The following is a 57,671-nucleotide window of genomic DNA, read 5'->3' as shown; positions in this document are numbered from 1 at the left end:
GACGAGGGGCGTGGACCGGGTCGCGGGCCGGGGTGCGGACAGGAGTTCCGACCGGGGGTGGAGACCGTACCCGGGGCGGCCGGATACCCTGGGGGGCGACGACCGTACCGATACCGATGCCGCAGAGGACCCGCGACGACGTGTTCGACACCCTTTCCGATCGCCTCGCAGCGACGTTCAAGAACCTCCGGGGCAAGGGCCGCCTGAGCGAGGCGGACATCGACGCCACCGCCCGCGAGATCCGCATCGCGCTGCTGGAGGCGGACGTCGCGCTGCCGGTCGTCCGGGCCTTCATCAAGCAGGTCAAGGAGCGGGCGCTCGGTGCCGAGGTCTCCGGCGCGCTGAACCCGGCGCAGCAGATCATCAAGATCGTCAACGAGGAGCTCATCGCGATCCTCGGTGGCGAGACCCGCCGGGTGCGGTTCGCCAAGAGCGGCCCGACGGTGATCATGCTCGCCGGTCTCCAGGGTGCCGGTAAGACCACCCTCGCGGGCAAGCTCGGCCACTGGCTGAAGAAGCAGAAGCACACCCCGCTGCTGGTCGCCTGCGACCTCCAGCGGCCCAACGCGGTCAACCAGCTCCAGGTGGTCGCCGAGCGCGCCGACGTGGCCTTCTACGGCCCGCAGCCGGGCAACGGCGTCGGCGACCCGGTGCAGGTGGCCAAGGACTCGATCGAGTACGCCAAGCAGAAGCAGTACGACGTCGTCATCGTCGACACCGCCGGCCGCCTGGGCATCGACGCCGAGCTGATGCAGCAGGCCGCCGACATCCGCGCCGCGGTGAACCCGGACGAGGTCCTGTTCGTCGTCGACGCGATGATCGGCCAGGACGCGGTCACCACCGCGCAGGCCTTCCTCGACGGCGTCGACTTCACCGGTGTGGTGCTCTCCAAGCTCGACGGCGACGCCCGCGGTGGTGCCGCCCTGTCGGTCGCGCACGTCACCGGCCGGCAGATCATGTTCGCCTCCAACGGCGAGAAGGTCGACGACTTCGACGCCTTCCACCCGGACCGGATGGCCTCGCGCATCCTCGGCATGGGTGACGTCCTCTCGCTGATCGAGAAGGCCGAGCAGACCTTCTCGCAGGCCGAGGCGGAGAAGATCGCCGCCAAGCTGCGCGGCGGCCCGAAGCAGTTCACCCTGGACGACTTCCTGTCCCAGCTGGAGCAGGTCCAGAAGATGGGCTCGATCTCCAAGCTGCTCGGCATGCTGCCCGGCATGGGGCAGATCCGGGACCAGATCAACAACATCGACGACAAGGACGTCAACCGGGTCGGCGCGATCATCAAGTCGATGACCCCGGGAGAGCGCGCCGAGCCGGAGCTGATCAACGGCTCCCGCCGGGCCCGCATCGCCAAGGGCTCCGGGGTCCAGGTCGGCGAGGTGAAGAACCTGGTCGAGCGGTTCTTCGAGGCCCGCAAGATGATGTCCGCGATGGCCTCCGGCAAGGGTGTGCCCGGCATGCCGGGGATCCCGGGCATGGGCGGCGGCGGGAAGAAGTCCGCGAAGAAGGCTCCGCAGGCCAAGGGCAAGCGCAAGAGCGGCAACCCGCTGAAGCGCGCGCAGGAGGAGGCCGCGGCCGCCCAGCGCCGCGCGCTCGGCCCGGGCGCCGGCCAGGCCCCGGCGGACGGCGGCGCGTTCGGCCTCGGCGCGGGCAAGGGCCCGGCCGACTTCGAGCTGCCCAAGGAGTTCAAGGACATGCTGTAGTGCTTGATTGACTGCGATCACCCCTGGTCGATCCTTGGCGACCCTCTGATCGACAGGGATCGGTCTTGATCGATTTTGGTCGGCCCGCCGTCCGGCATCTCCGGGCGGCGGGCCGACCGCATGTCCGATGATGGGGGCATGCGAGTGATGATCAGGGCCCCGAGGGCCGAGGACACGGGCGCGTACGCCGAGGCCGTCCGGCGGTCCGCCGAACACATCGGACAGTGGAACCCGGTCGAGCCGGACGGACTGCCCGACCTGCTGAAGCGCCAGGGACCCGGGCTGCACACCTTCCTGATCCTCGACCGGGAGACCGGCGGACTGGTCGGCAAGGTGAACGTCGCCAACATCGTGATGAGCCGCTTCTGCAACGCCACGTTGGGCTACGACTCGTACCTCCCGTTCAACGGCACCGGGCGGATGACCGAGGGCATGCGGCTGATCGTGGACCGCTGCTTCGCCCCGCAGTCGGCCGACGGGCTGGGGCTGCACCGGCTGGAGATCAACGTGCAGCCGGAGAACGAGCGCTCGATCGCGATGGCCAGGCGGCTGGGCTTCCGGCACGAGGGCTTCTCCCCGCGGATGCTGTTCCTCCAGGGGGAGTGGCGCGACCACGAGCGGTTCGCGCTGACCGCCGAGGAGTGGCCCGGTACGACGGCATAGCCGCTGGTGGAAGGGGTCGGCGCGGGCGGACGGGGGCCCGGGCGCGGCGTTGCGATTGGCTCGTCCGAGCACCTGTCCGTATTGTCCGATGGGTGACCGAACCCGTGCCGCCACGTCAGACCCCCGACCAGCCCTGGCGTTCGGAGGGTGCCCCGCCCCCGCCGCCCAAGCGCCGGATGCCCGGCGGCTGGGTGGGCCTCGCCCTCACCGCCCTCGTGGTGTTCCTGATCTCGGACCTGCTGCTGTCGTTCTTCGGCCCCGCCGGTGCCACCACGATCTCGTACACCGAGTTCAACCACCAGCTGAACAAGGGCAACATCACCAAGATCTACGCCAAGGGCGACGCGATCGAGGGCACCCTCAAGTCGGCCCAGCCCAAGCCGGACGGCGGCAAGGGCGACTACACCGAGTTCGACACCCAGCGGCCGTCCTTCGCGGGCGACAACCTCTGGGCCACCCTCCAGCAGCAGGGCGTCGAGGTCACCGCCACCTCGCCGGTCCAGCAGCGCAGTTTCCTCACCAACCTGCTGCTCTCGCTCGCCCCGATGCTGCTGCTGGTCTTCATCTGGGTGCTGCTCGCCCGCCGGATGGCCGGCGGGCTCGGCGGCGGACCGCTCGGCCGCAAGGCCCCGCCGAAGCCGGTCGCCGCCGAGGAGGGCACGCGCACCACCTTCGCCGACGTGGCCGGCATCGACGAGGTCGAGGCCGAACTCACCGAGGTCGTCGACTACCTGAAGCACCCCGAGCGGTACCGCAGGCTCGGCGCCAAGATGCCGCGCGGCGTGCTGCTGAGCGGTCCGCCCGGAACCGGCAAGACCCTGCTGGCCCGGGCCGTGGCCGGCGAGGCGAACGTGCCGTTCTTCTCCGCCTCCGCCTCCGAGTTCATCGAGATGATCGTCGGCGTCGGTGCCAGCCGGGTCCGTGAACTGTTCGCCGAGGCCCGCAAGGTCGCCCCGGCGATCATCTTCATCGACGAGATCGACACCATCGGCCGTCAGCGCGGCGCCGGCGGCGGCATGGGCGGGCACGACGAGCGCGAGCAGACGCTCAACCAGATCCTCACCGAGATGGACGGCTTCAGCGGCTCCGAGGGCGTCATCGTGATCGCCGCGACCAACCGGGCGGACGTGCTCGACCCGGCACTGCTGCGCCCCGGCCGCTTCGACCGGCGGATCACCGTCAGCCCGCCCGACCGGGAGGGCCGCGCGGCGATCCTGCGCATCCACAGCCGCAGCGTCCCGCTGGCCGGCGGCACCGACCTCAACCAGCTGGCCAAGGTCACGCCGGGGATGACCGGCGCCGAGCTCGCCAACGTGGTCAACGAGGCCGCGCTGCTGGCCGTCAAGCGCAAGCAGGACGCGGTCAACGAGCGGGACCTCTCGGACGCCCTGGAGAAGGTCCAGCTCGGTGCGGTGCGGCCGCTGGTGATGCCGCAGGAGGAGCGCGAGCGGACGGCGTACCACGAGAGCGGGCACGCGCTGCTGGGCATGCTCCAGCCCGGCGCGGACCCGGTCCGCAAGATCACCATCGTGCCGCGCGGCCGGGCGCTCGGTGTCACCCTCTCCACCCCGGAGAACGACCGCTACTCGTACACCGAGCCCTACCTGCGCGGCCGGATCATCGGCGCGCTCGGCGGCATGGCGGCCGAGCAGGTGGTCTACGGGGTGATCACCACCGGTGCGGAGAGCGACCTGGAGCAGGTCACCAACATCGCCCGCGGGATGGCCGGGCGCTGGGGGATGAGCGAGCGGGTCGGCCGGCTCACCGCGGTGCCCTCCGACCCGCAGGGCGCGTACGGGCTCTCCGCCGCGCCGACCACCCTGGACGCGGTGGACGAGGAGGCCCGGCGGATCGTCTCCGAGTGCTACGGCGACGCGGTGCGGATCCTGACCGAGCAGCGGCACCGGCTGGACGCCCTGGCGGCGGCGCTGCTGGAGGCGGAGACGCTGGACGAGGAGCAGGCCTACCGGGCGGCGGGGGTGCCGCGGGAAGCGCCCTCCGAGGGTTCCGGAGGTTCTCACGGGGCCGAAGGCTCCGATGGGCCTGACGAGACCGACGGGAAGCCGATCGACCGGGCGTGACGTCGGATGCCGGGGGCGCTCGCCGTAGTGGCGGGCGCCCCCGGTTTGCGTTTCCGGTTCGCGTTCGCAGTTCGCGTTTTCGGGGCGGGGCTGCCCGGCTATCGCGGCCGCTCGGCGATCAGGTAGCGGAACAGGTTCTCCATCCGCACCGAGCCGTCCGCACGCAGGTACGGCTGGAGCGCCTCCTCCAGCTCCTTGGCCACCAGCGAGGCACCGGAGAACTCCTCGGCCGGCTCGAACAGGCCGGTGGAGAGCAGGCCGCGCACCGCGCTGTCCAGGTCGGCGTAGGCGAACGGGCAGCTCACCCGGCCGCTGCCGGCCGGACGCAGCCCCGCCGGGGCGAGCAGGTCCTCCAGCGCGCCGGGCATGCTCAGCTCGAACGGATCGCGTGCGGTGGTCCGGCCCGCCATCCGCCGGGCCACGTCCAGCACCGGGGCGCTCTCGCAGCGCTCCGGCGGGCCCCACGCGGCCAGCACCACGTGTCCGCCGGGCAGGGTGAGCCGGGCGGCCTCGGCGACCACCGGGCTGTACTCGGCGGCGGGCAGCTGCTCGAAAACCGTCACCAGCGAATGGGCCGAGCGGGGGACGGCGGCGGGCGCCCGGGACTCGGCGCACACCCGCAGCCGACGGTCGCGGGCCAGTTCGCGCAGCTCGTCCCGCGGCTCCTGCCCGGCGACCTGGGCGCCCCGGCCGGCCGCGAGCAGCAGGGCCAGTCCGGACCGGCAGCCCAGGCCCAGCACGCTGCTCGCCGGGCCGACCTCCATCCGGTCGTAGACCGCCTCGTAGAGCGGCACCAGCATGCGTTCCTGGATCTCCGCCCAGTCGCGCGCCCGCGCGGGGCGGGCGGCCCCGGGCTGCGGGTGGTGCGGGCGTGCGCCCGTCGGTCGTGCGGTCGTGCCGGTCGTCCGAGCTGAAGCCATGGCGGCCTCCCATCCGGTCCTTCGGTGTGCTGCTACGGCTCCCCCAAAGTCCCGCCCCACACCAGCGAACAGCGGCTCGGGCCCGGCGTCCAGAGGGGTGCAGGGTGGTGCGCGCGTGTCGCGGTGGTGCGCCCCCGTCCGGTGATACCGATTCGAAACCGGGGCCCCGGGCCCCGTACCATTCGCCCCATGGCTAAGGCACCCGTTCTCACCCCTCAGGCGGAAGACTTCCCGCGCTGGTACCAGGACCTCATCAACAAGGCCGAGCTGGCCGACAACGGTCCGGTGCGCGGCACCATGGTCATCCGACCGTACGGCTACGGGCTGTGGGAGCGGATGCAGCAGGAGATGGACGCGCGGATCAAGAAGGCCGGCGCGCAGAACGCCTACTTCCCGATGTTCATCCCGCAGTCCTACCTGACCAAGGAGGCCGAGCACGTCGAGGGCTTCGCCCCCGAGCTCGCGGTGGTCACCCACGGCGGCGGCAAGCAGCTGGAGGAGCCGGTCGTCGTCCGGCCGACCTCCGAGACGATCATCAACGAGTACTTCTCGAAGTGGGTCCAGAGCCACCGCGACCTGCCCCTGCTGATCAACCAGTGGGCCAACGTGGTTCGTTGGGAGCTGCGTCCGCGCGTCTTCCTGCGCACCACCGAGTTCCTCTGGCAGGAGGGCCACACCGCCCACGCCAGCTACGAGGACGCCCGCGACTACGCGTCGATGATCCACACCCAGGTCTACGGCGACTTCATGACCAACGTGCTCGGCATCGACGTCGTGCTCGGCCGCAAGACCGCCAAGGAGCGCTTCGCCGGCGCCATCAACACCCTCACCCTGGAGGGCATGATGGGCGACGGCAAGGCGCTCCAGATGGGCACCAGCCACGAGCTGGGCCAGAACTTCGCCAAGGCGTTCAACACCACCTACCAGCTGCAGGGCGCCGAGCGCGAGTACGTCTGGCAGACCTCCTGGGGCGTCTCGACCCGTATGGTCGGCGGCCTGATCATGTCCCACGGTGACGACAACGGCCTGCGGGTGCCCCCGCGCCTGGCCGCCGTCCAGGCCGTCGTGCTCGCGATCAAGGGCGACGACGCGGTCGTCGCCAAGGTCCGCGAGATCGGCGCCCAGCTGGAGGCCGCCGGCATCCGGGTCGTGGTCGACGACCGCACCGACACCCCGTTCGGCCGCCGCGCCGTCGACTGGGAGCTCAAGGGCGTCCCGCTGCGCATCGAGGTCGGCCCGCGCGACCTGGAGAACGGCACCGCGATGCTGGCCCGCCGCATCCCGGGCGGCAAGGAGCCGGTCTCCATCGACGCCCTGGCCGCGCTGCTCCCGGGCATCCTGGAGGAGGACCAGGCGCTGCTGCTGCGCCAGTCCCGCGAGCGCCGCGAGTCCCGCACGGTCGACGTCAAGACCATCGACGAGGCCATCGAGGCCGCCGCGACCGGCTGGGGCCGGATCTCCTGGGCCGAGCTCGGCGCGGAGGGCGAGGCCAAGCTGGCCGAGCAGGGCGTCACGGTCCGCTGCATCGTCGCGGCCGACGGCTCGGTGCCGCAGACGGACGACCAGGAAGGCAATGTCGCGCTCGTCGCGCGGGCGTACTGACATCCGTTCGGTGCTCGGCGGATGCCCCACGGATGTCCGCCGGACGTCCGTCGTCCGCGGGTAATGACCGTCACCGGCGACATTTGCCCGGAATGCGGATGGGTAAGAATCCGGTAACTCCTCCGGTGTGCCCGTGCGGTGGACATCCCTACTGGCCGGTCAACTCCCGGTATTAACGGAATAGCGGTACGGTGTACGGCCCGTGGCCCTGTCAATCCGGCAGGCCCACGGGCCGTACGTCCCGGGTGGCGACAGCCCGCCCCCGGACGGAATTCACCAGGCCCGTCGGCGTTGCGACGGGCCGAAACCGGCAGGGGGTTGGTCTTGCGTCAGATCCGGAACGCGCAATTCGCGCGCGACCTTGCATTCCTGGGAGTTCCCTGTGAATTCCCCGGGAACGAGAACATGCGGAACATCGGCTCGCACTCCATCGTTGGTCTAGCGTGAGCACGACACAGCCCCTCGTTCTCGCGGCCGAACTGGCCGCCGCCTGGAGCGACATCCAGGCCTACCACCAGGACCTTCCCGACCTCGCCTCGCCCGAGGCACTGATCGGCGAGTCCTCCTCGGCCTGTGGGACGCGGCTCGGTTTCGAGCGGCTCCTCCACGAGGCTGCCCACGGTCTGGCCGCGGCCCGGGACATCCGGGACACCTCGCGCGCCGGCCGCTACCACAACCGGCGCTTCCTGATGCTCGCTTCCGAGCTGGGCCTGGCGCACCCGGTCGAGCCGCACGCGAGCAGCGGCTTCTCCCAGGTGACCATGCTCAAGGAGACCCAGGAGCGGTACGCCGAGACCATCGAGCGCCTGGACCGTGCCCTCGGGGCGCACCAGGAGGCGGTGGCCGGCGACGGCGCGACGCGCGCCTTCCGCGGCCCGGCGGCCCGGCACGGCTCCTCCGGGGGCGGCGTGCGGGTCAAGGCGGTCTGCGGTTGCGGGCGCAACGTCCGGGTCGTTCCGTCGGTGCTCGCGCAGGCGTCCATCGTCTGCGGCGCGTGCCAGCAGCCGTTCAAGATCGCGTAGTCGGTCGACGTCCCGGCGGGCTGCTGTGCGGGCAGCGGTCCGGCCGGAATGGGCGGCACACAGTGAGCGGTACAGCAGGACGGCAGTGATTTCTTCGGGTTGGACCGGGAGCGGGGGCTCCCGGTCGAGCCCTGACCGGGCGCCCGGGCCCGCGTGCAGGCGATTCCCGCCGGTGTGGCAGAATGGACAGCTGAGTACTCGGCAGCCGGGCAGGACCCCTCTCTCCTACGGCTGGCGTGTCCCTTGAACGGTCCGCCCCGCAACCCCACGCGACGGCGAGCCCGCTCACCCACGTCAACACCAGGAGAATCCACTCCCGTGGCAGTCAAGATCAAGCTGAAGCGTCTCGGCAAGATTCGCTCCCCGCACTACCGCATCGTCGTCGCCGACGCCCGCACCAAGCGTGACGGTCGCGCGATCGAGGAGATCGGCATCTACCAGCCGACCTACAACCCCTCGAAGATCGAGGTCGACAGCGACCGCGCCCAGTACTGGCTGTCCGTCGGCGCCCAGCCGACCGAGCCGGTGCTCGCCATCCTGAAGCTGACCGGCGACTGGCAGAAGTTCAAGGGCCTGCCGGCTCCGGAGCCGCTGAAGGTCGCCGAGCCGAAGGTCGAGGACTTCTCGCACCTGTTCGCCAAGGCCGTCGCCGGCTTCGAGGACGCCACCACCGGCGTCGCCATCACCCCGAAGGCCAAGAAGTCGGACAAGGCCGAGGCTGAGGCCGACGCCGCTGCCGAGGCCTGATCGTGATCGAGGACGCCCTCGACCACCTGGTGAAGGGCATCGTCGAGCACCCCGACGAGGTGCAGGTGCGCTCGCGCAACCTGCGTCGGGGCAACACCATCGAGGTGCGAGTGCACCCCGATGACCTCGGCAAGGTGATCGGCCGGGGCGGCCGTACGGCGCGCGCTCTGCGCACCGTGGTCGGCGCCCTCGGCGGTCGCAACGTCCGGGTCGACCTGGTCGACGTGGACAACATTCGCTGACGCTGCTGCTCGTTCAGCCGTCAGGGCTTGTGAGGCCGACCGGGACGCATGTCGTCCCGGTCGGCCTTTCGCATTTCCGTCCGCATTTCCGTCCCATCATCGCTTCGCAGCCCGTCGCTTTTCGTTTCGGCTCAGGAACTCCAGGAGAACGATCACCGTGCAGCTCGTCGTCGGCAGGATCGGCCGTGCCCACGGCATCAGGGGGGACGTCAGCGTCGAGGTCCGCACCGACGAGCCGGAACTCCGGCTCGGCCCCGGTGCCGTCCTGCTCACCGACCCCGCGTCGGCCGGACCGCTGACCATCGAGTCCGGCCGGGTGCACAGCGGCCGGCTGCTGCTGCGCTTCGCCGGCGTCAAGGACCGCAACGCGGCCGAGGCGCTCCGCGGCACCCTGCTCATCTCCGAGGTCGACCCGGAGGAGCGCCCCGAGGACCCGGAGGAGTACTACGACCACCAGCTGATCGGCCTGGACGTGGTGCTGCTGGACGGCACCCCGGTCGGCGAGCTGACCGAGGTCGTCCACCTGCCCTACCAGGACCTGCTCACGGTCAAGAAGGCCGACGGGACGGAGGTGCTGGTGCCCTTCGTGAGCCAGATCGTGCCGACCATCGACCTGGAGAACCAGCGCGCCGTGATCACTCCGCCGGCCGGGCTGATCGACCCGGAGCAGGCCGAGGTCGCGGGGACCTCCTCGGCCGAGCGCACCGAGGACACCGAGCGCACCGAGGGCACGGAGGAGTCGGAGTGACCGCCGAGGAAGGCGCCGTGTCGGGAGGCACCGTGTCCAGCGGCATGCGGATCGACGTCGTCACCATCTTCCCCGAGTACCTGGAACCGCTGGACATCTCGCTGGTCGGCAAGGCCCGCGCCCGCGGCCAGCTGGACGTGCACGTCCACGACCTGCGCGAGTGGACCCACGACGTGCACCGCACGGTCGACGACAGCCCGTACGGCGGCGGCCCCGGCATGGTGATGAAGCCCGAGCCGTGGGGCGAGGCGCTGGACGCGGTGGTCGCCGCCGGCCCCGAGGGACAGGTGCCCACCCTGGTCGTGCCGACCCCGAGCGGGCGCCCGTTCACCCAGGAGCTCGCCCAGGAGCTGGCCGGCCGTCCCTGGCTGGCCTTCACCCCCGCCCGGTACGAGGGCATCGACCGCCGGGTGATCGAGGAGGCGGCCACCCGGATGCCGGTGGTCGAGGCCTCGATCGGCGACTACGTGCTTGCCGGCGGCGAGGTCGCCGTGCTGGTGATGGTCGAGGCGATCGCCCGGCTGCTGCCCGGGGTGCTCGGCAACGCCGAGTCCCACCGCGACGACTCCTTCGCGCCGGGTGCGATGGCCGACCTGCTGGAGGGCCCGGTCTACACCAAGCCCGCCGAGTGGCGCGGCCGGACGGTGCCGGACGTGCTGCTCAGCGGCAACCACGGCAGGATCGCCCGCTGGCGCCGTGAGCAGGCCTTCGCCCGGACCCTGGCGAACCGGCCGGACCTGGTCGAGCGCTGGCAGTACGGCGCCTTCGACAAGAAGGAGCGGGAGGCGCTGAGCATCCTCGGCCTGGCCTGGGACGAGCAGCTGGGCCGATTTCGGTCCGTGGCCGGTGGTGTGGAAGAATAGGCGGCTGCTGTCTGTCGCTGGCTCCCTTCCGTAGGGGGCACGTGGACCGGCGCCCCCGCCACGGGGGGATCGTCGTCAGCCGATGCGGCCCGCAGCAGACCCCATTGTGACGATTTTCCGTGGGCGGCCCGTGGCGCCTGCGATGGAGAGCAACATGAGCAACAAGCTCGCTGCTGTCGACGCGGCCTCGCTGCGTAGCGACATCCCGGCCTTCCGCGCCGGTGACACCCTGAAGGTGCACGTCCGGGTCATCGAGGGCAACCGCTCCCGTGTCCAGGTCTTCCAGGGCGTCGTCATCCGCCGCCACGGCGCCGGCATCGGTGAGACCTTCACCGTTCGCAAGGTCAGCTTCAACGTCGGCGTGGAGCGCACCTTCCCGGTGCACACCCCGGTCGTCGAGAAGATCGAGGTCGTGACCCGCGGTGCGGTTCGCCGTGCCAAGCTGTACTACCTGCGTGACCTCCGCGGCAAGGCCGCGAAGATCAAGGAGAAGCGCGACCGCTGATCCACCGGCCCCCGGCCTCGCCGGGGGATCGGAACGCTCCGAGGGGGCCGAACGGCCGCAAGGTAAGCTCACCCCCCGATGAGCACGCACGAACCACCCGCGGACCGCGACGGCAGTCACGCACCCACCGGTGCGGACTCGCTGTCGCGGTCCGCGGTCGTTTCCGGTGAGGCCGCCGGTGGTGCGGCAGCGGATGGTGCCGAGGGCCTGGAGCGGGCCGAGGTTCTGGAGCGGGCCGAAGGGCCGGAGCCGGCCGAGGGTTCGGAGCGCGGCGGCGGTTCCGGCGACGACGGCTCGGACCAGGACGAGGAGCCCGGGCACTCGCGATCGCGGGACCTGCTGCTCCTGGTCGGGATCTGCCTGACGGCCCTGCTGCTGGTGAACGCCTTCGTCGCGCGTCCGTTCTCGGTGCCCTCCGGATCGATGGAGGAGACCCTGCGCCCGGGCGACCGGCTGGTCGCGAACCAGCTCGCCTACGCCTTCGGCGGCCACCCCCAGCGGGGCGACGTCGTGGTCTTCGAGGGGACGGGCTCCTTCCTGCGCGAGTCGGCGAAGCCGTCGGGCTTCTGGGACGGCCTGCGCTCGTTCGCCCAGGACCTCGGCCTGGCCCCGGCCGGGGACACCGTCTACGTCAAGCGGGTGATCGGCGTCGGCGGGGACCGGGTGACCAGCACCGGCCCGGGCGCGCCGATCACCGTCAACGGCGTGCCGATCGACGAGACCTCCTACCTGTTCCCGGGCGACGACCCGTCGAGCGTGGCCTTCGACGTCGTCGTGCCGGCCGGTGAGCTCTGGGTGATGGGCGACCACCGCAGCGCCTCCCGGGACTCCCGCGACCACCTCGGCGAGCCCGGTGGCGGCTTCGTGCCCGAGGAGAAGGTGATCGGCCGGGCGGACTGGGTGGTCTACCCGTTCGCGCGCTGGACCAGCCTGGACCGGCCCGCGGCCTTCGCCACGACTGCGGGGACGGGTGGTCATGGGGACCAGAGGTAGGGGGCGGCTCGCCGCCCGCCCGGCCGCCGGGGGAGCGGTGACCGGAGGACCGGGAGAGGACGGTGCGGCAGGCCGCGGGCCCGCCGGGGCTCCGCCGGGGCGGGGCCGTGCCGAGCGCCGTCGCAGTGCCCGCAAGGCGGCCCGTCGGCGCAAGCGTTCGCTGGTGCGCGAGCTGCCGCTGATCGTCCTGGTGGCCCTTCTGGTGGCGCTGGTGATGAAGACCTTCCTGGTCCAGGTGTTCGTGATCCCCTCGGGCTCGATGGAGCAGACCATCCTGATCGGGGACCGGGTACTGGTGGACAAGCTGACCCCCTGGTTCGGCAGTGAGCCGCAGCGCGGCGACATCGTGGTGTTCAAGGACCCGGGCGGCTGGCTGGAGCGCGACCGCAAGCCGTCCGGGGACGGCCCCGTGCTGGGTGCGGCCAAGCAGGTGCTGACCTTCGTCGGACTGCTGCCCTCCGAGAACGAGCAGGACCTGATCAAGCGGGTGATCGGCGTCGGCGGGGACACCGTCGAGTGCTGTGACGAGCAGGGGCGCCTCAGCGTCAACGGTCGTCCGGTGGAGGAGTCCTACCTCGCGCCCGGCAACCCGCCGTCCCGGCAGACCTTCAAGGTCCAGGTGCCGAAGGGGCGGCTGTGGGTCATGGGCGACCACCGGGACGTCTCCGCCGACTCCCGTTTCCACATGGGCAATCCGGGACAGGGGACGATCCCGCTGAGCGACGTGGTCGGTCGCGCATTCGTGATCGCCTGGCCGCTGGACCGCTTCCATCAACTCGATGCGCCGAGTTCACTCTCCTCTCTCGTCCGGATGCCGCAGGCCGGCGGAAGTGCCGCGGAACCGGTGGGCGTTGGGCCGGTTCCTGTGGAACCTCCGCTCGTTATGGGTGTGTTGGGCGTCCTTCCGCTCGTCGTTCGCCGGTCCGGACGGCCTCCGGAGTGAGCCGTTCCGGCCGCCGACCGGACGGGCCTCGCGTGTGGGACCGCGAGCCGGATGCCTGGGAGTGATAGAGAAGTGCAGGTGCGGCCGGGAGTGGTCCCGGCCGCGGGCCGAGGCCGTGCCGGTGTCGGGGGAGTCCGCGGTGGGCAGCCCTGAGGCGTTCATGGTCGTGGTGAGCATGGTGCCCGCTGTGCGGCACTCTGAGCGCGGGCGCGCGGGCGTCCGCACAGCAGGGAGGAGACGTTGTGGGGGATTTGGTGATCGGCGCCCGCTCAGGCGCCGGAGAGCCCGAGGGCCCGGGCCGTCGGGCGGCCCGGTCCGCCGAGTCCGCGACCTCCCCGGCCTCGGCCGAGGACGCGGCGGCGCAGACCGCCGACGGGCAGGGCGGCAGGTCGGAGGACTCCGAGGACTCCCCGCACGCGGAGGCCGAGCCCGCGGCCGGGTCGGAGTCGGAGGCTCCGTCCGAGCCGCACAAGCAGCGTTCGTTCTGGAAGGAACTGCCGATCCTGATCGGCATCGCGCTGATCCTCGCGCTGGTGATCAAGACCTTCTTCGTCCAGGCGTTCTCCATTCCGTCGGAATCGATGCAGAACACGCTGCAGGTCGGCGACCGCGTCCTGGTGGACAAGCTGACCCCGTGGTTCGGGGCCGAGCCCGAGCGCGGTGAGGTCGTGGTGTTCCACGACCCGGGCGGCTGGCTGAACGACGAGCCGACCCCGCAGAGCAGCAATTCCTTCCTCCGCGGTGTGCAGGACGTGCTCAGCTTCGTCGGGCTGATGCCCTCCGCCAACGAGAAGGACCTGATCAAGCGGGTCATCGCGGTCGGCGGGGACACCGTCGAGTGCGAGGGCGAAGGGCCGGTCAAGGTCAACGGCGTCGCGCTCGACGAGCCGTACGTCTACCAGGGCAACACCCCCTGCGGCGGCCACCCCTTCGGACCGGTCGAGGTGCCCAAGGACCGCATCTGGGTGATGGGTGACCACCGCGCCAACTCGCTGGACTCCCGCTTCCACATGGACCAGCCGGGCGGCGGCACCGTCCCGGTGGACAACGTGATCGGGCGCGCCTTCGTGGTGGCCTGGCCGGTCAGCCACTGGTCGACGCTGCCGGTGCCGGACACCTTCGACCAGGCGGGCCTGGCGGTGGCCGCGCCGATGGCGCCCCCCGTGGCCGGTGCGGTGGGGGCCGTGGCCATGCTCCCCCTGGTGCGTCGGGTGCGGAGTCGGGTGGAGCACCGCAAGGAGTCCTGACGTCCACCGGATCGTGTTCCACCGGGTTGGCCCCGGCTCTTGCGCGGGCCGTGGTACCGACGAGTAATCTGCTCGGACGTGCCACGGCCCGCCGGCTTTTCCGCCCGCGCCCCCGGCGTGCCAGTGGTGTTCTCCGGTCGGCCAGAGGTGGACGGTGTCGATGAGCAGTGTCGTGGAGCAGACGGCCGGCGGCCCGACCGCGCCCGCCCGCGTGCGCCGGCGGCCCGCCGCGGTGCTGCAAGGCGTCGCGCTGGCGCTCGGGCTGGTGCTGATGGTCGGAGGCTTCGCCCTGATCGCGGTCGACTACCGGCCGTACAAGATCCCCACCGCCTCGATGCACCCGACGTTGCGCGCCGGGGACACCGTGCTCGCCCGCAAGGTCGGGGGCGGCGACATCGGGCGGGGTGACGTGGTGGTCTTCCGGGACCAGGCCTGGGGCGGCGAGCTCATGGTCAAGCGGGTGGTCGCGGTCGGCGGGGACACCGTCGCCACCACCGGGGCCGAGCACCGGCTGACGGTCAACGGGCAGCCGGTGGACGAGCCCTACCTCGCGACCCAGGGCCGCCAGGGCGGTTCGTTCAGCGCGACGGTGCCGCAGGGGCGGCTGTTCCTGCTCGGCGACAACCGGGTGGGCTCGCTCGACTCCCGCACCCACCTGGAGGTCGACGGCGGGACCGTTCCGGCCGACACCGTCGAGGCCAGGGTCGAGGCCACCGTGCTGCCCTTCGGTCGGATGGGCCTGCTCGACCGGGTCACGGACTTCGACGGCTTCGCGGGCCCGAGGGCCTCGCAGCCGGGACCGCTGAGGCCCTTCGCCTACGCCTCCGTTGCGGGCGCGGCGCTGATCCTTGTGACGTCGGCGGTGGGAGGGGCGGCGGGCCTGGCACGCCGGCTCCGGGGACGCAGCTCCTGAGCGGGACCGTCGCCCGGCGGTCCGCTCTGCCGAACATCGCCCCGGACGGCCGCGTCGGGTGGCAGGATCGGTAGCGCCACCGATGCGAACGGAAGGAGCGTGGAGCGCTGCCATGACAGCACAGCGTCGCAGGGCGGCGCGGATCCTGCTGCTGGACGGGCTGGACCGCATCCTCCTCTTCCTGGGGGCCGATCCGGCCACCCCGGGGAAGACGTGGTGGTTCACGCCCGGGGGCGGCTTGGAGGCGGGGGAGGACGTGCGCGAGGCCGCCGAGCGGGAGCTCGCCGAGGAGACCGGCCTGCGAGGTGTGGACCTGGGGCCCTTGGTGGCGTACGGCACGGTGTCGTTCTCCTTTCAGGGACAGCGCTACGAGCAGGAGCAGTGGTTCCACCTGGCCCGGACCACGGAGACGGGGCTGGAACACTCGGGCATGGGCGCGGACGAGCACGCCCAGCTGCTCGCGGCGCACTGGTGGACGGTCGAGGAACTGAGGGGGACCGCCGAGACGGTCTATCCGGTCGGTCTGGCGGACTTCCTGGAGCGGCTGCTGGCCGAGGGCCCGCCGGTGGATCCGGTACGGCTCTGACCGTGGGTGCGGTGGTCCACAATGGGTGGACGTGACAAGTTGAGGGGACGCCTGGATGAGTGCCGAAGATCTCGAGAAGTACGAGACCGAGATGGAGCTCAAGCTCTACCGGGAGTACCGGGACGTCGTCGGCCTGTTCAAGTACGTGATCGAGACCGAGCGACGGTTCTACCTCACCAACGACTACGAGTTGCAGGTGCACTCGGTCCAGGGCGAGGTGTTCTTCGAGGTGTCGATGGCGGATGCGTGGGTCTGGGACATGTACCGGCCGGCCCGGTTCGTCCGCAAGGTCCGGGTGCTGACCTTCAAGGACGTGAACATCGAGGAACTCGCGAAGAGCGATCTGGAGCTGCCCTCGGACGAGTCCGGCTTCGGGAACTGACGTTGGACGACTCCGTCCCGCGTTGTCCAGCCGAATTTCGCGGGAGCGGGGCTTCTCACCCCTGCGGGTGACAAAAGTTGCCCACAGGCCCGGGTTATCCACAGGGAACGCGAATTCCCGGGCCTCATCGTGCGCATTGGTGCAGCCTCCTCGGCGGAGGTGGTCACCATGCAGCACACCGTCGTACAGGACCAGGCCGTACCGGACACGGCCGCAGCCGGGAGCGCCCCGCGGGCGATCGCGGACCGCAGCACCAAGAACGGACTCGGCCGCTACGGGGAGCGGGTCGCCGCCCGCCGCCTCGCGGAGGCCGGGCTCCGCATCCTGGACCGCAACTGGCGCTGCGTCGAGGGCGAGCTGGACATCGTCGCCCTTGACGGCGACACCGTGGCGGTCTGCGAGGTGAAGACCCGCTCCGAGCGGGGTTTCCAGCAGCCCACCGAGGCCATCGACCGGACCAAGGCCGCCCGGCTGCAACGCCTGGCCGAGCGCTGGATGGCCGAGCGCTGGCCCGGTCACTTCGCCCAACTGGCCGGCCCTGACTACGACCCGGGGCCCACCGATCCGCAATGGCCGCCCGCCCCGCCGGGCGGGGTGCGGATCGACCTGGTCGCAGTGGTCAACCGGGCGCGGGGTGCAGCCCTGGTCGACCACCTGCGGGGGGTGGTCTGAGATGGCCTTCGCCCGCACCTGTTCCGTCGCGCTGGTCGGTGTCGACGGAGTGATCGTCGAGGTCCAGGCCGATCTGGAGCCCGGGGTGGCCGCGTTCACCCTGGTCGGCCTGCCCGACAAGGCGCTCACCGAAGCCCGCGACCGGGTCCGTGCCGCGGTCGTGAACAGCGGCGAGGCCTGGCCGCAGCGCAAACTGACGGTCGGCCTCAGCCCCGCCTCGGTGCCCAAGAGCGGCAGCGGTTTCGACCTCGCGGTGGCCTGCGCCGTGCTGGCCGCCGCCGAACGGCTCGACCCCTCCGCCATCGCCGACCTGCTGATCATCGGCGAGCTGGGGCTGGACGGCCGGGTGCGGCCGGTCAGAGGGGTGCTGCCGTCGGTGCTGGCCGCCGCGGACGCCGGGTACGAGCGGGTTGTGGTCGCCGAGCAGACCGCGCCCGAGGCCTCGCTCGTCCCCGGGGTGACGGTGATCGGCGTCCGCAGCCTGCGCCAGCTCGTCGCCATCCTGACCGGGGCGGCGGCACCGGAGGAGCCGCCGGAGCCGATCGGCGGTCGGCCGGATCCGCTGATGGCCGGCCTGGTGCTGCCCTGCGCGGGCGTGCGGGGCCTGCCCGACGACAAGGCGGCCCGGCTCGACATGGCGGACGTGGCCGGCCAGTACGAGGCCCGGCGGGCCCTGGAGATCGCCGCGGCCGGAGGACACCACATCTATCTGAAGGGCCCGCCGGGTGCGGGCAAGACGATGCTGGCGGAGCGGTTGCCTGCGCTGCTCCCGCCGCTGACTCAGAAGGAGGCACTGGAGGTCACCGCCGTCCACTCGGTGGCGGGACTGCTCCCGGCCGGGCGTCCACTGATCGACACCGCCCCCTACTGCGCCCCGCACCACTCCACGACGATGCCCGCGATCGTCGGCGGCGGCAGCGGTCTGCCGAGACCGGGGGCGGTCTCGCTGGCCCACCGGGGCGTGCTCTTCCTGGACGAGGCACCGGAATTCCCGGTCCGGGTGCTCGACGCCCTGCGCCAGCCGTTGGAGTCGGGCGAGGTGGTGATCGCCCGCTCGGCCGGATCGATGCGGCTCCCCGCCCGCTTCCTGCTCTGCCTGGCGGCCAACCCCTGTCCGTGCGGCCGGCACTCGCGGCGGGGCGAGGGCTGCGAGTGCACCCCGGCCATGGTCAGCCGCTACCAGGGGCGGCTCTCCGGGCCACTGCTGGACCGGGTCGACCTCCAGGTCCAGGTGGCCCCGGTGACCAGGGTCGAGCTCATGGAGCGGGACACCACGGCGGAGACCACCGAGACCGTCGCGGCCCGGGTGCTGGCCGCGCGGGAGCGGGCGGCGGCCCGGCTGGCGGACACCCCGTGGCGGACCAACGCGGAGGTGCCGGGTCACGAATTGCGCACTCGCTGGCAGCTCGCGGCCGGCGCGCTCAACGACGTCGCGCGGCAGTTGGAGCGGGGGCTGCTGACCGCCCGGGGCCTGGACCGGGTGCTCCGGGTCGCCTGGACGGTCGCCGACCTCGCCGGACGCGACCGGCCGGACCAGCGGGACGTGCGCACCGCCCTGGTCCTGCGCACCGGCGAGAAGCACGGACTGCTCCTGACCGAGCGGGTTTTCGGCCGGCTCGGCGGAATCCCGGCGCAGCGCGGCAGCCCGGAAGACGGTTGGACCGGGAAGCCCGAGGCGCCTGACGGACATCCGCAAAACCAGGAGGGTGACGCATGAACCGGCTGGTGAGGCAACCTCGGATTCCCGGAGCGGCCGAGGCCGGGGCCGGTGCCGCAACCACCGCCGAGCCCAATCCCGAGCGTCTCGCCCGGGTGATGCTCGGCCGGCTCAGCGAACCGGGAGACGCGGTGGTCGGCCGGTGGCTCGGCCAACTCCCCGCCGTCGACGTGGTCAAGGCGATCCGGGACGGAACGGTGCCCGACCACCCCGGACTGGACTCCACCCGACTGGCCGGGTACCAGGCGAGGCTCCCGGGGCTGGACCCGCAGACGGACCTGAAACGGGTACGGGACGTCGGTGGACGGTTCATCATTCCGGGGGACACGGAATGGCCCAGCCAACTCGACGACCTCGGTGACGGGCGTCCGATCGGGCTCTGGGTGACGGGCACCGGCTCCCTGCGGCTGCTCGCGCTCCGCTCGGTCGCGATGGTGGGCTCCCGCGCCTGCACGGCCTACGGCGCCCATGTCGCGGGGGAACTGTCGGCCCAACTGGCCGAGCGCGGCTGGGTGGTGATCTCCGGAGCCGCCTACGGGATCGACGCGGCCGCGCACCGCGGGGCACTCGCGGTCGGCGGGATGACCGCAGCCGTGCTCGCCTGCGGCGTCGACGTGGCCTACCCCAAGGGCAACGCCGAACTGATCCGACGGATCGGCGTCCAGGGTCTGCTGGTCAGCGAACTCCCGCCCGGGGAGCACCCGAACCGCTTTCGCTTCGTCCTCCGCAACCGGGTCATCGCGGCGCTTACCCGGGGAACGGTGGTGGTCGAGGCGGCGGTGCGCAGCGGCGCCCTGAGCACGGCCAGACGGGCGCGGGACCTCAACCGCCACACCATGGGCGTCGCAGGCCCGGTCACCTCGGAGCTCTCCGCCGGGGTGCACGCCCTGATCCGCAGCGGAGGTGCCACCCTGGTCACCGACGCGGCCGAGATCACCGAGCTGATCGGGGCGATCGGGGACGACCTGGCGCCGCCGCGCAGCGGCCCGGTGCTCCCGCGCGACCTGCTGGAACCGGCGGTAGCCCGGGTGCTGGAGGCCGTACCGGCGACGGCGGAGGGCGCACCGGTCGAGCGACTGGCCCGGCAGTCAGGGCTCCCGCCGGACGAAGTCCTGCAACGGCTCTACGAGTTGGGATCACTCGGCTATGTGGAGCGGCACGGCGCGCACTGGCGCGTGGTGCGGAGGAGGTGAGCGTCGGGACGGAGAACGCATACGCGCCGAGGGAGAGCACGTCGGAACCGCCTGGCCGCCCGCCGATTCGGTTCCCCTGTTCGATTGCCGGTCTTGTGTGCGAACGCCACCGGATCGGGGGACGACCGGGTGGCGGTAGCGCTTTGCAGCGAGTCGGTCACGCTACGCTCCACATGCCTTCCCTATCAGCACATGACTCGGCAGAACGGCGCAGACCAACGCATGCCCACACACATTCCCGGACACAGAGTGACCGGCGGCGCTCGGTCCTCGGGAGGGCCGCGGGCCGACCGGCGCCCCGCGCCCGACTTCCCGGCCAAGTCGGCGGGGACGATGGGGGGCCTGTCGCGCCAGGGTGGCCAGCCGACGGTGGTGCCCCAGCCTGCGGACGCGGCCCGGTGCACAGAGCCGGCCCAGGGCGCTGACGCGGCCGGCCCCGTCGGTGCACCCGCCGGTGCACCTTCCAGCGCGTCCCCCGGCGCGGTCGTGGCCGGTGCGCCCCGGCCACCCGGCAGTGCGCCGGCCCGGGGCGCCGCCTCCCGGCCGTTCGCCTCGCCGGTGTCCCCGCCCCGCCGGGAGAGGGCGGCGGACGGGGATCAGGGGCAGGACGCCCGGGAGGCCGCGGCCCAGGGCCGCACCGCGCTCGAAGCGCTCTGGCGCTCCTACAAGGAGACCGGGGACCAGCGGCTGCGCGAGCAGCTGATCCTGCACTACTCACCGCTCGTCAAGTACGTGGCGGGCCGGGTCGGGGTCGGTCTGCCCTCCAACGTCGAACAGGCGGACTTCGTCTCCTCCGGAGTCTTCGGGCTGATCGACGCGATCGAGAAGTTCGACATCGACCGCGCCATCAAGTTCGAGACCTACGCGATCAGCCGCATCCGCGGCGCGATCATCGACGAGCTGCGTGCCCTGGACTGGATCCCGCGCTCGGTGCGGCAGAAGGCGAAGGCGGTCGAGCGGACGTATGCGACGCTGGAGGCCCGGCTGCGCCGGACGCCGCACGAGCCCGAGGTCGCGGCCGAGATGGGCATCGCGGTCGAGGACCTGCACGCCATCTTCAGCCAGCTGTCGCTGGCCAACGTGGTGGCGCTGGACGAACTGCTCCACCCGGTGGGGGAGGGCGGCGACCGGCTGAGCCTGATGGACACCCTGGAGGACCACGGCGCGGACAACCCGGTCGAGGTGGCCGAGGACCGAGAGCTGCGCAGGCTGCTGGCCCAGGCGGTCAACACACTCCCCGAGCGGGAGAAGACGGTGGTGACGCTCTACTACTACGAGGGACTCACCCTCGCCGAGATCGGACAGGTGCTGGGGGTGACGGAGAGCCGGGTGAGCCAGATCCACACCAAGTCCGTCCTCCAGCTGCGCGCCAAGCTGTCGGACATCCGGTAGGGCGTCGGCAGTCGGGCGCCGCAACCCGGGCCGGAAGTGACCGGCCGTCGGGCCCGCGCCTCCTCGCGATGCGCGGCGCCGTACCGGCCGGAGGTAGGGCTCCGTACAGTGGGAGCGTGCCGAAGATCCGAGCGGCCACGGTGGCCGAGCATCGCCAGCTCCAGCGTGCAGCCCTCCTCGATGCTGCCCGCACCCTGCTCACCGAGGGTGGCATGGAGGCCCTGACCTTCCCCGCGCTCGCGGCGTGCACCGGGCTGGCACGCTCCTCGGTCTACGAGTACTTCCGCTCCCGCGCCGCCGTGGTCGAGGCGCTCTGCGAGGTGGACCTCCCGCTCTGGGCGGCCGAGATCGAGGCCGGGATGGAGAGCTGCGACACCGCCGTCGAGCGGATCGAGGCCTACGTCCGAGGCCAGCTGGCGCTGGCCGCCGACCCCCGGCACCGCGCGGTGGTGGCGATCTCGGCGCTGGAGCTCGACGAGGCCGGGCGTGAGCGGATCAGGGCAGCGCACGGCAGGCTGGCCGGTCTGGTCGGCCGGACGCTGGAGGACCTCGGCCACGAGCAGCCCCGGCTCGCCGCAGCCCTGGTCCAGGGCGTCGTGGAGGCGGCGACCCGCAGGGCCGAGCAGGCCGCGGCCGGGGGGCGCGGCGGCTGTGCGGCCGAGAGTCCCGAGGAGATCGCCGACGCCGCCGTCGCGATGGTGCTGCACGGGCTCGTCCGTCCCTGAGCCGGGCCCCGACCCGGCCCCGGCCCGGCCCCGGCCCCGGCCCGGCCCAGGCCTGGCCCGCCGCCGACTGGCGCGCGACGGGGCGCCCTACCCGCCACCGCCGTCCAGCGGCAGCAGCCGTGCCGTACCCGCGCCGAACAGGGCCAGTGGGTCCAGGTAGCGGCTTCCGCGCAGCAGCCCCCAGTGCAGGCAGTCACGCCCGGCGCAGTGCCGTCCGTCCGGGGCGAGCAGCCCGATCACCTGCCCGGCGGCCACCGGGGTGCCGACCGGGACAGCGCCGGTGACGGGCAGGTACGTGGTCCGGAGCGGGGGAGAGCCCGAGCCGGGGTGGGAGACGGTCACCACCGGCCGCCCGGCCACCAGCCCGGAGAACGTGACCACTCCAGGAGCCGCCGCCCGCACCTCCGCCCCCGGTGCGCCGGCGAGGTCCACCCCCCGGTGCCCGGCCGCCCAGACCTTCGCCGGCGGCTCGAACCGGCCCAGCAGCCCGCCCGGCCCGCCCATCGGCCAGGCCCGCTCAACACCACCCCGCTCAACACCACCCCGTCCGACCCCGCCGCCCGCGCCCGGAACACCGCCCGCGCCGGCACCTCCGGAAGCCCCTGAGGCCCCTGAGGCCCCCGAGGCATCCGCAGTCCCCGACAGCACGGGCATGAGGACGAGCACCACCGCCACCACCGCGGACAGCACCCCTCGCACGCCCCGAACCACCCCGATCACCCCGACGAACCACCCTCGACCAGTCATGCCGGAAGCCTCACCACCCCGCCGCCCCCGCACCACCCACATCCGGATTCCTGTGGACAAACCGCCCACGTGCCCGAGCGCCATCCCCCCGGCGGGTGTACGGACGCCGCCATCCGGTGTACAAACGGCACATCGGCGACGGACCTCGGACGGGCGGCCGACCAGCTCGCGTCCACCTCCGAGCGCACACCCGGCTGCGCCCCGAGGCCCCGCCCCGACCCCGCCGCAGCCCCACCGGAACCCGCCCGCCCCGGCCGTTCCCCGGGCTCCCCCCAGGTCCTCGGCGGGCCCCCGGCCACGCGCGGAGTCGCTCGTCCCTCGGCGCTTCCCGTACACTTCACACGCGACCCGGTCCACCGGGTCGACTTCGCACGCCCCGCCACCGGCGGTCGGACGCGGTTCGTCCGCAGCCCCGCCAGGTGCGAGTGCCGCTCGGTCCGCCGAGCCCGACCGGTCCCCGGACCGGGAGGGCAGAAGCGGCTCGGCACGTTCGGGGCGTCAGGCGTGGCTGTCACCTGGCCGCCACGGACAAACCGAGCCTGACCCGGCTGTGGGCGATCGCTGCGAGGCAGCGCCGCCGCCGGGCCGTAACACCAAGGAGCACGGCAATGGCCGTCGTCACGATGCGGGAGCTGCTGGAGAGCGGCGTCCACTTCGGTCACCAGACCCGCCGCTGGAACCCGAAGATGAAGCGCTTCATCATCACCGAGCGCAACGGCATCTACATCATCGACCTCCTGCAGTCGCTGAACTACATCGACCGCGCCTTCGAGTTCATCAAGGAGACCGTTGCCCACGGCGGCAGCGTCCTCTTCGTCGGCACGAAGAAGCAGGCCCAGGAGGCCATCGCCGAGCAGGCCACCCGCGTGGGCATGCCCTACGTGAACCAGCGCTGGCTCGGCGGCATGCTGACCAACTTCTCGACCGTCTACAAGCGCCTCCAGCGCCTGAAGGAGCTCGGCGAGCTGGACTTCTCGGACGTGGCCGGCTCCGGCCTCACCAAGAAGGAGCTCCTGGTCCTCCAGCGTGAGCACGACAAGCTGGAGAAGACCCTCGGCGGTATCCGCGACATGCAGCGCGTTCCCAGCGCCGTCTGGATCGTGGACACCAAGAAGGAGCACATCGCGGTCGGCGAGGCCCGGAAGCTCAACATCCCGGTCGTCGCCATCCTCGACACCAACTGCGACCCGGACGAGGTCGACTACAAGATCCCGGGCAACGACGACGCGATCCGCTCCGTCACCCTGCTGACCCGTGTGATCGCCGACGCCGTGGCCGAGGGCCTGAAGGCCCGCGCCGGTGTCGCCAAGGGCGACGCCAAGGCCGAGCCGGGTGCCGACCAGCCGCTGGCCGCCTGGGAGAAGGACCTCCTCGAGGGCGAGAAGAAGGCTGAGGAGGCCCCCGCCGCCGAGGCTGCCGCCGCCGAGGCCCCCGCCACCGAGGCGCCCGCCACCGAGGCCCCCGCCACCGAGGCGCCGGCCGAGCAGGCCTGACGTACCAAGGGTGAGGGGCAGCCGCCGGCGCGAAGCCGGCGGGTGCCCCTCTCTCCCGCGCCGGGACCGAACCACCGGTCCTGGCGCCACTCCACGCAGACACGCGAGACGCGAGAAGAGATTCACACCATGGCGAACTTCACCGCCGCGGACGTCAAGAAGCTCCGTGAGCTCACCGGCGCCGGCATGATGGACTGCAAGAAGGCCCTGGACGAGGCCGAGGGCAACGTCGAGAAGGCCGTCGAGCTCCTGCGCATCAAGGGCCAGAAGGGCGTTGCCAAGCGCGAGGGCCGCGACGCCTCCAACGGCGCCGTCGCCGCGCTGATCGCCGAGGACAAGAAGTCCGGCGTCCTGGTCGAGCTGAACTGTGAGACCGACTTCGTCGCCAAGGGCGAGAAGTTCGTCGAGGTCGCCGACGCGATCGCCGCCCACGTCGCCAAGTCGGCCCCGGCTGACCTGGACGCCGCCCTGGCTTCCGAGATCGAGGCCGGCAAGACCGTCCAGCAGTTCGTGGACGAGGCCAACGCGTCGCTGGGCGAGAAGATCGTCTTCCGTCGCTTCGCCCAGTTCGACGGTGACGGCTTCGTCGCGGTCTACCTGCACAAGACCAGCCCCGACCTGCCGCCGGCCGTCGGCGTCCTGGTCGAGCTGGACAAGGAGAACGCCGAGGTCGCCAAGGACGTCGCGCAGCACATCGCCGCCTTCGCGCCGAAGTACCTGTCCCGCGAGGAGATCCCGGCCGAGGAGCTCGAGAACGAGCGCCGCGTCGCCGAGGCCACCGCCCGCGAGGAGGGCAAGCCGGAGGCCGCCCTGCCGAAGATCGTCGAGGGCCGCGTCACCGGCTTCGTGAAGGAGAACTCCGTCCTGGAGCAGGCCTTCGCGAAGGACAACAAGAAGACCGTCGCCAAGGTTCTCGAGGAGAACGGCGTCGCCCTCAAGCGCTTCGCCCGCTTCCGCGTCGGCGCCTGAGCCACGTTCCCCCTGGTTCCCGGCGCCCTTACGCTGGAAACCGCCCCCGCCCGCTGACCGGGGCGGGAGGAACGCCGAACGGGCTCACCCCGCGCCTACCGCCAACGGGCGGGCTCGCGTCGGCACCATGAACGACGAGGAGGCCATTGCCGTGCAGGACACCGAACCGGTTCCCGCGGCAGTGGCCTCCTCGCGTGTACACGCAGGCGGGGCATCCGCACACCCGCGCCTGTGACCAGTAGGTGCAAAAAGGAGAAGTCCATGCAGGAGACGCAGGAGACCGCGCAGGACCCCAAGGCCGGCTCGCGCCGCCGGGTGCTGCTCAAGCTGTCCGGTGAAGCCTTCGCCGGTGGTGGCGGGCTCGGCGTCGACCCGGACGTCGTGCACGCGATCGCCCGGGAGATCGCCACCGTCGTCCGCGCCGGTACCGAGGTCGCGGTGGTCATCGGCGGCGGCAACTTCTTCCGGGGCGCCGAGCTCCAGGTCCGCGGCATGGACCGGGCCCGCTCCGACTACATGGGCATGCTCGGCACCGTCATGAACTGCCTGGCGCTGCAGGACTTCCTGGTCAAGGAGGGCATCGAGACCCGGGTCCAGACCGCCATCACCATGGGCCAGGTCGCCGAGCCGTACCTGCCGCTGCGGGCCGTCCGGCACCTGGAGAAGGGCCGCGTGGTGATCTTCGGCGCCGGTATGGGCATGCCGTACTTCTCCACCGACACCACGGCCGTCCAGCGCGCCCTGGAGATCCACGCCGACGTCCTGCTGATGGGCAAGAACGGCGTGGACGGCGTCTACGACTCCGACCCGCGGACCAACCCGGACGCGGTCAAGTTCGACGCGCTGGAGTACTCCGAGGTCATCGCGCGCGACCTCAAGGTCGCCGACCTCACCGCGATCACGCTGTGCAAGGACAACAACCTTCCGATGCTGGTCTTCGAACTGCTGGCGGAGGGCAATATCGCGCGTGCGGTGAAGAGTGAGAAGATCGGCACACTCATCAGCCAGGATTCTGTCCGGGCCTGAGCAGCAACCAGCCGTACGGGACGGCGCCGGTGCCGAGACCGGCCACCGCGCCGACACCGGTCGGGACAACAGCAGATGAACCGGACAGGGAGACCACAGTGATCGAAGAGACCCTCCTCGAGGCCGAGGAGAAGATGGAGAAGGCCGTCAGCGTCGCCAAGGACGACCTCGCGGCCATCCGTACCGGCCGCGCGCACCCGGCGATGTTCGCCAAGATCGTCGCGGAGTACTACGGCGCCGTGACGCCGATCAACCAGCTGGCCTCCTTCTCGGTGCCGGAGCCGCGGATGGCGGTCGTCTCGCCGTTCGACAAGACCGCGCTGAAGGCCATCGAGCAGGCGATCCGCGACTCCGACCTGGGCGTCAACCCGTCCAACGACGGCTCGATCATCCGCGTGGTGCTGCCCGAGCTGACCGAGGAGCGCCGCCGGGAGTTCATCAAGATCGCCCGCACCAAGGGCGAGGACGCCAAGGTCTCGATCCGTTCGGTGCGCCGCAAGGCCAAGGACGCCATCGACAAGCTGGTGAAGGACGGCGAGGTCGGCGAGGACGACGGCCGCCGCGCCGAGAAGGAGCTCGACGACCTCACGGCCAAGTACGTGGCCCAGGTCGACGAGCTGCTGAAGCACAAGGAAGCCGAGCTGCTCGAGGTCTGATGAACGACGCCCCTGACGCCCCCGGCTACTGGGGCCCGTCCGACCAGCAGTTCCAGCCCTACCGCCCGGCGCCGCACCCGCAGGCGGCCCGTACCCCGGCCCACCCGGCGCCGGGGTACGGCGCGCAGTCGGTGCCGGCCCAGGGACACCCCGGCCACCCGGGCGGCCACGCCGTGCCCCCGGGCGCGCCGGGCGTCACCCGGGAGGTGCCGGGCCTCCGTTCGGATCAGTCGCAGCAGCCTCCGGTGTACTGGGGCGGCGACGCGGAGGAGACTCAGGTCATGCCTCCCGTGCCGGCCGGGCCCGGCGTGCTGCCCGGCGCGCCCGACCCCGGTCGGCCGGCCGCCCACGGACGGCCCGCGGCCCACGGACGTCCCGCCGTCGGCGGACCGGCCGGCCCCGCCGAGGGGCAGGCCCGGGAGTCCGGCCGATCGGGCGGCCCGCTGTTCCGGGAGGAGCAGCCCGTGCCGGCGCCGCCGGGCGTGACGGAGACGGTCGTGCTCCGCGCGATATCCGGCGACACCAGCCCCACCCCCGGCCACGGCACCCCGTCGCACCCGGGGGCACCGGTGCATCCCGCGCCGCCGGCGAACCACCTGGCGGCCGGGCAGCCCCACTTCGTGCCGTCGTCCCACCCAGGGCAGGAGACACCCGTGGCCGCCCAGCCCGCCCCGCAGCCGCAGCCGCGCAAGCAGCGCGGTGGCCGTAACCTCCAGGCCGCCATAGGCGTGGGCGTCGGTCTCGGTGTGGTGATCGTCGCCTCGCTGTTCGTGGTGAAGGCACTGTTCCTGGTCGTCGTGATGGCCGCGGTCGCGGTCGGCGTGTGGGAGCTGACCAGCCGGCTCGCCGAGCGCAAGCAGATCAAGGCGCCGCTGGTCCCGCTGGTCGTGGGCGGCATCGCCATGGTCGCCACCGGCTACTGGTCCGGCATCCAGTGGGCCGCCGCCTCGCTCGCGCTGACCGGGCTGGCGGTGATGGTCTGGCGGATGGCCGAGCCGCCGGAGGACTACCTGCGGGACATAACGGCAGGCGTGTTCACGGCCTTCTACGTGCCGTTCCTGGCCACCTTCGTGGCGATGATGCTGGCGGCCGACGACGGCCCCCAGCGGATCGTGCTCTTCCTGATCGTGACGATCTGCAGCGACACCGGCGCCTACGCGGTGGGCTACAAGTTCGGGAAGAACAAGCTGGCCCCGACGATCAGCCCGGGCAAGACCCGCGAGGGCCTGGCCGGCGGCATCGCCCTGTCGATGCTGGCGGGCGCGCTGCTGATGGAGCTGATCATCGACGGCGGCAGCTGGTGGCAGGGCCTGATCCTGGGCGGCTGCGCGGCGGTCACCGCGACCCTGGGCGACCTGGGCGAGTCGATGATCAAGCGCGACCTCGGGATCAAGGACATGGGGACGCTGCTGCCCGGTCACGGCGGCATCATGGACCGGTTGGACTCGCTCCTGCCGACCGCCCCGGTGGTCTGGCTGCTGCTGGCAGCCTTCGTCGGCAGCTGACCCGGCGTACGAGACGTACGAGGGAGGGCCCCGGACGCCCGGCGTCCGGGGCCCTCGCGCGTCTGCGACACTGGAACAACCATGCCTAAGCCCGGAGAACATTGACCGGCAAGACGCCGAAGGGCCTCCCACCAGCGGGTATTCCGCTAGCGGGAGGCCCTTCGGCGTGTGCCGGGCCGTCCCTGGGCCGTCAGATCGTCGGTTCGCCCGGCAGGAACAGCCGGTCGACGGCCTTCCGGGCCCGATCCTGGCTGTTCGGCATCAGGTGGGCGTAGACCCGGAGCGTCAGGGCCGGGTCCGCGTGGCCAAGGTAGTCGCTGACGGCCCGGATGCTCTCCCCGGCGTCCAGGAGCACCGACGCGTAGAAGTGCCGCAGGGCGTGCATGCCGTGTTCGCGCGCGGAGGCGTAGGGCTCGCCAGGGCACGGCGTCGGGATGAGGCCGGCCGCCGCAATGGCGGGCTTCCACTCCTGGAGGTTGAAGTTGCTCCGCCAGACCGGCCCGGCAGCGGTGTTGCTGAACAGGAGGCGAAAGGTGACCTTCGGCCCGTCCGGGGTCTTCCACGGGAGCGTGATCGGCACGGGCTTGCACGAGTCCATGTGGGCGCGGACGGCGCCAGCCACGGAGCGGGGGAGCGGCACGTCGCGCTCCTTGTTGCACTTCGGGGGAGCGAACACCGCCTTCCCCCGGATCTGCTTCACCTGACGGAGCACCCGTACGGTGCCGGTCTCGAAGTCGAGTGCGTCATCCTCCGCCAGGCCGACGATCTCGCCCTGCCTCAGCCCGCACCCGGCGCCCAGGTCGGCCATCGCCTGGTATCGCTCCGGCAGCGCGCCGCGTACCGCGAACACCTGCTCCGGGAGCCAGGGCACGACGCGGCGGGCCTCGACAGCCGGAGGACGAACCGACGCGGCGCCGCACGGGTTGCGACTCAGCAGCCCGTCGTCGACTGCGGCCGACAGGACCGCCCGCACGTCGGAGTAGATGTTCCGGGCGTACCCACCCGAGATCGGGCTCTGTTCCAGCCCCTTCACCAGCTCCTGAATGTGGGACGGCCGGAACGAGTCGAGCGGCCGCCGGCCGATCCGCGGGAACGCGTGCAGCCGCAACCTGGTCTCCACCAGAACCTGACTGGACGGGTCCGTGGTCTGCGCCTTGAGCCATCGCTCGGCGAACTGCTGGAACGTCGTCCGCGACGCCTTCGGGTCGAGGTACTGGCCGCGCGACATGTCGGCCTCGATCCGGGCCAGCCACTCCTCCGCCTGACGCTTCTGGCGATCGGGGAAGCTCTTGCTCTTCTCGGCGCCATCGGGGCCGACGTAGCGGGCCCGGTAGCGCTTGCCGGTGCCGTAGCGGTCGGTGCGGACACGGCGGGGCTTGCCGTCGGGGCCGGGCTCGGTCTTGTACCAGCGGTCTTGGATGTGTCCGGCCATGGGTCAGGCCGCCTCTCGGCTCTGGTCCGCCACCCAGTGGGCGACGGCATCGGGGTGGTAGCGGAGGTGCCGGCCGACCCGGAATCCGGGCGGGCCGGTGTGCTTGCGGCGCCACTGGTAGACGGTCTCCAGCGGGACGCCGAACATCGCGGCGATGTCCTCGGGGGTGAGGAAGCGGGCGGGTAGGGCGACCACAGCGGGTCCGGCGTCGGCCGGGGCGCGGCGGTTGGCCAAGGTGTCCTCCAGGGCGGTTGGGGCTGTCGTGTGGCCTGTCGCCTCACCTGTCGTGTCGCCTGTCTGTCACCTGTCGCCTGTCACCTGTCTGTCGCCTGTAAGGCGCAGGTCAGGAGGGTGTTTCGGGGCCGTGGGGCCCGTTTTCGGGGTGGAGACGACAGGTGACAGGTGACAGGCGACAGGTGGGCTCGGTGGGCGGCGGGTCGGGTCGGTCGCGGCGGGTGACGGCGTCAGGGGTGTCAGGGCGGCCGTCAGGGGTGTCAGATCGCGGTTGGCCGGCGGGGTTGGTCGGGTCTGCGGGGGTGTCAGGGCCGTCAGATCGGTCGGCGGGTGGGTGTCAGGGCCGTCAGGGTGGGTGTCAGGCGGGGGTGTCAGGGGCGTCAGGACGGGGTGTCAGACGCGTCAGACGGGGGTCTCTCGCGCGCGTGCGCGCCTTACCCGGGGTCTGGGTGTCAGGGCCGTCAGACGGTTTCTGACGCTTCGGGCCTGACGGTCGGGTGGCCGGTCAGTTGGTGACGCTGTGTGCCGGTCGGGGGCTTCCTCGCGCGTACGCGTGCACGCGTACGTGGGACCCCCGGATTCACGGAGCGGGTGATGAAAGTGAGCGCGGAGAGTGACCTCCCACCCACCCCCCACCCGGCCCCAGAACGCCTCCCAGGGGCCTGGACGGCCGGGGGAGGGGTTTTCCTCGGGTGGGGGGTGGGTGGGAGGTCACCGGCTGCTGCTCGGCCGGTACCGGGGTGGGTCGCTCTGCGGGCCGGTGGCCGTGTGGCGCGGAGGGAAGAGTCCACCCGCCCGCCGAGGGGGCGGGGTGGCTTCTTCTGCCCGGCCGTCCGTGGTGGGGAACGGGCCCGGGGCGTCGTGGCGGCCGGTGGGACTTCCGCCCGGGCGGCCGGTCGGGCGGGCGGTCGGGTGGTGGGGCGGGTGGTGGTCGGGCGGGTCATGGCGGTGGTCTCCGGTCTGGGGTGCGTGGTGGAAAGGGTGGAAAGGTTGGAAAGGGGTCTGACCTGCGGTTTCTTCTGGTGGAAAGTGGGGTGGAAAGGGGTGGAAAGGGTCGGGGGCTGCGGGCGGTCGGGGGCTTTCCACCCCTTTCCACCCGCCTTTCCACCCGGCGTTTTCGCAGGTCAGGGCCCTTTCCACCCTTCTCACCCTTTTCACCCGGGGGGTGCGAAGAGGTAGACGGTGCGGTGGCGGCCGTCGCCGGGGACCTGGACGGCGGCGAAGCCGGGCAGCTCGCAGAGCCGGGCGGTGAGGTCGGAGCGGTAGGCGGCGTTGCGGCGCTTGAACAGCCGGTACACCTCGTCCCCGGTGAGCCCGCCGTCCCCGGCTGTCTTCACGGCGGCGGCGAGCTTGTCCAGGTCGGGATCGCCGGTGCCGTTGGCCATCGCGCCGAGGACGTGGGCGGCGCTGGCGCGGGCGTAGCGCACGAGGGCCCACGCGGCCCGCAGGTGGGTTTCGGCGATGCGGTCGGTGTGGTCGGTCAGGGCGTAGACCATGGCGGCGCGTTTGGCGTAGGGGGCGGCGCGGGCGGTGAACTCGGCGATGGGGCCTTCGTCGCCTTCGTCCCCGCACAGCGCCAGGTAGATCTCGTCACGCCAGAGCTGGGCGGCTTCGGGAGTGAGCTGGACCTCGCCGAGGCGGCGGGCGTCGGTGATGACGGTGCGCCAGGCGGAGGCGAGGTTGTCGATCAGCTCGTCGGAGGCGCCGGGGGCGTCCGGGAGGAGGAGGTTGCGCCAGACGGCGATGGCGAGGAAGCGGTTGTAGGTGCCGCCGGCCATCTCGGCGTCCTGCATCTTGGCCCGCAGTTCGCGGGAGCTGATGTGGCCGATGACGGCGATGTGCGGGGCGGTGGCGTGCAGCGCGTCGCGGTTCATCACGCCGAGGTCTTCGCCGTTCCAGGCCTGGCGCAGGATGCCGCTCAGGGAGGAGCCTTCGCGTCGGCCCCGGGCCATGGTGACGCCGTACTCGGACTCGATCACCCACAGGCGCTTGTCGGTGACGCCGGGGTCCTTGTCGCCGTCGCCGTCGCGGACCATGTCGATCAGGCCTTCGCCGGAGGACAGGCCGGAGCGGGTGTTGGAGGCGATGAAGTCCGGTACGGCGGCCTTGAGCAGGCGGCGCACGGTGTTGGTGGCGGCGCCCTTCCTGCCCAGTGAGGTGCCGCCGATGGTGAGGGCCCAGATCAGGGCGGGGTGGCGGTCGTTGCCGATCCACATGAACGGCCCCGGTCCGATGGCCGCGCCTGCGGCCGAGAGGAGGTTCACGAGGATGCCGACGGGGTCGGCCTCGGTGGTCGGGTCGAGGGCGGCGACGGTCTCTCCGGCCCAGCCGCAGAACACCTCCGGGTCCGGGACGGGGCCCGGCCGGTCGGGGCGCACGAGGCCGGGCGCGGGGTCGTACATCGGGTTCGGTCGGGCCTGTGGTCGGCCGTCGGCGGCGGTGGGGAGGGTTTCGACAGACACGGGTTCTCCGGCGGTTCGCGGGGCGGGTCGGTCAGCGGTCGGGCAGTCGGCCGGGTGGTGGGTCGCGCACTGCTCACGCTCCTTCGTCGGGTGCTCGTCTCCCCCTTTAAGAGCGCTTTTCCTTGGTGGAGTTGGCGGTGCTCGGTGGGGCACGCTCGCCCCGGTCCGCCGAGGAGAAGCGCTCTTAAGGAGGGGGTGTTCACCGGCCGTCGGTCGGGTGCTCACCGGTGTTCACGGGGCGGGCCTGAAGAGGCCACCCCCGCCGCTGAAACGGTGGCGGGGCCGGGCGCCGGCGGGCCGGTCGGTGGACCGGAGAAGCGCTTGTCCGGTCCCCGTGTTCACCGGCGGCCGGTCGGGTGCGCACGGGCGTTCACCCTGCTCTGATCAGGGGTTTCGGGTCCACGGCCGAGGGCTTCAGCCGGGCCCTGGGCTGTTTCAGGGGCGGGGCCGGGCGTTTCAGGTCCGGCCGGTGAGCGGGTCGTGAGTGGGGTGAACACCCGGGGCGTTCACCGGTGAACACCCGCACGGACCGGTGGCCGTTTCAGGGGCCGGGGTGGTCTCTTCAGGTCCGCCCGCTCGGGCTTCAGGTCCGCCTCGTGAGCGGCCCGTGAGCGCGGTGAGCGCCTGTGTGTTCACCGGTGAGTGTTCACCCGTCCCGGGCGCCGTTTCAGGTCCGCGCGGGGCCGTTTCAGGCCCGGCCGGTCGGGCTTCAGCGGCACTCGGTGAGTGCTCCCTGAGCGGGCGTGAGAGTCGCTGGAGCAGGGGCTGTCAGCCCGCGATGCCGGTGATGCCGACGGGGACGTTCAAGTCCTTCAGGTAGGTCCTGAAGACCGAGCGCTGGACGCGGATGTGGGAGCCGATGCGGTAGTGCGGCAGGCGGCCGGAGTTGATCTCGCGGTGCACGGTCCACTTCGTGGTGCCGAGCGCGGCGGCGATCTGCTTGACCGTCAGGGGCTCCCGGCTGGTGTAGCTGACCAGATCGGCGAGCGAGGGCATGTGCGGGTCGGGGTTGTTCACGCGGCCACCGCCAGCGGGAGCAGGCCGAACGCGGCCTCCGGGAGGCGCAGGACGGCGGCGATGCGCCGCAGCTCGGCGATGTCGCGGATGGTGCGCTTGCCGCGCTCCAGCAGCGACACGTACGACTGGCTGAAGCCGAGCAGGTCCGCCAGGTCGAGCTGCTTGAGCTGGGTCCGGGTGCGGAAGTTGCGCAGGACCGCGCCCAGGTCCGGGCCCTCCGCCACGACGGGGGCGGCGACCGGGGCCGACTCGCGGAACTCGGCCAGGCGGTCACGGCGGGTGTCCTCCGGGCCGACCGTCCGGCGGCACGGGCCGCACAGCGTGTCCGAGTTGCTCCGGCTCAGGTACGCCGAGCAGCGCAGGCACCGGCGGATCGCAACGACCGTGTCGTGCATGATGGAACTCCCTTCACTGGGCGTGGGCGGCGGTCTTTCTTGGCGGATTGGGCGCCGCCCACGGGGAACCAGAGGCATCGTCTGCATTGTCCGAACAATGCTGCCTTCGGGGAAGACTCTGGCATCGGCTATGACGCGCCGTCAAGCGCATCGTTCGCATTGACTGGACAATGGGTTGGGCCGAGCGGTTTCATGGACCCATGGCAACCACGCGAGCTGGGCGACCCCCGATGTACCAGCAGATCGCAGACGTGTTCCGGCAGCGGATAGCGAGCGGAGCCCTCGTCGCGGGCGACCGTCTCCCGACCGAGGCTGAGCTGGGCGAGGAGTTCGACGTTGGTCGAGGCACTGCACGGCAGGCCCTCGGGATACTGGTCAACGAGGGGCTAATCGAGGCAGCGCGTCCCCGCGGCTACTTCGTTCGCGAGCGCCGGCCGATGGTCTTCCGGCCGCAGGCAGAGTTCCGGACCCGGCCGTACTCGGAGGAGATGGACGCCTTCGTCACGGAGCACTCGGCGGACGGGCGGCAGGCCAGCCAGCGTATCGACGTGAGCATCGTGGAGCCGCCAGCCAGCGTCGCCAAGCGCCTAAACCTGGAGCCCGGACAGCTCGCGGCCGTGCGGCAGCGCGTGCGCTGGCTGGACGGGGAGCCGTTCAACCTGAACGACTCCTACTTCCCGCTGAGCCTCGTGCAGGACTCCGAGATCATGCGCCCTGCGGACATCGTGCGTGGTGCCAACGTGGTGCTTGCCGAGCTGGGGTACCTCCAGGTCCGTGCGCTCGACGAGCTGTACGTGAGGATGCCAACCCCAGGGGAGGCCAAGCGCCTTGAGCTGGGCGCCGGGACGCCGGTCGCCGAGCACGTCCGCACCGGATACACGGCTGAGGGCTTGCCCGTCCGGGTGGCCATCTCGGTCCTGCCGGGCGACCGGCACGTGATCACCTACGAGCAGGAACGAGAGCAGCAGGATGCCGACGCTAACTGACCTGGAGATTCGCCCCGCTCGCCGGGATCAGCTCGGAGAGGTGGAGACGCTGCTGATCGAAGCGAGCGAATGGCTCGCCTCTCGGGGCAGTGACCAGTGGCAGTTCCCGCCCCGGCGGGACCGGGTCATCAGCGCCATGGAGCGCGGGGAGTGCTTCCTGGCCTACCGCGACGGTGAGCCCGTCGCGACCATGACCGTGGACGACCAGGCCGACCCGGAGTTCTGGGAGCCCGAGGACCGGCCAGAGGACGCGCTGTACGTCCACCGCATGGCGGTGGCCCGCAAGGCGGCGGGCCGGGACGTGGGCGGGGAGCTGCTGGACTGGGCCGTCGACCGCGCGGCGGCTGCGGGGAAGCGGTTCCTCCGACTGGACGCCTGGAAAACGAACCCGGGCCTCCACCGCTACTACCTCGGTCAGGGCTTTTCCCTGGTCAGGGTCGTAGACCTGCCCCACCGGCCGTCGGGTGCCCTCTTCGAGCGGGCGGTCCACGGCAGCCCCGAGGGACGATGATCCGGGCCGTCTGTGGGCCGTCCGACGTCGGCCAACGATGACAAATGACGACCAGCGCTGAGCCCGGCCCCCCTGGTGGGGAAGGGCTCAGCGTCCGGCGTCTGCGACACTGGAACAACCATGCCTAAGCCCGGAGAACTCACCTTTGTCGCGCCGCGCGGCGCCAAGCCCCCGCGACACCTCGCCGACCTGAGCCCCGCCGAGCGCAAGGAGGCCGTCGCCGAGCTGGGCGAGCAGCCGTTCCGCGCCAAGCAGCTCTCCAACCACTACTTCGGCCGGATGTCGAACGACCCGGCGAGCTGGACGGACATCCCCGCCGCCAGCCGGGAGAAGCTCACCGGAGGCCTGCTGCCCGAGCTGATGTCGGTGGTCCGGCACGTCTCCTGCGACGACGACGCCACCCGAAAGACGCTCTGGAAGCTCTTCGACGGCACGCTCGTGGAGTCCGTGCTGATGCGCTACCCGGACCGGGTCACCATGTGCATCAGCTCGCAGGCCGGCTGCGGCATGAACTGCCCGTTCTGCGCCACCGGCCAGGCCGGGCTGACCCGCAACCTCTCCACCGCCGAGATCGTCGAGCAGATCGCCGCCGGGATGCGCGCGCTCAAGTCGGGGGAGATCCCCGGCGGCGAGGCGCGGCTGTCCAACGTGGTCTTCATGGGCATGGGCGAGCCGCTGGCCAACTACAACCGGGTGCTGTCCGCGATCCGCCGGCTGACCGACCCGGCGCCGGACGGCTTCGGTCTGTCCCAGCGCGGCATCACGGTCTCCACCGTCGGCCTCGTCCCGGCGATGCACCGGTTCGCCGACGAGGGCCTCAGCTGCCGCCTGGCGCTGTCGCTGCACGCCCCGGACGACGAGCTGCGCGACGAGCTGGTGCCGGTGAACACCCGGTGGAAGGTCGCCGAGGTGCTGGACGCGGCCTGGAACTACGCGGAGAAGTCCGGCCGCCGGATCTCCATCGAGTACGCGCTGATCAAGGACATCAACGACCAGGCCTGGCGGGCCGACCTGCTCGGCCGGCTGATCAAGAACCGCCGGGTGCACGTCAACCTGATCCCGCTGAACCCGACCCCCGGTTCCAAGTGGACGGCCTCCCGGCCCGAGGACGAGCGCGAGTTCGTCCGCCGGCTCCAGTCGCACGGCGTGCCGACGACCGTCCGCGACACCCGCGGTCAGGAGATCGACGGCGCCTGCGGCCAGCTCGCCGCGGCGGGCTGAGTCCCACCGCAGGAAACCCGCTACCGCAGGAAACCCGCTACCGCAGGGGAAACCCGCTACCGCAGGAAACCCGCTACCGGAGCCCGGCGGCCGCCAGTGCGGCGGTCGCCCCGCCGGTCAGCAGCAGCGTGCTGCCCACCGCGAGGGTGCGCAGCGCGACCGCCCCGAACAGCAGCCGGGGCGAGGTGCCGAGGCGCAGCAGCGCGTCGGTGACCTCCCGGCGGTCGGTGCGGACCTCGGCGAGGCGGACGATCACCGCGGCGGTCGCGCAGCCGAGCACCAGGCAGGCCTCGATCGCGGGCAGCACGTCGGCGCTGTCGGGCGTGCCGATCCAGTAGCGGATGGTGGTGAGCACCAGCGCGACGGTGAGGGTGAGCACGGCCAGCGGCGCGCCGAGCCGGCGGGCCTGGGCGGTGAGGCCGCGCCCGGCCAGCAGCCGCAGCGGGGTCGGCCGCCCGAGGGCGAGCAGCCGTCCGGCCCAGGCCAGCAGCGGGCCGGTGAGCAGGACGATGCCGAGCGCGCTGGCGGCCCAGCCGCCGAGGGCGGCGGTGCTGGTACTGCCGAGTCCGGCGGGCAGGTGGATCGGGCGGCCGTCGGCGGCGGCGTCGGGCCGCAGCGCGATGAGTTCGAGTGCGGCGCCGATCACTCCCAGCCCGATCGCCAGGGCGATCCGCCAGACGCCGAAGCCGGTCGGGGCGTGGGTGCGGCCGCCGGGCAGGGTCTCGGTGAAGGGCACCGCGCAGGCGGCGGCGGTGCCGGCGGTGAGCGGGACCAGGGCGAGCAGGACGACCGGCGCGGCGGGCGGCAGCGGCACGCCCATGCCGAGGTCGGGGGCGAGCGCGGGCCCGGCGATGTCGTTGCGCAGCACCAGGAAGGCCAGCAGGGTGAGGACGCTGCCGAGGGTGGCGGCGAGTGCGACCTCGCCGGCGATCAGCGTGCGGATCCGGCGGGAGCCGGCCCCGGCTGCGGTGAGGCCGGCGATCCGCTCGGGCCGCCGGGCGGGCACCGCACCGGCGGCGACGGCCGCGAACCAGGCGACGGCGGCGAGCGGGGGCAGGCACCAGAGCAGCCGGGCCAGCGGGTCGGCGCCGCCGGCCGGGTCGCTCATCGCCCGGCCGAGGGAGCGCAGCAGGAAGGCGGCGACCACGGCGGCGGCCAGTGCCGTGAGCAGCCAGCGGCCGAGGTCGGGCACCCGGTAGCCCCGGGCCAGACGGAGATAGAACACGTCGACTCTTTCAGCGGCTCGGCGTCGTCAGCGGCGGGTGGCCGTGACGGCGGGCGCTCCGGGAGCCCCGGGGACGGCGGTGCCGTGGGGGACGGGGGCGGCGGGGGCGGTGAGCCGTCCGTCGACGAGGGCGACGGCGCGGTCCGCGAACCGGACGAGCTCGGGATCGTGGGTGGCCAGGACGAGGGTGAGCTGGTGGGATCGGGCCGCGCTGGTCAGTATCCGCATGACCTGGTCGGCGGCCCCCCGGTGCAGTGGGGCGGTGGGGTCGTCGGCGAAGACGACGGGTGGCAGCGGGGCGAGGGCGCGGGCGACGGCGATCCGCTGACGCCGGCTCTGGACCAGCCGCTCGGGGCGCTGCCGGGCGCAGTCGCCGACGTTGAGGCGTTCCAGCCACTCGTCGGCGGCGGTGTAGGCGGCCTTGTTGCCGGCCCCGGCGAGCAGCAGCGGCAGGGCGACGTTCTCCCGGGCGGTCAGTTCGGGCACCAGGTGGGGCTCGGAGCCGACGAAGCCGAAGCGGTCACGGCGCAGCCGTTCGCGGCCGGCCCGGGGCAGGGTGTGCACGGGGGCACTGTTGAACCAGACCTCGCCCTCGTCGACCGGGAGTTGAGCGGAGAGGCAGCCGAGCAGGGTGCTCTTGCCGGAGCCGCGCGGGCCGGTGACGGCGAGCACCTCGCCCTCGCGGACGCCGATCGAGATGCCGCGCAGGGCAGGGGTGCCGTCATGGGACTTGACGATCTCCCGGGCCCACAGCACGTCGTTGTCAGGCGGTGCCGCTGACATGAGGATCCATCCTGGGTGGCCGCAGGGATATGACAGTCGTCAGATTAGAACGACCGGGGCGGGGCGCGATGGCGGCGCACTGGTCCATCACGGGCAAATCACCCGCATTCAGGCATGTTTGGTCGTACGACTGTGATGTTGGGCGGGCGGGGAAACGCCGAAGGGCGGTCCCGCGGGGAGCGGGACCGCCCTTCGGCGGAGGGTGGGGAAGAAGGCTCAGGGGATCAGATCTTCGCCCACGCGTCGGTGAGGCTGGTCCGCAGGATCTGCTCGATCTCGTCGAAGGTCGACTGGTCGGAGATCAGCGGCGGGGCCAGCTGGATGACCGGGTCGCCACGGTCGTCGGCGCGGCAGTACAGGCCGTTGTCGAAGAGGGCCTTCGAGAGGAAGCCGTAGAGGACGCGCTCGACCTCTTCGTCGTTGAACGACTCCTTGGTGACCTTGTCCTTCACGAGCTCGATGCCGTAGAAGTACCCGTTGCCGCGGACGTCGCCGACGATCGGCAGGTCGCGCAGCTTGTCCAGGGTGCCCAGGAACGCGGCCTCGTTGTCGAGCACGTGCTGGTTCAGGCCCTCGCGCTCGAAGATGTCGAGGTTGGCCAGCGCCACCGCGGAGGAGACCGGGTGGCCACCGAAGGTGTAGCCGTGCAGGAAGGTGTTGTCACCCTTGTAGAACGGCTCGGCGAGACGGTCCGAGATGATCGTGGCGCCGATCGGGGAGTAGCCCGAGGTCATGCCCTTGGCGCAGGTGATCATGTCGGGCTGGTAGCCGAACTTGTCGGCGCCGAACATGGTGCCGAGGCGGCCGAAGGCGCAGATGACCTCGTCCGAGACCAGCAGCACGTCGTGGCGGTCGCAGATCTCGCGCAGGCGCTGGAAGTACCCGGGCGGCGGCGGGAAGCAGCCACCGGCGTTCTGCACCGGCTCGACGAAGACGGCGGCGACGGTCTCGGCGCCCTCGTTGAGGATGGCCACCTCGATCTCGTCGGCGCACCAGCGGCCGTAGGCCTCGGGGTCGACCGTGCCGTCGGGGCCCTCGAGGAAGGCCGGGGCGCGGTAGATGTTGGTGTTCGGGGCCTTGTGGGTGCCCGGCACCAGCGGCTCGAACGGGGCCTTCAGGCCCGGCAGGCCGGTGATGGACAGGGCGCCCTGCGGGGTGCCGTGGTAGGCGACGGCGCGCGAGATGACCTTGTACTTGGTCGGCTTGCCGGTCAGCTTGAAGTACTGCTTGGCGAGCTTCCAGGCGGTCTCGACGGCCTCGCCGCCACCGGTGGAGAAGAAGACCTTGTTCAGGTCGCCCGGGGCGTAGTTGGCCAGGCGCTCGGCCAGCTCGACGGCCTTCGGGTGGGCGTAGCTCCACACCGGGAAGAAGGCGAGCTCCTTGGCCTGCTTGGCGGCGGCCTCGGCGAGCTCCTCGCGGCCGTGGCCGGCCTGGACGACGAACAGGCCGGCGAGGCCGTCGAGGTACTTGCGCCCCTTGTCGTCCCAGACGTAGGTGCCCTCGCCCTTGACGATCGTCGGCACGGGGGAGTTCTCGTACGACGACATGCGGGTGAAGTGCATCCACAGGTGGTCGTAGGCGGTCTTGGAAAGGTCCTTCTGCGCCGGGTCGGCTGTCATCGGGTGCCCCAGGTGTAGGTCTGTTTCCGGAGCTTCAGGTAAACGAAGCTCTCGGTGCTCCGCACGCCGGGAAGCGCGCGGATGCGCTTGTTGATCAGTTCGAGCAGGTGCTCGTCGTCCTCGCAGACCAGTTCGGCCAGGAGGTCGAACGAGCCTGCGGTGCAGACCACGTAGTCGACCTCGTCGAGGGCGGCCAGCGCGTCGGCGACGGGCTCGATGTCACCCTCGACCCGGATACCGACCATCGCCTGGCGGGTGAAGCCGACGGTGAGCGGGTCCGTGACGGCGACGATCTGCATCACGCCCTGGTCGAGCAGCTTCTGGACGCGCTGCCGCACGGCCGCCTCGGACAGGCCGACGGCCTTGCCGATGGCGGCGTACGGGCGGCGCCCGTCCTCCTGAAGCTGCTCGATGATCGCCTTGGAGGCGGCGTCGAGGGGAACGCTGGCGTTCCGGTCGCGGTTGGCCACGCGGCCACTGTGCCTGATCGCTCCCGTGTTCGCAAGCGTGGAAGCTGCTGATTTCGTCGTGATCTTGGAAATCGCATGCGGATTTCATCGCCCAAGCACAATTGCCCTGTCGATACCGGCAGTCGTGCGGCTACCCTGGCACGGTACGCGCGCGCCCCCGAGGGTCGCCGCACATACCGCCACCAGTGGACCGCGCCGCTCCGGACGCGGCCACTCGGCACCCTTCGTATGCCGGATCCGCCGACGTACCATGGCGCCGGAATCTGCAATGCCGCAGGCCCAGACCGAGGAGAGACCCGTGAGCGACCTTCGCACGCTGCGCAACTACATCAACGGTGAGTTCGTCGACGCGGCCGACGGCCGCACGCTCGACATCGTCGACCCGACCACCGGCGAGGCCTACGCGACGTCGCCGCTGTCCGGTGCCGCTGACGTGGACGCCGCCATGGCCTCCGCGGCGGCCGCGTTCCCGATCTGGCGCGACGCCACCCCGAGCACCCGGCAGAAGCTGCTGCTCAAGATCGCCGACGCGGTCGAGGCCCGTGCCGACGAGATCGTCGACGTCGAGGTGCGCAACACCGGCAAGCCGCGCGCGCTGACCCTCTCCGAGGAGATCGGCCCGATGGTGGACCAGATCCGGTTCTTCGCCGGTGCCGCCCGCCTGCTGGAGGGCAAGGCCGCCGGTGAGTACATGGACGGGATGACCTCGATCATCCGCCGCGAGCCGGTCGGCGTCTGTGCCCAGGTCGCGCCGTGGAACTACCCGATGATGATGGCCGTCTGGAAGTTCGCCCCGGCCATCGCCGCGGGCAACACCGTCGTGCTGAAGCCCTCCGACACCACCCCGGCCTCCACCGTGCTGCTGGCCGAGATCATCGGCGGCGTCCTCAAGGACCTGGAGCTGCCGGCCGGCGTCTTCAACGTCATCTGCGGCGACCGCGAGACCGGCAAGCTGATGGTCGAGCACAAGACCCCGGCGATGGCCTCCATCACCGGTTCGGTGCGCGCCGGCATCTCGGTTGCCGAGTCCGCCTCCAAGGACGTCAAGCGCGTCCACCTGGAGCTGGGCGGCAAGGCCCCGGTCGTGGTCTTCGAGGACGCCGACATCGCCGAGGCCGTCGAGGGCATCTCGGTGGCGGGCTACTTCAACGCCGGCCAGGACTGCACCGCCGCCACCCGCGTGCTGGTGCACGAGTCGATCCACGACGCCTTCGTCGAGGCGCTGGCCAAGGCCGCGGCCGAGACCAAGACCGGCGGCGTGGACGACGAGGACGTGCTGTACGGCCCGCTGAACAACGCCAACCAGCTGAAGCAGGTCTCCGGCTTCATCGAGCGGCTGCCCGCCCACGCCAAGGTCGAGGCCGGTGGCCACCGGGTCGGCGACAAGGGCTACTTCTACGCCCCGACCGTCGTCTCCGGCCTGAACCAGGACGACGAGATCGTCCAGAACGAGGTCTTCGGCCCGGTCATCACCGTGCAGAAGTTCACCGACGAGGACCAGGCCGTCGAGTACGCCAACGGCGTCGAGTACGCGCTGGCCTCCTCGGTGTGGACCAAGGACCACGCCCGCGCCATGCGGATGTCGCGCCGCCTGGACTTCGGCTGCGTCTGGATCAACACCCACATCCCGCTGGTCGCCGAGATGCCGCACGGCGGCTTCAAGAAGTCCGGCTACGGCAAGGACCTGTCGGCGTACGGCTTCGAGGACTACACCCGCGTGAAGCACGTCATGACCGCGATCTGAGCGGGTCGTGACCGTTGAGCGCAGTATGACCGCGATCTGAGCGGGTCGTGACCGTTGAGCGCAGTATGACCGCGATCTGAGCGGGTCGTGGCCGTCGAGCGCGGCATGACGGCCGTCTGATCAATTGATCACCGGCTGAACCGACCATGGGCCCGGGTCTTCTCGACCCGGGCCCTGCGTCTTTGCATCCTGTCGACGGTTGGCGCGACCGGCTGACACGATGGAACTGCCCTTCGGGGACGGGCCGCCCTAGCCTTACCGGCATGAGCATCCCCACCGCTGACTCAGCCGCAGGCCAGGCCGTCAAGGCCGCCGACCGCGCGCACGTCTTCCACTCGTGGTCCGCCCAGGCGCTGATCGACCCCCTCGCGGTGGCCGGCGCCGAGGGCTCGTACTTCTGGGACTACGACGGCAACCGCTACCTCGACTTCTCCTCGCAGCTGGTCAACACCAACATCGGCCACCAGCACCCGAAGGTGGTCGCCGCGATCCAGGAGCAGGCGGCGAAGCTCTGCACCATCGCCCCCGGCTTCGCGGTCGAGTCGCGCAGCGAGGCCGCCCGGCTGATCGCCGAGCGCACCCCCGGTGACCTGGACAAGATCTTCTTCACCAACGGCGGCGCCGAGGCCAACGAGAACGCCATCCGGCTGGCCCGGCTGCACACCGGCCGGCAGAAGGTGCTGTCCACCTACCGCTCGTACCACGGTGCCACCGCCAACGCGATCGCCCTCACCGGCGACCCGCGGCGCTGGGCCAACGAGACCGGCGTCTCCGGTGTGGTGCACTTCTGGGGGCCGTACGCCTACCGCTCCAACTTCCACGCCGAGAACGAGGCGCAGGAGTGCGAGCGCGCGCTGGAGCACCTGGAGCAGGTGATCGCGTTCGAGGGGCCCGGCACCGTCGCGGCGGTCATCCTGGAGACCGTGGTCGGCACCGCGGGCATCCTGGTCCCGCCGGCGGGCTACCTGGCCGGGGTGCGGGAGATCTGCGACCGCTACGGGATCGTGTTCATCCTGGACGAGGTGATGGCCGGCTTCGGCCGCACCGGCGAGTGGTTCGCCGCGGACCACTGGGGCGTCACCCCGGACCTGCTCACCTTCGCCAAGGGCGTCAACTCGGGCTACGTGCCGCTGGGCGGCGTGGCGATCAGCACCGAGATCGCGGCCACCTTCGCCGAGCGGGCCTTCCCCGGCGGCCTCACCTACTCCGGCCACCCGCTGGCCTGCGCCTCCGCGGTGGCGACCATCAACACCATGGCGGAGGAGGGCATCGTCGAGAACGCCAAGCACATCGGCGAGAGCGTGCTCGGCCCCGGCCTGCGCGAGCTGGCCGAGCGGCACCCGTCGATCGGCGAGGTCCGCGGCCTCGGCGTGTTCTGGGCGCTCGACCTGGTGAAGAACCGGGAGACCCGCGAACCGCTGGTGCCGTACAACGCGGCCGGCGCCGACAACGGTCCGATGGCCGAGCTGGCCGCCGCCTGCAAGCAGCGCGGGCTCTGGCCGTTCGTCAACATGAACCGCTTCCACGTCGTCCCGCCGTGCACCGTCACCGAGGAGGAGGCCAAGACCGGCCTCGCGGTGCTGGACGAGGTGCTGTCGCTCACGGACGCGCACGCTGTCTGATACCCACCAGGACGACGTACCGACCAGGACGGCCCCGGACACCCGTGCGCGTGTCCGGGGCCGTTCCACGCTCCGGAAGGCCCCTGCATGCCCAGCAGCACCACTCTGACCCGCCGTCCCTTCAACTCCCCTTCCCTGCGCAGGCGTTCCGTGCTCGGTGGGGCCGCGCTGCTCGGCGCCGGCACGCTGACCGGCTGCGGCATCCCGTCCGCGTACGTGGCAGAGGACCGCCGTTCGGCGCCGGACCGCTCGGAGAGCGACAAGCGGCTCGCGTTCTCCAACTGGACGCAGTACATCGACACCGACGACGCGGGCGGGCGGCCGACCCTGGACGCCTTCAGTGAGAACACCGGGATCGCGGTCACCTACACCGAGGACATCAACGACAACGACGAGTTCTTCGGCAAGATCAGCCCGGTGCTCACCCAGGGCGCCGCCCCCGGCCGGGACCTGATGGTGATCAGCGACTGGATGGCCGGACGGTACGTCTCGCTGGGCTGGGTGCAGGCCATGGACCGGGCCAACCTGCCCAACGTCACGGCCAACCTGGACCCGCAGCTCGCCGACCCGGCCTTCGACCCCGGGCGCGAGCGCAGCGTGCCGTGGCAGTCCGGGATCACCGGCATCGCCTACAACCGCAAGGCGCTCGGCCGGGAGCTCAGGTCCACCGCCGACCTGTGGGCGCCCGACCTCAAGGGCCGGGTCACGCTGTTCGCCGGGCTGGACGAGGCGCTCGGGCTGCTGATGCTCTCCCAGGGCGCGGACATCGCGAAGTTCAGCGACGACGACGCGCGCAAGGCGATGGACCTGGTGCAGAAGGCGGTCGACAGCGGCCACGTCCGGCGCTTCACCGGCAACGACTACACCAGTGACCTCGCCTCCGGTGCGGCACTCGCCTGCCAGGCCTACTCCGGCGACGCCGTCCAGCTGACCGCCGAGAACCCGGACATCGAGTTCGTGGTGCCGGAGGAGGGCGGCGAGCTGTGGGCGGAGAGCCTGATGATCCCCAACCGGGCCGCCCACAAGCGCAACGCCGAGCTGCTGATCGACTACTACTACCAGCCCGAGGTGGCCGCCGAACTCGCCACGTTCGTCCAGTACATCTGCCCGGTGCCGGCGGCCCGCGAGGTGCTGGCGGCCAGCGGCGACAAGGAGAAGGCCGAACTCGCCGAGAACCCGCTGGTGTTCCCGACCGAGGAGATGCGCGCCCGGCTGCACACCATGCGCGACGTCACTTCGGCCGAGCGGCCCGAGCTGCACAAGGTCTGGGGGCGCATCACCGGGGTGTGACGCGCGGGGCTCAGCGCCGGACGGCGTCCAGGGCGAGCAGTGCCACGTGCAGGGAGAGGCAGGACTCCACCTGGTCGAGGTCGACGCCGAGGATCCGCTCGACCTTGTGCAGCCGGTCGTAGAAGGACGGCCGGGACAGGTGCGCGGCGTCCGCCGCGGCCGACTTGTTCCGGCCCTGCTCCAGGTAGATCCGCAGCATCTGCACCAACTGGCCGTTGTGCTCGGCGTCGTGGGCCAGCAGCGGGCCCAGCTCCCGCTCCACGTACGTCTGCAGCCGGGCGTCGTCGCGCAGCAGGTGGAGCAGACCGCGCAGCCGGACGTCCGGCAGCCGGTAGTAGGAGGAGCTGCGGCCGCCGGGCACGTCGTGCAGGGCGGCGTCGGCGACCTGGGTGGCCTCCAGCAGGGTGCGCCGGGCGTCGCGCACCGAGCCGACCGACGAGCCGACCGCGACCACCGGGCCCGACGGGTCGCCGCCTTCCCGTCCGGCCTCGGCCGACATCCGGCGCAGCGTGGCCGAGAGGGCGTCCAGCGCGGCGTGTTCGTCCTGCTGGGTGCCGAGCGCGATCAGCAGGCCGACGGCCTCGTCGTCGAGCGCGCCGACCAGGGCGGACAGCCGGCAGGCCCGGGCCGCGCCGGCGGCCAGCTCGGTGAAGTCGCGCAGCCGGGCCTGTGCCTCCAGTGCGGCCGGGATCGGCCCGCGCCGCTGCCGCAGCACCACGCCGACCAGCCGGCGGCCCTCCAGCGGGACGCCGAGGGCCTGGGCGCGCAGGGCGGCCTCGGAGACGGTCAGCGCGTGGGTGAGGATGCCGGACAGCAGGGTGCGGTGGGTCTGCCGTTCCAGGCTCTCCCGGTCGCGCACCACCAGCCGGTTGAGCGCCAGCGCGGAGGCGCCGCGCTCCAGCAGCATGGTGTGCGGGTGGGCCTCGCCCTCGGGCAGCGGGCCGGGCTCCTGCACCAGCACCAGTCGGCCCCAGTCCTGGCCGCGGGCGCCGACGGTCGTGACCAGCCAGCCGCTGCGCGGGTCGTGGCCGGTGCGCCCGGCCGGACGGACGCCGCGCGAGCGGCGCTCCCAGTCCTCCAGGACCTCGGCCTCCGGGCGTCCGGCGGTGTCGTGGGCGAGCACCTGGTGGGCCAGGTTCTCCAGGACGACCGGGGCGCCGGCCATCCGGGCCACCTGGCGGATCACCTCGGGCGGCTCGGCGCCCTCCACCACCAGCTCGTTGAAGACCTGGTGGACCGACTCGGAGACCCTCAGCTGCTCCAGCTGGGCGTTGACCACCAGGGCGTGCACGGCCTCGGTGACGGCGACGAAGCGCAGCTCGCGGCGGAGGGTGATCAGCGGCAGCCCGCGCTGCTCGGCGGCGTTGACCAGGGCGCGGGGGAGCGAGTCGAAGTAGCGCCGCCCGAACTCGACGACCAGGCCGGCCACCCCGACCTCGTCCAGCTCGCGCACGTAGCGGGCCAGGCCCTCGCGGTCCTCGGGCAGGGCGATGCCGGTGGTCAGCACCAGCTCGCCGCCGCGGAGCATCCCGGCGACGTCGGGCAGCTCGCTGACGTGGACCCAGCGGACCGGCCGCTCCAGGTGGTCGGCGCCGGCCACCACCTGGGGCAGGCCGCGCCGCATCACGTCCAGGTCGAGGACTCGGGCGACGGTGGGGAGCATCGCGGGCCTCCGGGGCCGTGGGACCGGAGCGGGGGCTCCGGGGTGATCAGGGTGTCAGGTAAATCATCCATCCCCCCGACGACCTGTTGCCCTGCTCGCTGCCTTGCACCCTGTAAGGCCCTTCGTGTTGAGATTGCCGAAGTGACCCTTGTCACCCCGTCCCCGCAGCAGGCAAGGTCAGCGGGACCGCAGACCCCCATCGCGGACGCGTGACCCCGCAGCGGTCGAACCACGGCACTTGGAGGAACCAGATGGACCTGACCGACTTCGGCCCGGGCGCGCAGTACATCGCGGGCCGCCAGACCCGGGGGAGCGGCGAACCCTTCCAGGTCGTCAACCCCGCCGACGGCAGCGTGGTCGAGCAGGTCGCGCTGGCCACCACCGAGGACGTGGACACCGCCGTCGCCGCCGCGAAGGCGGCCCTGCCCGGCTGGTCCTCGGCCACCCCCGGCGCGCGCTCCGAGGCGCTCACCCGGCTGGCCGCCGTCCTGGCCGGGGCGGCCGACGACCTGGCCCGGGTGGAGACGGCGCAGACCGGCAAGCCGGTCAAGCTGGCCACCGAGTTCGACGTGCCCGGCACCATCGACAACGCGGCCTTCTTCGCCGGCGCCGCCCGCAACCTGGAGGGCAAGGCGGCCGGCGAGTACTCCGGCGACCACACCTCGTACGTGCGCCGCGAGGCGGTCGGCGTGGTCGGCTCGATCTCGCCGTGGAACTACCCGCTGCAGATGGCCGCCTGGAAGATCCTCCCGGCGATCGCCGCGGGCAACACCATCGTGCTCAAGCCGGCCGAGCTGACTCCGCTGACCTCGCTGATGTTCGCCCGGGCCTGCACCGCCGCGGGCATCCCGGACGGCGTGGTCAACGTGGTCACCGGCGCCGGGCGCACCGCGGGCGAGCACCTGGTCGGGCACCCGGACGTCGCGATGGTCTCCTTCACCGGCTCCACCGGCGTCGGCAAGCGGGTCGCCGAGATCGCCACCGCGAGCGTCAAGCGCACCCACCTGGAGCTCGGCGGCAAGGCCCCGTTCGTGGTCTTCGACGATGCCGACCTGGACGCCGCGGTGCACGGGGCGGTCGCGGCCTCGCTGATCAACGGCGGCCAGGACTGCACCGCCGCCACCCGGGCCTACGTCCAGCGCCCGCTGTACGACGCCTTCGTGGCCGGGGTGGCCGAGCTGTACGCGGCGATCCGGATCGGCGACCCGCTGAACCCGCACACCGACCTCGGCCCGCTGGTCTCGTACGCCCACCGGGACCGGGTGGCCGGCTTCGTGGAGCGCACCCGCTCGTACGCCACCGTGGTGACCGGCGGCCGGGCCCCGGAGAAGGGCCACGATGGCACCGACCTCACCCGGGGCGCGTACTACCAGCCCACCCTGATCACCGGCGCGGCCCAGGACAGCGAGGTCGTGCAGGGCGAGATCTTCGGCCCGGTGCTGGTCGTGCTGCCCTTCGACGGCGACGACGAGGGGCTGCGGCTGGCCAACGACACCCCGTACGGCCTGGCCGCCTCCGCTTGGACGAGCAACGTGCACCGCTCGCTGCGCGCCACCCGGGAGATCGCGGCCGGCTGCGTCTGGGTCAACGACCACATCCCGATCATCAGCGAGATGCCGCACGGCGGTTACAAGGCGTCCGGCTACGGCAAGGACATGTCCCAGTACTCGCTGGACGAGTACACCCAAGTCAAGCACGTCATGTTCGACACCACCGCGGTGGCCCGCAAGGACTGGCACCGCACCGTTTTCGGAGACAGATAACCCCCCGGTTCCAGCGGGTGCCCCCACACCCCATCTCCCCCCAGGAGGCCCGTTCCATGGCGTTCAACGAGCTCACCGACGGTCTGCCCGAACCGGTCCGAAGGGCCTGGGAACGCAGCCTGGCCAGCGGCCGGGCCGCGCTCGGCCGCCGGACCCTACTGCGCGCCGCCGCACTGAGCGCCGGAGCGGGCACCCTGGCCGCCTGCGGCATCCCGGCGGCCCCCCGGGCGACCGGGGACTCGACCGCGAACGCCGCCAAGGACCTCTCGGAGACGCAGAAGGAGGTCAACTTCTCCAACTGGCCGCTGTACGTGGACACGGACGAGAAGGACAAGGAGAAGCACGGCACCCTGGACGCCTTCACCGAGGCCACCGGCATCAAGGTCAAGTACAACGAGGACGTCAACGACAACGTCGAGTTCTTCGGCAAGGTCAAGCCGCAGCTCGCCTCCGGCCAGGACACCGGCCGCGACCTGATGGTGCTCACGGACTGGATGGCCGCCCGGCTGATCCGGCTCGGCTGGGCGCAGAAGCTCAACCCGGCGAACGTCACCACCGCGATCACCAACATCGAGGCGCGCTTCCGCGCTCCGGACTGGGACCCGGGGCGGCTGTACTCCTACCCGTGGGCCGGCATCCAGACCGTCGTCGCGTACAACAAGAAGGCGACGAAGGGGAAGGAGGTCACCAGCGTCTCCCAGCTGCTGGACGACCCGGACCTCAAGGGCCGGGTCACCTTCCTCTCCGAGATGCGCGACAGCATCGGGATGGTCCTGCTGGACCAGGGCAAGGACACCGCGAAGTTCACCGCCGACGACTACGACGGGGCGGTCGCCCGGCTGCAGAAGGCCGTCGACAGCAAGCAGATCCGCCGCTTCACCGGCAACGACTACGGCCAGGAGCTCTCCGCCGGCGACATCGCGGCCTGCATCGCCTGGGGCGGCGACCTGATCCAACTGCGCGCCGACAACCCGGACATCGAGTTCGTCATCCCGGAGAGGGGCTACATCTCCTCGACCGACAACATGCTGGTCCCGGCCAAAGCGCAGCACAAGGCGAACGCGGAGAAGCTGATTGACTTCTACTATCAGCCGAAGATCGCGGCGCAGCTGGTCGCAGGCATCGGTTTCGTCTCCGCCGTCACCGGGATGAAGGACGAGCTCGCCGGCATCGCCCCGGACACCGCGGCCAACCCGCTGGTCGTACCCACCCCCGAGATGGCGGTCAAGGCGCACCTGTTCCGCACGCTCTCCGAGAGCGAGGAGAGCGACTTCGAGCAGAAGTTCTCCAAGCTGATCGGCGCCTGACCCCCAACTCCCGGCAGAGAAACCCAGGAAGACACCACCCCATGACAGACCAGCAGCGCGACCCGGCCGTCGGCGGCGACGTCCGGCTCACCGGCATCGGCAAGACCTACGGCTCCTTCACCGCCGTCCACCCGCTCGACCTGACCGTCCCGCAGGGCTCGTTCTTCGCCCTGCTCGGCGCCTCCGGCTGCGGCAAGACCACCACCCTGCGCATGATCGCCGGCCTGGAGGAGCCCACCACCGGCACCGTCCTGATCGGCGGCCAGGACGTCACCGCCCTGCCCCCGTACAAGCGGCCGGTGAACACCGTCTTCCAGAGCTACGCTCTCTTCCCGCACCTGGACATCTTCGAGAACGTCGCCTTCGGCCTGCGCCGACGCGGCAGGAAGGAGGTCAAGAAGCAGGTCGACGAGATGCTGGAGCTGGTCGAACTCGGCCAGTACGCCCGGCGCAAGCCGCACCAGCTCTCCGGCGGCCAGCAGCAGCGCGTCGCGGTCGCCCGCGCGCTGATCAACCACCCGCAGGTGCTGCTCCTGGACGAGCCGCTCGGCGCGCTCGACCTCAAGCTCCGCCGCCAGATGCAGCTGGAGCTCAAGCGGATCCAGACCGAGGTCGGCATCACCTTCGTGCACGTCACCCACGACCAGGAGGAGGCCATGACCATGGCCGACACCATCGCGGTGATGAACGGCGGCCGGGTCGAGCAGCTGGGCGCCCCCGCCGAGCTGTACGAGAACCCCGCCACCACCTTCGTGGCCAACTTCCTCGGCCAGTCCAACCTGCTGCCCGCCGAGGTCACCGGCACCGAGGGCGGCGACCTGCTGCTCAGCGCGGCCGGTGCCCGACTGGCGGTGCCGAAGGCGCGCTGCGCCACCGACTCCAAGCGCGTCCACCTCGGCGTGCGCCCGGAGAAGATCACCATCACGCACGCCTCCGAGCAGGTCGCCGACGGCCGCAACCGGCTGGCCGGCACGGTGCTCGACTCCAGCTTCATCGGCGTCTCCACCCAGTACGTGGTGCGCACCGACGGCGGCCAGGAGGTCACCGTCTTCGAGCAGAACATGGAGCGCGACGCCCGGATCGTCCCCGGTGCCGCCGTCCTGCTGCACTGGAACCCGGCGCACTCCTTCGCCCTGGACGCCGCGCAGGCGATCGACGCGGGCACCGCGGAGGAGGCCGCATGACCACCACCGCCACGGCCGCGCCGCCGCAGGCCATACCCCCCGACGGCGGCGCCCTGGCCGGGACGCCCGCGAAGACGAGGCGCAAGCTCACCCCGTACTGGCTGCTGCTGCCCGGCATCGCCTGGCTGGTCGTCTTCTTCGCCGTGCCGATGGTCTACCAGGGGTCGACCTCACTGCAGACCGGCTCGCTCGAAGAGGGATTCAAGGTCACCTGGCACTTCTCGACCTACTGGGACGCCCTGGTCGAGTACAAGTGGCACTTCCTCCGCTCGTTCTCCTACGCGGCCGTCGCCACCGTGCTCTGCCTGGCCGTCGGCTACCCGCTCGCGTACATGATCGCCTTCAAGGCGAGCAAGCGCTGGCGCAACGTCATCCTGATCCTCGTCATCGCGCCGTTCTTCACCAGCTTCCTGATCCGCACGCTGGCCTGGAAGACCATCCTGTCCGACGGCGGTCCGGTGGTCGGCGCGCTGAACGCGCTGCACGTCCTGGACATCACCAACCTGCTCGGCCTCACCGACGGCGACCGGGTGCTGGCCACGCCGCTCGCGGTGGTCTGCGGTCTGACCTACAACTTCCTGCCGTTCATGATCCTGCCGCTGTACACCTCGCTGGAGCGGATCGACCCGCGCCTGCACGAGGCGGCCGGCGACCTCTACGCCCGGCCGTTCACCACCTTCCGCAAGGTCACCTTCCCGATCTCGCTGCCGGGCGTGGTCGCGGGCACCCTGCTGACCTTCATCCCGGCCTCCGGCGACTACATCAACGCCCAGCTGCTGGGCTCGCCGAGCGAGCAGATGGTCGGCAACGGCATCCAGAAGCAGTTCCTGAACGTGCTCGACTACCCCACGGCGGCCGCGCTGAGCTTCATCCTGATGGCCCTGATCCTGGGCATGGTGACGGTCTACATGCGCAAGGCCGGGACGGAGGATCTGGTCTGATGTCCCGGATGTTCAAGTGGATCCGCGCCCACCTGGTGGTGCTGGCCGGCCTGCTGGCCCTCGCCTACCTGGTGCTGCCCAACCTGGTCGTGCTCGCCTTCTCGTTCAACAAGCCGGTGGGCAAGTTCAACTACGAGTGGAACGAGTTCTCCACCGACGCCTGGACCAACCCCTGCGGCGTGGCCGACATGTGCCAGTCGCTCTCGCTCAGCCTGCAGATCGCGGTGCTCGCCACCATCGGCGCCACCGTGCTCGGCACCATGGTCGCCTTCGCGCTGGCCCGCTACCGGTTCCGCGGCCGCTCGGCCACCACCGCGATGATCTTCCTGCCGATGGCCATGCCCGAGGTGGTCATGGCCGCCTCGCTCGGGACGCTCTTCCTCAACATGCGCATCCCGTTCGGCTTCACCACCATCCTCATCGCGCACATCATGTTCTGCCTCAGCTTCGTGGTGACGGCGGTCAAGGCGCGCGTGATGAGCATGGACCCGAGGCTCGAACAGGCCGCCCAGGACCTCTACGCGACCCCCACCCAGACCTTCCTGAGGGTCACCCTGCCGCTGGCGGCACCCGGCATCGCGGCGGGCGCGCTGCTCAGCTTCGCGCTCTCCTTCGACGACTTCATCATCACCCAGTTCAACTCGGGCCCGACCACGGTCACCTTCCCGATGTTCGTCTGGGGCGCCTCGCAGCGCGGCATCCCGGTGCAGGTGAACGTCATCGGCACCGCGATGTTCCTCGCCGCCGTCGTGCTGACCGTCGTCGGCCAGTGGCTGGGCAACCGCCGGAAGGCCGCCGCCTGACGTACGGTCGACAGCGGTGGCACGTGAAACCGTCATCTATTCGTAGAAAGTGGCTGATAATGCATGGACTCCGCCCGCGCACTCAGTGACGCCAGGCCCACCCCCTTCTGGCTGGAGGATCCCGGCCGGCCGGCGGCGCTGCCCGCCCTGGTCGGCGACACCACCTGCGACCTGCTGGTCGTCGGCGGCGGCTACTCCGGCCTGTGGACCGCCCTCATCGCCAAGGAGCGCGACCCCTCGCTGGACGTCGTGCTGGTCGAGGGCAACGAGGTCGGGTGGGCCGCGTCCGGGCGCAACGGCGGGTTCTGCGCGGCCAGCCTCACCCACGGCTTCGGCAACGGCCTGGACCGCTGGCCGTCCGAACTGGCCCAGCTGGAACGCCTCGGTGCCGCCAACCTCGACGGCATCGAGGCCACCCTCAAGCGCTACGGCATCGACGCCGAGTGGGAGCGCACCGGCGAGATCGACGTCGCCACCCAGCCCCACCAGGTCGAGGAGCTCCACGAGATCGCCGAGGCGGTCGCCCGGTACGGCTTCGACATCACCGTCCTGGACGCCGACCAGCTGCGCGCCGAGGTGAACTCGCCGACCTTCCTCGGCGGCCTCTGGGACAAGGAGGGCGTGGCGATGGTCCACCCCGCCAAGCTCGCCTGGGGCCTCAAGGACGCCTGCCTGAGCCAGGGCGTGCGGATCTTCGAGCACACCCGGGCCACCGACCTGCGGGAGCGCGGCAGCGGCATGGCCGTCCGCACCCCGTACGGCAGGGTCTTCGCCCGCAAGGTCGCGCTCGGCACCAACGTGTTCCCGTCGCTGCTCAAGCGGGTCCGCCCGTACATCGTCCCGGTGTACGACTACGCACTGATGACCGAGCCGCTCAGCGACGAGCAACTCGCCTCGATCGGCTGGCGCGGGCGGCAGGGCCTCGGCGACAGCGCCAACAAGTTCCACTACTTCCGGCTCTCCGCCGACAACCGGATCCTCTGGGGCGGCTACGACGCGGTCTACCACTTCGGCGGCCACGTGCGGCACGAGTACGACCAGCGGCCGGAGACCTTCCGCACCCTGGCCAACCACTTCTTCCGCTGCTTCCCGCAGCTGGAGGGCCTGCGCTTCACCCACGCCTGGGGCGGTGCGATCGACACCTGCAGCCGGTTCTCGGCGTTCTTCGACACCGGGTACCGGGGCAAGGTCGCGTACGCGGTCGGCTACACCGGGCTCGGCGTCGGCGCGACCCGCTTCGGCGCCGAGGTGATGCTCGACCTGCTCGCCGGCGAGCGCACCGAGCGCACCTCGCTGGACATGGTGCGCAGCAAGCCGCTGCCGTTCCCGCCCGAGCCGGTGCGCTGGGCCGGGATCGAACTCACCACCCGGTCGCTGGAGCGGGCGGACCGCAACGGCGGCCACCGCAACCTCTGGCTGCGCACCCTCGACCGGCTGGGGCTGGGCTTCGACAGCTGAAGCGCGGCCGCCACCGGTCGGATGACCCCAGTCGTGTGATCAGGACCCGCCGTCCGCCTCTCCCCGGTGACGGCGGGTCTCGCTCTTCCCGCCGTCACCGAACAGTACGAACGGCACGAAGCGGGGACACGACACGGAGACCACCGGACCGCACTGGCTCGCTCAGCCGGCACCGGACCCGGGGTCCTTCCGGGAGCAGCGGGAGCGCACCGGGCCGGGCCTGCTGCCACCGGCCGACCGACGCCGGGACGTGCTCTGCGTCGCCGGGCGGCTCGGGCGCGCGGAGCGGGCGGTCGCGTCAGACTGGTGGCGTGACCACCGTCCCGCACGCCGTCGACGCGTCCCTCCGCCCGGGCCCCGCCCAGCTGCGCCTGGCCGCCTCGGCCGCACCCGTCTGCGACCGGTACGGCCTCGCGCTTGCCGGCGGGCACGCGCTGCGGGCCCATGGCGTCGCGGCCTGCCCGCAGGACGGGCTGACCCTGGCGACCGGCGGCGCCGACCTGCCGGAGGTGGCCGCCGCGCTGGGCGAGGCGTACCGGGCGGCGGGCGGCGGGGTCGTCGAGCGGCCGGGCACACCGCGGCTGGAGCAGCTCACCGTCCGGCTGGTGCTGGGCGGGCGGTCGCACTCGGTGGAACTGCGCAAGGAGCCGCTGAGCCACCGACCGGTCCGGCTCGATCTCGGTGCGCCCGGTCCGGACGAGCCGCCGGTGGTGCTGCCGGTCGTCGCCCTGGAGGACGCCGCCGCGCTGACCACCGCGCTGCTCGTGGACCGGGGCATGCCTCGCGACCTGATCGATGTGCACGCCCTCACCTGCTGCTACCGGGAGGGCGAACTGCTCGCTCTGGCAGAGGAGTTGGACCCGGACTTCCAGCCCGCGGCGCTGGCCGAACGGCTGGAGACGCTCGCCGAGGCGGCGGACGGGCGGTTTCGCGCGCGGGGCGTTCCGGCCGGGGAGGTGGACGAACGGAAGCGGTGGGCGCTGGCCTGGGCACAGGACCTGCGGCTGGACCTGCTGGAGACCCGGGAAGCGGCGGACGGGCTGCACGACCCGTACCTGGAGGAGCCAGAGGACGGGGATTCCTGAGGCCCGGCCCCGTGCGGTCACTCGTCCGGCGGAGGGACCGGACGACCTGTAAGGCTGAATCCATGATCCCCGTCAGCCTGTTTGTTGAGCCGGGCCGGAGTGGCCACCAGACTGGGAGACGAGCGCGGTAGCCCCGTGATTTCCGTCGCCCGGCCCACCTGCGGGCGGCGCCAGACAGGACCGGTGGCAGGACGCCGCCCGGGACTTCGGAGGCAGACGGACCTTGAGCAAGCACATCATTCACTGGATCGGCGGCAAGCCGGTCGCCACCGCCGGTGCGGCCCCCCGGCGCGGTGAGATCTTCGACCCGGCCACCGGCCAGGTCACCGGCCAGGTCGACTTCGCCGAGATCGCCGAGGTCGACCAGGCGGTGGCCGCCGCCGCCTCGGCCTTCACCGAGTGGCGCAGCGCCTCGATCGCGAAGCGGACGACGGTGCTCTTCGCCTTCCGCGAGCTGCTGAACGCCCGCCGCGACGAGCTGGCCTCGATCATCGTGGCGGAGCACGGCAAGGTGCACTCCGACGCGCTGGGCGAGATCGCCCGCGGCCTGGAGGTCGTGGAGTACGCCTGCGGCATCCCGCAGCTGATCAAGGGCGGCTTCACCGAGCAGGCCTCGACCGGCATCGACGTCTACTCGATCCGCCAGCCGCTCGGCCCGGTCGCGATCATCTCGCCGTTCAACTTCCCGGCCATGGTGCCGATGTGGTTCTTCCCGATCGCCATCGCGGCCGGCAACAGCGTGGTCGTGAAGCCCTCGGAGAAGGACCCGTCCGCCGCCAACTTCCTCGCCGAGCTGTGGAAGGAGGCCGGCCTGCCGGACGGCGTCTTCAACGTCGTCCACGGCGACAAGGTGGCCGTCGACCGCCTGCTGGAGCACCCGGACATCAAGTCCGTCAGCTTCGTCGGCTCCACCCCGATCGCCCGCTACGTCTACGAGACCGGCACCCGCTACGGCAAGCGCGTGCAGGCCCTGGGCGGAGCCAAGAACCACATGCTGGTCCTGCCGGACGCCGACCTCGACCTCGCCGCCGACGCCGCCGTCAACGCCGGCTTCGGCGCGGCCGGCGAGCGCTGCATGGCGGTGTCCGTGCTGGTCGCGGTCGACCCGATCGGCGACGAGCTGGTCGAGAAGATCAAGCAGCGGGTGGCCACCCTGAAGGTCGGCCCGGGCTGCAACGGGGACTCCGAGATGGGCCCGCTCGTCACCGGCCAGCACCGGGACAAGGTCACCTCCTACGTGGAGTCCGGGATCGCCGACGGCGCCGAGCTCGCGGTGGACGGCCGTAAGCACCCGGTCACCGCCGAGGACAGGAACGGCTCCCCGACGGCCGACGGCTTCTGGCTCGGCCCCACGCTGTTCGACCACGTGAAGCCCGGCATGTCCGTCTACAACGACGAGATCTTCGGCCCGATCCTCTCGGTCGTGCGCGTCGACTCGTACGAGGAGGGCGTGGCGCTGATCAACGCCAACCCGTACGGCAACGGCACCGCCCTCTTCACCAACGACGGCGGCGCGGCCCGGCGCTTCCAGTTCGAGGTGGAGGTCGGCATGGTCGGCATCAACGTGCCGATCCCCGTCCCGGTCGCCTACTACTCCTTCGGCGGCTGGAAGGCCTCGCTGTTCGGCGACGCCCACGCGTACGGCGCGGACGGCGTGCAGTTCTTCACCCGGGGCAAGGCCGTGACCCAGCGCTGGCTGGACCCGTCGCACGGTGGCATCAACCTGGGCTTCCCCACCAACAGCTGAGCCGCACGGCTCCGCCGGCCGGACCCCTCTCCCCGGGGTCCGGCCGGCCGTCTTTGCACGACGTTTGCATCCGCCCGCGGAAGCGCGTACAGTTCTTCGAGCTGCCTGGCAGGGAGCACCGGACACGCATCTGCGCGGACGGTCCCGGGGCTGCCAATCCTCTGAAACACCACTTCTCGGTTCGTGCCGGTCGTTTTCGCTTTTCCGCGTGATGGCCTGGTGTGCATTAGGTGTGCGCGTTTTATCGGGTTGCGGTCGGATTCGCTTTTCGGAGCGGGGATCGGCTAGAGTTTGAAACGTCGGACGGGGCGTCAAACCCCGGAAGACACCGGCGAGTTGGATGAACGAAGCCCCGGAAACGGAGCGGAAAACATCTGATAAGCTGGAAACACGAAAGAACGAAGCCCGGAGGGTCCGCTGGAAGGCGGTCCGAAGGAAGCGTCCGTTCCTT

Annotated in this window: 52 protein-coding genes; 40 read left to right on the top strand and 12 right to left on the bottom strand. The window is 71.6% G+C overall.

The features are described 5' to 3' along the window. Positions 1-140: 140 nt before the first annotated feature. The 3 genes from ffh (at position 141) to ftsH (ending at position 4,450) form a co-directional block, all read left to right on the top strand. Entirely contained in the window at positions 141-1,706 is a 1,566-nt protein-coding gene (gene ffh, locus AB0O11_RS26365) for a signal recognition particle protein (protein ID WP_363391825.1), read from the top strand. 138 nt (positions 1,707-1,844) lie between these two features. Next, entirely contained in the window at positions 1,845-2,369 is a 525-nt protein-coding gene (locus AB0O11_RS26360) for a GNAT family protein (RefSeq protein WP_363391755.1), read from the top strand. A gap of 92 nt (positions 2,370-2,461) precedes the next feature. Beyond that, complete coding sequence (ftsH, locus tag AB0O11_RS26355; protein ID WP_363391753.1) at positions 2,462-4,450, top strand: ATP-dependent zinc metalloprotease FtsH; 1,989 nt, start codon at positions 2,462-2,464, stop codon at positions 4,448-4,450. 98 nt (positions 4,451-4,548) lie between these two features. On the opposite strand, the gene AB0O11_RS26350 is transcribed toward ftsH, so the two are convergent. After that, positions 4,549-5,370, bottom strand: coding sequence for an SAM-dependent methyltransferase (locus AB0O11_RS26350; RefSeq protein WP_363391751.1), 822 nt, complete (start codon positions 5,368-5,370; stop codon positions 4,549-4,551). Between the two features lie 189 nt (positions 5,371-5,559). On the opposite strand from AB0O11_RS26350, the gene proS reads away from it, so the two are divergent. The 18 genes from proS (at position 5,560) to AB0O11_RS26260 (ending at position 21,862) form a co-directional block, all read left to right on the top strand. After that, the gene (gene proS, locus AB0O11_RS26345) at positions 5,560-6,972 is read left to right on the top strand and encodes a proline--tRNA ligase (protein ID WP_363391749.1); all 1,413 of its coding nucleotides are present in this window, start codon (positions 5,560-5,562) and stop codon (positions 6,970-6,972) included. Between the two features lie 443 nt (positions 6,973-7,415). Next, positions 7,416-7,994, top strand: coding sequence for a hypothetical protein (locus AB0O11_RS26340; protein WP_049650398.1), 579 nt, complete (start codon positions 7,416-7,418; stop codon positions 7,992-7,994). 318 nt (positions 7,995-8,312) lie between these two features. Continuing rightward, entirely contained in the window at positions 8,313-8,741 is a 429-nt protein-coding gene (gene rpsP / locus AB0O11_RS26335; RefSeq protein ID WP_196946892.1) for a 30S ribosomal protein S16, read from the top strand. Between the two features lie 2 nt (positions 8,742-8,743). Next, positions 8,744-8,983 carry an RNA-binding protein gene (locus AB0O11_RS26330; RefSeq protein ID WP_030056773.1) on the top strand — a complete coding sequence of 80 codons (240 nt, stop codon included), beginning with the start codon at positions 8,744-8,746 and terminating at the stop codon, positions 8,981-8,983. 157 nt (positions 8,984-9,140) lie between these two features. After that, positions 9,141-9,731, top strand: coding sequence for a ribosome maturation factor RimM (gene rimM, locus AB0O11_RS26325; protein ID WP_363391745.1), 591 nt, complete (start codon positions 9,141-9,143; stop codon positions 9,729-9,731). 44 nt (positions 9,732-9,775) lie between these two features. Then, positions 9,776-10,594: a tRNA (guanosine(37)-N1)-methyltransferase TrmD gene (gene trmD, locus AB0O11_RS26320; RefSeq protein WP_363391823.1), complete on the top strand. Its 819-nt coding sequence runs from the start codon at positions 9,776-9,778 to the stop codon at positions 10,592-10,594. A gap of 154 nt (positions 10,595-10,748) precedes the next feature. Beyond that, on the top strand, positions 10,749-11,099 hold the full coding sequence (gene rplS / locus AB0O11_RS26315) for a 50S ribosomal protein L19 (RefSeq protein WP_030306736.1): 351 nt from the start codon (positions 10,749-10,751) through the stop codon (positions 11,097-11,099). 78 nt (positions 11,100-11,177) lie between these two features. Beyond that, positions 11,178-12,092, top strand: coding sequence for a signal peptidase I (gene lepB, locus AB0O11_RS26310; protein WP_363391742.1), 915 nt, complete (start codon positions 11,178-11,180; stop codon positions 12,090-12,092). Positions 12,093-12,129: 37 nt separating this feature from the next. Further along, positions 12,130-13,035 (top strand): signal peptidase I, encoded by a 906-nt coding sequence (lepB, locus tag AB0O11_RS26305; RefSeq protein ID WP_363391822.1) that lies wholly within the window; start codon positions 12,130-12,132, stop codon positions 13,033-13,035. A gap of 242 nt (positions 13,036-13,277) precedes the next feature. Beyond that, entirely contained in the window at positions 13,278-14,282 is a 1,005-nt protein-coding gene (gene lepB / locus AB0O11_RS26300) for a signal peptidase I (RefSeq protein ID WP_363391739.1), read from the top strand. 160 nt (positions 14,283-14,442) lie between these two features. After that, positions 14,443-15,195: a signal peptidase I gene (gene lepB / locus AB0O11_RS26295; RefSeq protein ID WP_363391736.1), complete on the top strand. Its 753-nt coding sequence runs from the start codon at positions 14,443-14,445 to the stop codon at positions 15,193-15,195. Between the two features lie 112 nt (positions 15,196-15,307). Further along, positions 15,308-15,781 (top strand): NUDIX domain-containing protein, encoded by a 474-nt coding sequence (locus tag AB0O11_RS26290; protein ID WP_363391733.1) that lies wholly within the window; start codon positions 15,308-15,310, stop codon positions 15,779-15,781. 55 nt (positions 15,782-15,836) lie between these two features. Next, a complete protein-coding gene (locus AB0O11_RS26285; RefSeq protein WP_030056781.1) occupies positions 15,837-16,163 on the top strand; it encodes a DUF2469 domain-containing protein in 327 nt (108 codons plus the stop codon). Positions 16,164-16,331: 168 nt separating this feature from the next. After that, positions 16,332-16,835 carry a YraN family protein gene (locus tag AB0O11_RS26280; RefSeq protein WP_363391730.1) on the top strand — a complete coding sequence of 168 codons (504 nt, stop codon included), beginning with the start codon at positions 16,332-16,334 and terminating at the stop codon, positions 16,833-16,835. A 1-nt stretch (position 16,836) separates the two neighbouring features. Further along, positions 16,837-18,552, top strand: coding sequence for a YifB family Mg chelatase-like AAA ATPase (locus tag AB0O11_RS26275; RefSeq protein ID WP_363391727.1), 1,716 nt, complete (start codon positions 16,837-16,839; stop codon positions 18,550-18,552). A 98-nt stretch (positions 18,553-18,650) separates the two neighbouring features. Continuing rightward, a complete protein-coding gene (gene dprA, locus AB0O11_RS26270) occupies positions 18,651-19,745 on the top strand; it encodes a DNA-processing protein DprA (protein ID WP_363391821.1) in 1,095 nt (364 codons plus the stop codon). Positions 19,746-20,303: 558 nt separating this feature from the next. After that, the gene (whiG, locus tag AB0O11_RS26265; RefSeq protein ID WP_363391724.1) at positions 20,304-21,137 is read left to right on the top strand and encodes an RNA polymerase sigma factor WhiG; all 834 of its coding nucleotides are present in this window, start codon (positions 20,304-20,306) and stop codon (positions 21,135-21,137) included. A 140-nt stretch (positions 21,138-21,277) separates the two neighbouring features. Further along, a complete protein-coding gene (locus tag AB0O11_RS26260; protein WP_363391819.1) occupies positions 21,278-21,862 on the top strand; it encodes a helix-turn-helix domain-containing protein in 585 nt (194 codons plus the stop codon). Between the two features lie 87 nt (positions 21,863-21,949). Here AB0O11_RS26260 and AB0O11_RS26255 read toward each other — a convergent pair whose 3' ends face one another. Next, complete coding sequence (locus AB0O11_RS26255; protein WP_363391721.1) at positions 21,950-22,366, bottom strand: M23 family metallopeptidase; 417 nt, start codon at positions 22,364-22,366, stop codon at positions 21,950-21,952. Positions 22,367-23,217: 851 nt separating this feature from the next. On the opposite strand from AB0O11_RS26255, the gene rpsB reads away from it, so the two are divergent. The 5 genes from rpsB (at position 23,218) to AB0O11_RS26230 (ending at position 28,258) form a co-directional block, all read left to right on the top strand. Beyond that, positions 23,218-24,102, top strand: coding sequence for a 30S ribosomal protein S2 (rpsB, locus tag AB0O11_RS26250; RefSeq protein ID WP_363391718.1), 885 nt, complete (start codon positions 23,218-23,220; stop codon positions 24,100-24,102). 129 nt (positions 24,103-24,231) lie between these two features. Beyond that, entirely contained in the window at positions 24,232-25,071 is an 840-nt protein-coding gene (gene tsf / locus AB0O11_RS26245) for a translation elongation factor Ts (protein WP_224283674.1), read from the top strand. Positions 25,072-25,332: 261 nt separating this feature from the next. Further along, the gene (pyrH, locus tag AB0O11_RS26240; RefSeq protein WP_030056790.1) at positions 25,333-26,097 is read left to right on the top strand and encodes a UMP kinase; all 765 of its coding nucleotides are present in this window, start codon (positions 25,333-25,335) and stop codon (positions 26,095-26,097) included. 98 nt (positions 26,098-26,195) lie between these two features. After that, entirely contained in the window at positions 26,196-26,753 is a 558-nt protein-coding gene (gene frr / locus AB0O11_RS26235; protein ID WP_224283672.1) for a ribosome recycling factor, read from the top strand. A gap of 443 nt (positions 26,754-27,196) precedes the next feature. Next, positions 27,197-28,258, top strand: a complete 1,062-nt coding sequence (locus tag AB0O11_RS26230) for a phosphatidate cytidylyltransferase (RefSeq protein ID WP_363391817.1) — start codon at positions 27,197-27,199, stop codon at positions 28,256-28,258. Between the two features lie 190 nt (positions 28,259-28,448). Here AB0O11_RS26230 and AB0O11_RS26225 read toward each other — a convergent pair whose 3' ends face one another. The 5 genes from AB0O11_RS26225 to AB0O11_RS26205 form a co-directional block, all read right to left on the bottom strand. After that, positions 28,449-29,690, bottom strand: coding sequence for a site-specific integrase (locus AB0O11_RS26225; protein WP_363391715.1), 1,242 nt, complete (start codon positions 29,688-29,690; stop codon positions 28,449-28,451). Positions 29,691-29,693: 3 nt separating this feature from the next. Next, entirely contained in the window at positions 29,694-29,924 is a 231-nt protein-coding gene (locus AB0O11_RS26220) for a helix-turn-helix domain-containing protein (protein WP_363391712.1), read from the bottom strand. Between the two features lie 1,154 nt (positions 29,925-31,078). Then, the gene (locus AB0O11_RS26215; RefSeq protein WP_363391710.1) at positions 31,079-32,386 is read right to left on the bottom strand and encodes a DUF3987 domain-containing protein; all 1,308 of its coding nucleotides are present in this window, start codon (positions 32,384-32,386) and stop codon (positions 31,079-31,081) included. A 768-nt stretch (positions 32,387-33,154) separates the two neighbouring features. Continuing rightward, entirely contained in the window at positions 33,155-33,403 is a 249-nt protein-coding gene (locus AB0O11_RS26210; protein WP_363391707.1) for a helix-turn-helix domain-containing protein, read from the bottom strand. Further along, a complete protein-coding gene (locus AB0O11_RS26205; RefSeq protein WP_363391704.1) occupies positions 33,400-33,798 on the bottom strand; it encodes a helix-turn-helix transcriptional regulator in 399 nt (132 codons plus the stop codon). Before AB0O11_RS26205 ends, AB0O11_RS26210 begins: the two co-directional genes overlap by 4 nt. Positions 33,799-34,028: 230 nt before the next feature. Between AB0O11_RS26205 and AB0O11_RS26200 the strand changes: the two genes are divergently transcribed. The 3 genes from AB0O11_RS26200 (at position 34,029) to rlmN (ending at position 36,516) form a co-directional block, all read left to right on the top strand. Further along, positions 34,029-34,784: a GntR family transcriptional regulator gene (locus AB0O11_RS26200; protein WP_363391702.1), complete on the top strand. Its 756-nt coding sequence runs from the start codon at positions 34,029-34,031 to the stop codon at positions 34,782-34,784. Continuing rightward, positions 34,768-35,295: a GNAT family N-acetyltransferase gene (locus tag AB0O11_RS26195; RefSeq protein ID WP_363391699.1), complete on the top strand. Its 528-nt coding sequence runs from the start codon at positions 34,768-34,770 to the stop codon at positions 35,293-35,295. Before AB0O11_RS26200 ends, AB0O11_RS26195 begins: the two co-directional genes overlap by 17 nt. A 120-nt stretch (positions 35,296-35,415) precedes the next feature. Next, positions 35,416-36,516, top strand: coding sequence for a 23S rRNA (adenine(2503)-C(2))-methyltransferase RlmN (rlmN, locus tag AB0O11_RS26190; protein ID WP_363391697.1), 1,101 nt, complete (start codon positions 35,416-35,418; stop codon positions 36,514-36,516). A gap of 73 nt (positions 36,517-36,589) precedes the next feature. On the opposite strand, the gene AB0O11_RS26185 is transcribed toward rlmN, so the two are convergent. From AB0O11_RS26185 to AB0O11_RS26170, 4 genes are all read right to left on the bottom strand, one after another. Next, positions 36,590-37,741 carry a hypothetical protein gene (locus AB0O11_RS26185; protein WP_363391694.1) on the bottom strand — a complete coding sequence of 384 codons (1,152 nt, stop codon included), beginning with the start codon at positions 37,739-37,741 and terminating at the stop codon, positions 36,590-36,592. 27 nt (positions 37,742-37,768) lie between these two features. After that, positions 37,769-38,524, bottom strand: a complete 756-nt coding sequence (locus tag AB0O11_RS26180) for an ATP-binding cassette domain-containing protein (protein WP_363391691.1) — start codon at positions 38,522-38,524, stop codon at positions 37,769-37,771. Between the two features lie 224 nt (positions 38,525-38,748). Next, positions 38,749-40,143: an aspartate aminotransferase family protein gene (locus tag AB0O11_RS26175; protein ID WP_196946910.1), complete on the bottom strand. Its 1,395-nt coding sequence runs from the start codon at positions 40,141-40,143 to the stop codon at positions 38,749-38,751. Beyond that, entirely contained in the window at positions 40,140-40,613 is a 474-nt protein-coding gene (locus tag AB0O11_RS26170) for an Lrp/AsnC family transcriptional regulator (protein ID WP_030243538.1), read from the bottom strand. Before AB0O11_RS26170 ends, AB0O11_RS26175 begins: the two co-directional genes overlap by 4 nt. Before the next feature lie 268 nt (positions 40,614-40,881). Between AB0O11_RS26170 and AB0O11_RS26165 the strand changes: the two genes are divergently transcribed. From AB0O11_RS26165 to AB0O11_RS26155, 3 genes are all read left to right on the top strand, one after another. After that, the gene (locus AB0O11_RS26165) at positions 40,882-42,357 is read left to right on the top strand and encodes a gamma-aminobutyraldehyde dehydrogenase (protein ID WP_363391688.1); all 1,476 of its coding nucleotides are present in this window, start codon (positions 40,882-40,884) and stop codon (positions 42,355-42,357) included. A gap of 263 nt (positions 42,358-42,620) precedes the next feature. After that, complete coding sequence (locus AB0O11_RS26160; protein WP_363391685.1) at positions 42,621-43,979, top strand: aspartate aminotransferase family protein; 1,359 nt, start codon at positions 42,621-42,623, stop codon at positions 43,977-43,979. A gap of 87 nt (positions 43,980-44,066) precedes the next feature. After that, the gene (locus AB0O11_RS26155; protein ID WP_363391682.1) at positions 44,067-45,269 is read left to right on the top strand and encodes a spermidine/putrescine ABC transporter substrate-binding protein; all 1,203 of its coding nucleotides are present in this window, start codon (positions 44,067-44,069) and stop codon (positions 45,267-45,269) included. A 10-nt stretch (positions 45,270-45,279) separates the two neighbouring features. Here AB0O11_RS26155 and AB0O11_RS26150 read toward each other — a convergent pair whose 3' ends face one another. Further along, positions 45,280-46,932: a PucR family transcriptional regulator ligand-binding domain-containing protein gene (locus tag AB0O11_RS26150; RefSeq protein WP_363391679.1), complete on the bottom strand. Its 1,653-nt coding sequence runs from the start codon at positions 46,930-46,932 to the stop codon at positions 45,280-45,282. 251 nt (positions 46,933-47,183) lie between these two features. On the opposite strand from AB0O11_RS26150, the gene AB0O11_RS26145 reads away from it, so the two are divergent. The 8 genes from AB0O11_RS26145 to AB0O11_RS26110 all read left to right on the top strand — a co-directional run bounded on the left by AB0O11_RS26145 (position 47,184) and on the right by AB0O11_RS26110 (position 57,220). Continuing rightward, on the top strand, positions 47,184-48,695 hold the full coding sequence (locus AB0O11_RS26145; RefSeq protein ID WP_224280188.1) for a gamma-aminobutyraldehyde dehydrogenase: 1,512 nt from the start codon (positions 47,184-47,186) through the stop codon (positions 48,693-48,695). A 56-nt stretch (positions 48,696-48,751) separates the two neighbouring features. Next, positions 48,752-50,002, top strand: a complete 1,251-nt coding sequence (locus AB0O11_RS26140; RefSeq protein WP_363391676.1) for an extracellular solute-binding protein — start codon at positions 48,752-48,754, stop codon at positions 50,000-50,002. 41 nt (positions 50,003-50,043) lie between these two features. Beyond that, entirely contained in the window at positions 50,044-51,186 is a 1,143-nt protein-coding gene (locus AB0O11_RS26135; RefSeq protein WP_363391673.1) for an ABC transporter ATP-binding protein, read from the top strand. Beyond that, positions 51,183-52,127, top strand: coding sequence for an ABC transporter permease (locus AB0O11_RS26130; protein WP_363391671.1), 945 nt, complete (start codon positions 51,183-51,185; stop codon positions 52,125-52,127). The genes AB0O11_RS26135 and AB0O11_RS26130 overlap by 4 nt, the downstream gene beginning before the upstream one ends. Further along, positions 52,127-52,930 (top strand): ABC transporter permease, encoded by an 804-nt coding sequence (locus AB0O11_RS26125; RefSeq protein WP_363391668.1) that lies wholly within the window; start codon positions 52,127-52,129, stop codon positions 52,928-52,930. The genes AB0O11_RS26130 and AB0O11_RS26125 overlap by 1 nt, the downstream gene beginning before the upstream one ends. Before the next feature lie 63 nt (positions 52,931-52,993). Further along, positions 52,994-54,388, top strand: coding sequence for an FAD-dependent oxidoreductase (locus tag AB0O11_RS26120; RefSeq protein ID WP_224280155.1), 1,395 nt, complete (start codon positions 52,994-52,996; stop codon positions 54,386-54,388). A 311-nt stretch (positions 54,389-54,699) separates the two neighbouring features. Then, complete coding sequence (locus AB0O11_RS26115; protein ID WP_363391665.1) at positions 54,700-55,473, top strand: hypothetical protein; 774 nt, start codon at positions 54,700-54,702, stop codon at positions 55,471-55,473. 223 nt (positions 55,474-55,696) lie between these two features. After that, the gene (locus tag AB0O11_RS26110) at positions 55,697-57,220 is read left to right on the top strand and encodes a CoA-acylating methylmalonate-semialdehyde dehydrogenase (RefSeq protein WP_363391662.1); all 1,524 of its coding nucleotides are present in this window, start codon (positions 55,697-55,699) and stop codon (positions 57,218-57,220) included. Positions 57,221-57,671: the final 451 nt, after the last annotated feature.

It is taken from the genome of Kitasatospora sp. NPDC093102 (genome assembly GCF_040683915.1).
Classification (GTDB): Bacteria; Actinomycetota; Actinomycetes; order Streptomycetales; family Streptomycetaceae; genus Kitasatospora.
This window is presented reverse-complemented; position numbering and strand designations above follow the sequence as displayed.

Coding starts and splice junctions, on each gene's coding strand:
- AB0O11_RS26150 (WP_363391679.1), bottom strand. CDS start 46,932: ATGCTCCCCACCGTCGCCCGAGTCCTCGACCTGGACGTGATGCGGCGC.
- AB0O11_RS26285 (WP_030056781.1), top strand. CDS start 15,837: ATGAGTGCCGAAGATCTCGAGAAGTACGAGACCGAGATGGAGCTCAAG.
- AB0O11_RS26360 (WP_363391755.1), top strand. CDS start 1,845: ATGCGAGTGATGATCAGGGCCCCGAGGGCCGAGGACACGGGCGCGTAC.
- AB0O11_RS26160 (WP_363391685.1), top strand. CDS start 42,621: ATGAGCATCCCCACCGCTGACTCAGCCGCAGGCCAGGCCGTCAAGGCC.
- AB0O11_RS26165 (WP_363391688.1), top strand. CDS start 40,882: ATGCCGCAGGCCCAGACCGAGGAGAGACCCGTGAGCGACCTTCGCACG.
- rpsB (WP_363391718.1), top strand. CDS start 23,218: ATGGCCGTCGTCACGATGCGGGAGCTGCTGGAGAGCGGCGTCCACTTC.
- AB0O11_RS26200 (WP_363391702.1), top strand. CDS start 34,029: ATGTACCAGCAGATCGCAGACGTGTTCCGGCAGCGGATAGCGAGCGGA.
- AB0O11_RS26130 (WP_363391671.1), top strand. CDS start 51,183: ATGACCACCACCGCCACGGCCGCGCCGCCGCAGGCCATACCCCCCGAC.
- AB0O11_RS26175 (WP_196946910.1), bottom strand. CDS start 40,143: ATGACAGCCGACCCGGCGCAGAAGGACCTTTCCAAGACCGCCTACGAC.
- rlmN (WP_363391697.1), top strand. CDS start 35,416: ATGCCTAAGCCCGGAGAACTCACCTTTGTCGCGCCGCGCGGCGCCAAG.
- AB0O11_RS26350 (WP_363391751.1), bottom strand. CDS start 5,370: ATGGCTTCAGCTCGGACGACCGGCACGACCGCACGACCGACGGGCGCA.
- tsf (WP_224283674.1), top strand. CDS start 24,232: ATGGCGAACTTCACCGCCGCGGACGTCAAGAAGCTCCGTGAGCTCACC.
- dprA (WP_363391821.1), top strand. CDS start 18,651: ATGCTCGGCCGGCTCAGCGAACCGGGAGACGCGGTGGTCGGCCGGTGG.
- AB0O11_RS26120 (WP_224280155.1), top strand. CDS start 52,994: ATGGACTCCGCCCGCGCACTCAGTGACGCCAGGCCCACCCCCTTCTGG.
- trmD (WP_363391823.1), top strand. CDS start 9,776: ATGCGGATCGACGTCGTCACCATCTTCCCCGAGTACCTGGAACCGCTG.
- AB0O11_RS26275 (WP_363391727.1), top strand. CDS start 16,837: ATGGCCTTCGCCCGCACCTGTTCCGTCGCGCTGGTCGGTGTCGACGGA.
- lepB (WP_363391736.1), top strand. CDS start 14,443: ATGAGCAGTGTCGTGGAGCAGACGGCCGGCGGCCCGACCGCGCCCGCC.
- AB0O11_RS26205 (WP_363391704.1), bottom strand. CDS start 33,798: ATGCACGACACGGTCGTTGCGATCCGCCGGTGCCTGCGCTGCTCGGCG.
- AB0O11_RS26225 (WP_363391715.1), bottom strand. CDS start 29,690: ATGGCCGGACACATCCAAGACCGCTGGTACAAGACCGAGCCCGGCCCC.
- AB0O11_RS26125 (WP_363391668.1), top strand. CDS start 52,127: ATGTCCCGGATGTTCAAGTGGATCCGCGCCCACCTGGTGGTGCTGGCC.
- AB0O11_RS26135 (WP_363391673.1), top strand. CDS start 50,044: ATGACAGACCAGCAGCGCGACCCGGCCGTCGGCGGCGACGTCCGGCTC.
- AB0O11_RS26155 (WP_363391682.1), top strand. CDS start 44,067: ATGCCCAGCAGCACCACTCTGACCCGCCGTCCCTTCAACTCCCCTTCC.
- AB0O11_RS26180 (WP_363391691.1), bottom strand. CDS start 38,524: ATGTCAGCGGCACCGCCTGACAACGACGTGCTGTGGGCCCGGGAGATC.
- lepB (WP_363391742.1), top strand. CDS start 11,178: ATGAGCACGCACGAACCACCCGCGGACCGCGACGGCAGTCACGCACCC.
- AB0O11_RS26290 (WP_363391733.1), top strand. CDS start 15,308: ATGACAGCACAGCGTCGCAGGGCGGCGCGGATCCTGCTGCTGGACGGG.
- AB0O11_RS26255 (WP_363391721.1), bottom strand. CDS start 22,366: ATGGGCGGGCCGGGCGGGCTGCTGGGCCGGTTCGAGCCGCCGGCGAAG.
- AB0O11_RS26145 (WP_224280188.1), top strand. CDS start 47,184: ATGGACCTGACCGACTTCGGCCCGGGCGCGCAGTACATCGCGGGCCGC.
- pyrH (WP_030056790.1), top strand. CDS start 25,333: ATGCAGGAGACGCAGGAGACCGCGCAGGACCCCAAGGCCGGCTCGCGC.
- AB0O11_RS26280 (WP_363391730.1), top strand. CDS start 16,332: ATGCAGCACACCGTCGTACAGGACCAGGCCGTACCGGACACGGCCGCA.
- rplS (WP_030306736.1), top strand. CDS start 10,749: ATGAGCAACAAGCTCGCTGCTGTCGACGCGGCCTCGCTGCGTAGCGAC.
- AB0O11_RS26195 (WP_363391699.1), top strand. CDS start 34,768: ATGCCGACGCTAACTGACCTGGAGATTCGCCCCGCTCGCCGGGATCAG.
- AB0O11_RS26140 (WP_363391676.1), top strand. CDS start 48,752: ATGGCGTTCAACGAGCTCACCGACGGTCTGCCCGAACCGGTCCGAAGG.
- proS (WP_363391749.1), top strand. CDS start 5,560: ATGGCTAAGGCACCCGTTCTCACCCCTCAGGCGGAAGACTTCCCGCGC.